Raw genomic sequence first — 51740 nt, 5'->3', positions numbered from 1 at the left:
TCGGAAATTATTTTTTCAATTTTATTCAGTACCTTCAACCCCAATGGTAAAAAAGTATAAACCCCGGCCGTCAATTTATCAATAAAGCCGGCTCTAAGCAATAACTTAGCGCTTTCACGCAGCTCTTCCTTAGAAATATCCCTTATTGTTTTGGTAAAAAGTTTTGATTGAAGCATATTTCTACTTTTTAATTATTCGCTTAATTTTTTCTACGCTTTCGGGATTGGATAAAGTGGAAAGGTCTCCCAATTCCTCGCCGATAAAAATTTTCTTTAAAATTCTCCTCATTATCTTTCCCGACCTGGTTTTTGGCAAATCATCAACTATATAAATTTCTTTTGGCAAAGAAATCGGCCCTATTTCTTTCATAATTTGATTCTTGACGCTGGCTTTAATTTCCTCCAAGGGCTTTTCTTCTTTCAAGGCCACAAAGGCCAAAGGAACTTCTCCTTTTATTGCGTCCGGGATTCCAACCACGGCTGATTCCACGACTCCGGGAATCAGGTTAATCGCGGCTTCCAATTCTCCGGTGGTCACCCGATGTCCCGCTATTTTTATCACGTCATCAACCCGTCCCACGATTCTGAACAATCCTTTTTTATCTTTTAAAGCCGCGTCAGAAGTAAAATAAATTTTGTTGCCATACTGGCTCCAATAGGTTTCAACATATTTTTCGTGATTCTTATAAATTCCTCCGAAAAGACCCGGAGAAAAAGGCGGCAAAATTACCAGATTCCCTTCTTTTCCCGTTGGCAAAGATTTGCCCTTATCATTTAAAATATCAAAAATAACTCCGGGAAACGGCAGTCCGGTAAAAGAGGGCTTGAATGGTCCTATTCCCGGCAAAGAAGTGATTAAAACTCCGCCGGTTTCCGTCTGCCACCAAGTATCAACAATCGGACATCTGCCTTTTCCCACTTCATTAAAATACCAACCCCAGGAAGATTCGTCAATCGGCTCGCCTACTGAACCTAAAAGCCGAAGGGTTTCAAATTTATAATTTTTAATAATTTCTTTGCCGTACTTAACAAACATTCTAATTGCCGTGGGGGCTGTATAAAAAACAGTGACACCGTGCTTTTCAATGGTTTGAGCCCAGCGAGCCGGCGTTGGCCAGTCCGGAGCTCCTTCAAATATCAAAAAAGTGGCGCCGTTTAACAAGGGAGAATAACAGCTGTAGGTGTGGCCGGTAATCCAACCCATATCGGAAGTTGACCAAAAGATATCATCGTCTTTCCAGTCAAAAATTAATTTTCCCGTCCATAAGGCCTGCACCGAATATCCGCCGCAGTGCATAACGCAGCCCTTAGGTTTTCCGGTACTGCCGGAAGTATATAAAATAAATAAAGTGTCGTTTGCGTCCATAACCTCAGGAGCGCAATAATCGGGTTGGTCCTTTATTACTTCATCAAACCAAATATCTTTTTCTTGATTCCAGGGAATTTCATTTTTCGCCCTCTTTACCACGATAACTTTTTTAATTTTAGTTTCTTTTATTCCTTCATCGGCTCCTTGTTTTAAAGACATAATCTGTCCCCTTCGGTAATAACCGTCTGCTGTAATTAAAACCTCGGCTTCATTGTCCTGTAATCTTACTTTTAAAGCTTGCGAGGAAAAAGCTGAAAAAACCACTGCGTGAATGGCGCCTATTCTGGCGCAAGCCAACATTGAGATTATTGTTTCGGGAATCATGGGCAAGTAAATTCCCACCCTGTCCCCTTTCTTGACTCCCATTTTTTTCAAACCATTGGCAAACCTGTTGACCTGCCGGTAAAGCTCGTAATAAGTTACCATTATCGGCTTTTCTTCAGGGGATTCCGGTTCCCAGATTATCGCCACTTTGTTTTTTCTTTTTTCCAGGTTTTTCTCCAGAACATTATAAGTTATGTTTATTTTTCCGTCGGAAAACCATTCAAAATAAGGAGGTTTGTGGACAAAAACTTTTTTCCAGGGTTTAAACCAAAAAAGCTCTTTGGCTAAGCCCGCCCAAAATTTCTGGGGATTTTTTTGCGACTCTTTATAAATAGAGGGGCTTTTAACCCAAGCCCTTTCTTTCTGTTCTTTTGTAGGATAATACAGATTTCCTTTTTTTATCATAAATTTAAAAATGAATTAATTTACCATTAATCAATTTCGCTCTTTTATTCTAACAAAAAAAACAGCTTTGACAAAGCGAAAAGGTGGAAACTTTCCACCCTTTTTTTAATTATATGTCTTGTGTGATTTTTAAATTTTTATAATTTTCTTCCGATAAATTCAATGAAGTCGGCGAACCTTGAAGCATATCCCCACTCGTTGTCGTACCAGGAAATAACTTTCACCATATTATCAAATACTTTAGTCAAAGAAGAATCCACGATTGAGGAAAGGGAGTTGCCTTTGTAGTCGCAGGAAACCAAAGGAGTATCCTCTACTTCCAAAATTCCCTGAAATCTTTTTTCTTTGGAAGCTTTTTTCAACGTGAAATTAACTTCTTCGGCCGTAGTTTTTTTCTTAACCTCGCAAACCAAATCCACCACTGAAACAGTGGATATAGGCACCCTGAAAGCCATGCCGTCCAGCTTGCCTTTAAGTTCCGGAATAACTTTACCGATGGCTTTAGCAGCTCCCGTAGTTGTGGGAATAATGCTTAAAGCCGCGGCTCTCGCTCTTCTTAAATCTTTGTGGGGCAGGTCCAGTAAATTCTGGTCGTTGGTATAAGCGTGGATAGTAGTCATAAATCCTTTAACAATTCCGAAATTTTCATGCAAAACTTTGGCGACCGGAGCCAGACAGTTTGTCGTGCAAGAACCCATGTCGCAAATAAAATCTTTTGAAGGGTCAAACTTGTCCTCGTTGATTCCTAAAATAAAAGACGGAGTGTTATCGCTTTTAGCCGGCGCTGAAATCACCACTCTTTTGGCTCCGGCTTTCAAATGCTTGCCGGCGCCCTCCTCGTCCGTAAAGTGGCCTGTGCATTCCAAGACAACATCTATGCCTAATTTTTTCCAAGGCAAATTTAAAGGGTCTTTTTCGTTAAAAATTTTAATTTCCTTGCGGCCACATTTTCCCTCAATCAACAAAGAACTGTTAACGGTTTTTACGGAACCGTCGTATGTTCCATAAGTGGAATCGTACTTAAACAAATGAGCCAAGGTATTGCTGTCGGTTAAATCGTTAATCGCCATAACTTCCAGTTCCGGGTGGCCATCTAAAATGCTTTTTAAGGTTAATCGGCCGATTCGGCCAAAACCATTGATTGCAATTTTTATCATAATTTTGAATTATTGTTTAGTATATTATTATTTATTAATTTTTGAAAAGCGAGAAATTTAATTTTGGGACCATCCGCAGTCCCGATTTATCGGGACGAGGACCTGAGTCAGTTTTATCGCTGGAATAAAACTGATGTGTACCAAAAATTAAATTACGAGCGCTTTTTACTATTTATTAATTTTTAAAATTTTACAAATTTTTTCTCTGTCAAAACCAACAATCACTTCTCCGTCAATTTCAATAACGGGTACCGTCATTTGGCCTGATTTTTTTATCATTTCATCCTGGGCTACCTGGTCTTCCGAAACGTCAACTTCTTTGAAATCAATATTCTTTTGCTCTAAAAAAGCTCTCAAGCTGACGCAATAGGGGCAAAATTTCGTTGAATATAATTTAATCATAATGAAATTAACAATGCCGCTCCCAAAGCGCCGGCAAAATCTCCCAATTTCGTTATTTTTATTTTAACATTTTTTCTGGATTCAATGGAGAGGATTCTCTTTTTCATTTCTTTTTTGGCGGGTTCCAGAATCAAAAAACCGGATTTGGCAAACCCGCCGCCGATTACAATAATTTCCGGGTCTAAAATATTAACCAAATTCGCCAATCCCTTTCCCAAATTCCGGCCAAATTCTTCGTATATTTTTTTTGCTCCTTTATCTCCTTTTTTAGCTCTTTCTTCTAATTCAATCGAAGAAACATTGCTTTTCATTTTAATAAATTTTTCGGAAGCGTATTTTTCAAAACATCCGTTGCTTCCGCAGGAACATTTAGGGCCTTTAAAATCTAAAACCATGTGTCCGATTTCTGCCGCTCCGCCAAAAGCGCCTTTGTAAATTTCTAATTTGCCGTTTGCAACTTTAAATACCAGTCCTCCGCCGATTCCGCTTCCCAAAGTTATTCCCAAAACAATCCCGCAACCCTTGCCCGCCCCCATCATCGCTTCCGCCAGAGTAAAACACCTTGCGTCGTTTTCCATTTTGGTTTTAATTCCCAAGTTCTTTTCGATAATTTTAGCCAATTTTAAATTGGAAAGCATCTTTAAATTCGGCGGATTTAAAATAATATCCCCTTTTTTGTTAAGAGGCCCGGCAATACCCAAACCGATTCCTGAAATTTCAGATTTTGAAATATTGGAAATCAGGTCTTTGATATTTTCTTCAATCGCTTTTATTATTTCGTTTTTATTTGATGGGGTTTTTATTTTTCTGCTGGAAACGATAAAAGAATCTTTTAATAAAACAAAGCTTGTTTTTGTCGCCCCTATGTCAGCCCCAATTAAATATTCCATAATTTTTTGGTAACAGCCAAAAAGTATATCGGCATGTTCGCTATAATTAATCTATTTTAACAGATTTATTAAAATAAATAAAAAGAGGTCCCGATAAAATTGAGACCTTTTATTTGTCATCCGACATTTTGTTGTAAGCTTCTTCCGGCCAGCCGCCTTGAGCTTTTAAACGTAAAAGTGAATTTTTTTTAAGAACTTGTCGAGCTATTTCTATTTTTTCAGCTTCCGGAAGTTCCAAGCTAATTCCGTATTTCAAGCAAAACTGCGTTGATAATTTTTTGCGTCTTATCAGGAGACTGTCTTTTCTCCTTTTTTTCGCTCGAAAACTAGCTTTACATCTTTTATATTCTTCAGATTCTTTGTTTTTTCTTTTTAAACATTCCAATTGGCGGCGAATCATCGGAATTTCCCTGATTAATCTCTCCAACTCGCAATCGGTATTGATATACTTTAAGGCTAGTTTAACTTTTTTTCTTTTTTCCTTTATTAAAAGACGATTCAATCCCATCACCTCAGTTTCGACTTTAAAACATAAAAAATATTTCGTCAACCAAAAAGCGCCATCCATCCGGACGGCGCTTTTTTTAATTACAAATTATTGACAGCTGCCGCCGCTAGTCCCGCCCGTTGTTACGCCAAAACCGGAAGAAGCGGAAGACGTTGAAAGCGTTTGGTTACATTCTGCAGGAGCAGTAGTGAAAGCATCGCAAATCGCTTTTTTGAATCCTTCGGGCGACCTGTCGCTGATATTAACGACTTTATCGTTAATCACGACTGTCGGGGAACCTCCAACCTGATATTGCTGGTTAAGCTCTCCCTGAACGTCAAATTTCGGATACTGGCCGTTAAGCCAGGTTGATTTGTCGTTGTATTGCTCGGTAATCTTAAATTGATGGTCTGTCGCAGAAATACAAGAATTCATTTTTACTTTGTCTATTCCTGTGTCGGAAAGGCACTTATCAAAGTTTCCTTCTTGAACAAAACAGCTCAAGTAGGCGCTGTATTTATCTCCTTGCTCTGCTTGAATGCAATATTGCCTTAAGTTTTCATCAATTTCGTTTTTGCCGTGCATTATATAGTTAACAAAATATACTCCCATGTCCGCTTTATCTTTTAACAAACTAAGAACCGGTAAAAGAGCTTTTTGGGTTTGCAATCCGAAAGGACAATAAGACATTACAAATAATTTAACGTCCGGTTTATCTCTTTTAGCTCCAACCTCCTGCTTTTTTTCTTCCATGTTAAAACCCTGGACAAACAACATATTTCCGTCAAGGCTGACATAAGGCTCGAATTCTTCTTCGTTAACTTTAATTTTTAATTTATAAAGCTCGTTTTCTTTTATTATGCTGACCAAAGAAGCGCTTAATCCTTCCTGCAGCATATTTTTATTGATAAAAGCCAAGGCTTTTTCGGCTACGGTTTGGGAAGAAAGAACATCGGCTGAACTCTTGTTGGCATCGCATTTTTTATGATTAGTGTAAAGTAAGGTTCCGCTAATTATAACTGCGGCAATGATAATAGATAGCACTGCTAAATTTTTGAAGTTTTTGAGGTTTTTTAACATATGTTATTTTTTTATTAATTTTTAATAATAATCTATATTACCAAATCTTTATTTTTTGTAAAGCTCTAAAATTTTTGCCATCAAATCCGTTTGTTTTAAAATCCCTAATTTTCCTCCCTTGCAGTCCTTCTCGGAAAACTTAGAAATATTCTCAAAACCTGTTCCTGAAATTAAAATCGGAATTAATTCATCGCAGTGCCTTTTCAAATTACAGCAGGTTGAATGGTCCGCCGTGATGACTATCAAAACATCTTTTAAGCCCAAAAGCGGTTTTAAGTTTTCGTCGATTTTTTCAATAAATTCTTTCTTTCCCTTCCAATCTCCGTCCTCGGCCAAGCAGTCCATTGCTTTTATATGCAGAAAAACAAAATCATATTTTTTTAAGGCATTTTTAGCGAATAAAAATTTACCTGCTAAATTAGTTAAGATGGAACCATCCGCCCCCTTTACTTCTATAATTTTCATTCCCAAAGACTTGCTTATTCCCTTGTAAATACTTCTACCCGCAATACAGCAAGCTTTCAATCCATATCTTTTTTTAAAACTGGGTAATTCTATAAAAGAACTGACCCCTCTAAGTAAAAAATAGTTGGCTGGCAATAGACCCTGTTCTTTTCTTTTTTTATTAAAAGGATGCTCCTTTAAAATCTGATGGCTCCTTTCTAAGAATTTATTCAGAACATCGGCGGTGAACTTGGCTTCTCGGGTTTCGTCCAAGGGCTCTATTTTTCTTAATCCTGTTTCTAGTTTTCCGTAATGAGGATCACCTTCGGAAATCGCGGAACTTAAATTTTTTCCTCGTAAATCTATTCCCACCCTATAACCGTCGGCATATTTAACGATAAATTTTATTCCGTCAATTTTTATCCCGTCCACCGCCTTAACCAGATCAAAGGTATTATCGACTCTGCCAGCCCGCCGGTCAACAACTTCCATTTTATCATCAACTGTGGAAAAATTTCCCCGCAAAGCGACATCCCCTTTTTTCATTTTAATTCCCGCGCCCAAAACCGTGAAAAATCCCCGGCGAATCGGATATTTATCGGCGCTATAGCCAAATAATGAAAAATGCCCCTCTTCCGACGTGGGAAGCAATGTGTTGTAATGGACCGGCGAAAGCAATCCGCAAAGGCCGGATTTTAAAAGTGCGTTCATGTTGGGAGTTTGGGCCGCTTCCAAAGGAGTTTTGTTTCCCAATTCAGGAACCGGGCTGTCCCCTAACCCGTCAAGCACGATAAAAATTATTTTTTTCATAAAAATTAAATTACGATATTAATTAATCTTTTGGGCACAAAAATAATTTTTTTGATTTCTTTTCCTTCAATCCATTTTTTTATTTTTTCCCGGCTAAGAGCCAACTCTTTAGCTTCTTCTTCTGAAATGTCCGGTAAAACTTCTACCTGGTCTCTCATTTTTCCGTTAATCTGAATCAGTAAAACGATTTTTTCTTCCTGAATTAATTTTTCATCATATTTTGGCCATTCTTCCAGATGAATGCTTTTTTTATTTCCCATTTCTTTCCAAAGCTCTTCGGTAACATGAGGGGCTAAGGGCGCCAATAGAATAAGCATTCTTTCAATTACATCTTTGCCGACTTCTTTTTCATTTTCTTGGGCAAAATTAACAAATTCCATAAAAGAAGCTATAGCGGTGTTAAATTTCATATTTTCCAGATCTTCGCTGACTTTTTTGTTCAACTGATGAACTAATTTTATAGCTTCCTTTCCGCTTTTTTTATTTCGAACCGATAAGTCGGATTGAAAGAACTTGTCCCGTTCGCAACGGGATACCCCGCCGCTTGCGGCGGGGAGGGGTTCATTATTTTTACATTCCAAAACTAAACTCCAAACTTTGTTTAAAAATCTGAAAACTCCGTTCACGCTTTTTGAATTCCAGGCAATTGCCTGGTCAAAAGGCCCCATAAACATTTCATAAACTCTCAAAGTGTCAGCTCCGTATTGTTTAACTATGTCATCGGGATTAATGACATTTCCTCTGGACTTTGACATTTTCTGGTTATCTTCGGCCACAACCATTCCATGGGAAGTTCTTTTTTGATAGGGTTCGAGAGCGGGAGCTGAGCCGATGTCAAAAAGGAATTTATAAATGAATCGGGAATATAAAAGGTGCAAGGTGGTGTGTTCCATCCCGCCGTTATACCAATCAACCGGAAACCAATATTTTAATTTTTTAAAATCAGCTATCGCCTTGTTGTTTTTTGGGTCGCAGTATCTCATATAATACCAATTAGAACCCGCCCAATTTGGCATTGTGTCTGTTTCTCTTCTGGCTTTCCCCCCGCATTGAGGACACTTTACGTTAACCCACTCTTTAATTCCGGCCAAAGGCGACTCTCCGGTGCCGGTTGGCTGATATTTTTCAATATAGGGCAATTCAATTGGCAAATCTTTTTCCGGAACAGGAACTGTTCCGCACTTCTCGCAATGAATTATGGGAATTGGCTCTCCCCAATAATGCTGGCGGGAAAAAACCCAATCACGAAGTTTGTATTTAATGGTTTTCTTCCCCAAGTCTTTTTCCTCCAGCCATAAAGTTATTTTTTCTTTAGCTTTTTGTGTTGATAAAAAGTTTAGATTTATATCATTATTGCTCGAATTAATATTAAATCCTTCGTCGCAAAAAGCCTTATTAACCATAATTTCGTCAATCGCCAATTTAAAAAATGGGTCTTCGTAAATATTTTTTATTTCTTTCGGATACGATTTTAAATCTTCGGGGTTAAATGATTGCCCTTTTGGTAAAACTACTGGTTTAATTTTTAAATTATATTTTTTTGCGAACTCCCAGTCCCTTTGATCATGAGCCGGCACCATCATCACCGCTCCCCCGCCGTAAGTGGAAATTACATAGTCACCGATCCAAATCGGTACCTCCTCGTTGTTAGCCGGATTTATGCAATGGGAACCCGTAAAAACTCCTGTTTTTTCTTTTTCCAGTTTCGTTCTTTCAAATTCTGTTTTTTCTCTTGATTGTTTTATATATTCCTGAACTTTTTCCGCAAATTCTTTTTTAATTAAATTTTTTACAAAAGGATGTTCCGGCGCTAAAACCACGGCCGTTACCCCAAAAAGAGTGTCGGCTCTGGTGGTGAATACCTCAATTTGCAATTTGGTGCTTCGAATCGGCTCAGCACCATCCTGAGTTTCTCGAAGGGTGGAATCTACAATTTGAAATTTGACCTCTACCCCCTCGCTCTTCCCTATCCATTCTATTTGCTGGGCTTTTATTTTTTCCAGATAATCAAGGTTTTTTAAATCCTCAATTAATCTGTCGGCATATTTGGTAATTTTCAACATCCATTGTTTGATTTCTTTTTGTTCTACTCCCTTTCCGCACCTTTCGCATTTACCCCCTACCACTTCTTCGTGGGCCAACCCAATTTTGCAAGCCGGACACCAGTTAATCGGAATCTTAGCCTGATAAGCCAAGCCATTGTTAAACATTTGCAAAAAAATCCACTGAGTCCATTTATAATATTTAGGGTCAGTAGTGTTAATCTCGCGGGACCAATCAAAAGAAACTCCCAAGCTTTTAATTTGTCTTTTATAATTGGCAATATTTTTTTCCGTTGTTATTTTCGGATGAACTCCGGTTTTAATGGCAAAGTTCTCTGCCGGCAAACCAAAAGCATCCCAGCCAATCGGGAATAAGACATTAAAACCTTCCATTCTTTTTTTTCTAACAACCGCATCTATTGCCAAATAAGGTCGGCAATGGCCGACATGCAATCCTTGTCCTGAAGGATAAGGAAACTCAATCAAAATATATTTTTTGGTTTTTTTTGAAAAATCTTCGGCTTGATAGAATTTCTTCTTTTCCCAAAAATCCTGCCATTTTTTCTCAATTTTCTTATGATTGTATTCTTTCATTTTGTTATGTTTTCTTATTTTACTACTTTTTTTTACCAAAACAAAAGCCCGCGTCAAACGCGGGTGGCAACTAAAATTTTAAACAAAAAAAATTAATAGTCTAACTTTATTCCGACTTTTTCGGCAATTTGGTGAAGCCATTTTTCATGGCGGTCAACTTTGTGCGCCAATACAAGCATTTCTTGAAAATAAGTATCCGCTTTCTTGGCGTAAGCGTCAACAGAAGTCTGAAGATCTGAAAAATCTTTTCTTAATTCTTCTAAATCTGGCTTAGTGGCTACTTCTTCTCTGGTAGCAAAAACCTCAATAAGTTTTTTTATGTCTTCATCTGTAAGCATAATATTATTCATTTACATTTTAACTCTTCAATGGAACTTGTCAATTATTATTTATGGTTATTATGGTTATTTATCGGAAGCTCGATATAAAATTGAGAGCCTTTGCCTTTGCCGGCTGACTTTGCCCAAATATTTCCCTTCTGCATTTCAATGAATTTCTTGGCAATATGAAGGCCGAGTCCGGCTCCGCCGGCATCCATTCTCGCGCCCGCTTCCCCCCTCGAGAAACTCTGGAATAATTTCCCCAGTTCTTTCTCCTCCATGCCCAGTCCGGTATCGGAAATTTCAATTTGCAATTTGCCATTTACAATTTTCAATTTTATATCAACCCCTCCCTTCTCTGTGTATTTCAAGCAATTGTTAATTATATTGGAAATAACCTGCCTTGTTTTATCAACGTCCATCATAATCAAAGGAATTATTTCTTTTGGCTTTTCGAATTTTAAATAAAGATTTTTATCCTTTGCTTGAACGTCAAATATGCCTACTATGCTGGAAATCAAATCTTCCATCGAAGCCATTCCCAGTTCTAACTGCAACTTTCCCGATTCAATTCGGGACAAGCTCAACAAATCATTCACTAATTTCACCAATTTTTCATTTTGCTGATAAACCTTTTCCATGGGTGTTTTGGCTTTTTCCGGTATCTTCCCGTAACTTCCCTCTAAAATCATGGATATATAGCCCTTTACGGCAGTCAAAGGCGTTCTCAATTGATGGGAAGCAATAGCAATAAACTCTGACTTGGCACTGCTCAGTTTTTCTATTTCCTTTCTTTGTTCAATTTCTCTCTTAACGCTTTTTATTAATGCTAAACCTAAATATAAAAAGATGAAAACTGCTAATCCTTTAAAGAGTTGTAAAATTAAATTATCGGTAAAGACTAAAGTATCTACGGAAAGCAAGATAGCAATCAATCCAATAAAAATACTTGTAATAATAACTTTAATTCCGAACAATTCTTGTTTAACAATAGCATAAGCAGTAAAAACCAAAATAAAAATAGCTGAAAAATCTCCCAAGTGTTGGTATTGGATGGTTTTGAAAATAATAGGAAAAATTATATTGAATATAAGGTTAAATAAAAAACAAAGGAAGCCGCCTATTAAAAAATATTCGACTTTTATTTTATCTGCTCGAGAAAGTTTAAAGTATTTTTTTAAAAGTTGACCTAAAAGTATAATTAATAAAATGGCTGATACTATAGAAAAAGTGTCTCCTAGTTTTCCAAAAACAACCTCATTCCCCCATTCTTTTGAATTAACATCTTTAATAATTAGGTCTGTAAAAAAAGAAATAAAACAAAAAAATAAAGTAACAATAATAATAATTTTTTCCAAAAAAGGATATCGTTTTTCTTCTTTTGGAAAATATACTACAAAAAAATAAGTAGCTAAAGCGGCTAAAGGAATTACTCCCCAATTTAATCTATATAAAATAATCGATATTGAAACTTGAGAAGAAGCGCCAAAATAAGCAAAAATAGCCCATAAAAGTAGAAAAATAGTCATTAAAAAAAACCACTGGTTCATTTTTTCTTTAGGATTAAAAAAATAAACCCAAAAAGCCAACCATCCGCCTAAAAAAGTAATTAAAAAAACTAGAACCTGATAAATTAAAGAAATTTCTGTCATATTAAAATTTTACCTAATAAAATAAAAAATGACCACAAAATAAATTCTCCGTCAACTATTACATTATACAAAAAATTCTGGCTTATTACTAAATTGTTAACTTGTTTAAAATAGTAAAACGCATAAAAAACAGTAAAAACAAGAATTATCGAATAAAATGGAAATAGATTAAAAAAAACTCCCAAAATTATAGGTAAAAAAGATAAAATATTTAAAATATTTAAAAATTTTATTAATTTTTCTTTTCTCAACACAACCGCTAGTGTCAATAGTTTTTCTTTTTTATCGCTTTCTATGTCTTTTATATCGCAAAAACTTGTGTTTATTGTCCATCTTAAAAAAATAAAAACTAATATAAAAAATAAAGACAAGCTGAATGACAAATAATAATAAAATATAAGAAATAAAGATAAAGAAGCCCACATTAAAGAAACATAAAATCCTTTAAAGCCAACTATTTTTTTAGTTAAATTCTTAAAAATTTTACTATAAAGTAAGCTCATTAAAAGTAAAGAAAGGCCAAAAAATAAAATTTTTGGCGTACTAAAATAATAAAGCATTAAAATAATAATTAATATAAAAATTCCGATAATTATTGGAATTTTTGAAACATACTTTTCAAAATGTTTTGTTCTTTCAGGGTTTGTTAAATAATCTTTTTTGAAATCTTTATAGCGATTATAAAGATAAGCAGACTGCATTCCCAAGTAAACAATAAATAAACAATCCCAAGTAATTTTTATTCCCAACAAAATAGCTGAAGTAAAAACAATACTTGAGGCGCCCAACGACAATAAATGCCCGCCGTAAACAAATTCATTCCGTATTGAGTTCAAAGCTTTTTTAATCATCTCCATTACAACTAGAATAAATTTGTATTTTTTATAATTTTCAACTGAAACTCTTTTTCCAAAAATTTTTAATAAACTTTCTACCATCATCTCATAATTTTCACTATTTAACTTTTCTAGTCTTAATCTTTTAAGATACTTCTTTTTTAATTCCTTCCCGAAGCTTTTTTTCCAAAGATTACCATAGTCTTCATTGTTCATAATTGCTCTGGCCGCTAAGCATCCAGAAAGAATCGCATAATGTGTACCAAAACCTGTAGCTGCGTCTACGAATCCAGCCGCTTCTCCGACATAAATCTTTTTATCTTTTTTTGCGGTCTTGGGAGGATTGAAATGTATAAATCCATAGATCTCATTTTTAAACTTAGCACCGTTAAGAAAATTCTTAATGATATTATTATCCTTTATCAATAGGTTAAATCTTTCTTCAAGCTCTTTCTTACTTTCTATTTTAGTACCAGCGATAACTAAAGAAAATTCATTAAAAAAAGGAGCCATATAAATATACCCATGGGGAGCATGAGAATCCCCCATCAAATAATAGATAGAATCAATCTTTGCGGTAGAATCTTTTATATAATGCCTTCCATAAGCTACCCCTTTTACTGAAGAAGCCCCTACGGCCACAATATCTATATCTTTATCGTCTCGATTCACGGCTTGATTAAAATGAAACTTAATTCCATGGCTCTTGGCTTGTTCAAATAATTCGTTATCTAAAGAACGCTCATCAGAACAGCCTCGAATAAAGTTATAAAAAAGAGGTTTGTTTTCGGAGTAAACCTCGATGTGCTTAGACGAAGAAGAAAAACGAAGTTCCTTGAAGACTGGGTAAATATTAGATATTTCGATTCCTAATTCTTTATATTTTTCAATCACGTCGTAATCATAAGAGTAATTTCTTAAAGAGTGTATGTCTTTTTCAAAGAAACTTCCAACCCTCGAACGTTTCTCAAAGATTTCAACCTGATAACCATTTTTTGCTAAAACAATTCCCGATACAAGACCGGAAATTCCCGCTCCTAAAATATTAATTTTTTTATTAGTTATTTTTGTTTGCATCACTTACCTTTTGAATTACCATAAATAATCACGGGTATCCCACCATAGAGAAAAAAATTCAAAAATTTTAGAAAAATTTTTTTTAAGACAAAGCTTACTCTTAATTTCCAAAAGCCCTTGATTAGTTTTTAAATATGAAGTTCCTTTTTCCTCTAAAATTTCGCCTAACTCATTAAGAGTTTGATTATCAAAAGAATTGAAAATTTCGCTTGCTTTGATAATTTTTTTATTAGCGAATGGTAACATTTTAATTTTTTTTTCGTATTGAGATGTCTGATTTTCTAAAATACACTGAGCGGCGATTTTTCCAGACAGCATTGCTTGACTAATTCCTCCTTTAAAAATTGGGTCAATTAAACCAGCAGCATCTCCTAATAACAAAACATTATCTTTGAAAAGACTAAGCTCTGTAGGTCTTAAAGGAATGGCCCCGCTTCTATTCTCTATTAACGAATATTTTCCGTATTCTTTTTTGACTTCCTCTTCTAAAAAATCTTTAAATTTTTTTACTAAGTTTCTATCCTTACCTCCTATTCCAATATTGGCAGTATTTTTTGACTGCGGAAAAATCCAAGCATAACCTTGGGGATATTTTTCGTTATCAAAATAAATTTTAAGATTTCTTGTGTCTATTTTTTTTTCTAATTTTATTATGTAAGCGATAGCTCCAATAGTATTTAATTTATTTTTAAAAATTAACTTTCTAACAATAGAGTTTACCCCATCAGCACCAATTAAATATTTTGATTTAAATATTTCACCGCTTGAAGTTGTTACCTTCCAAGTATCTTTATCTTTTTTTATGTCAACAACTCTTGTATTTAATTTCATCTTGGCTTTTAATTTTTTTGCCAAAAATTTTTCAAATCTAGATCTATTAATTGTATAACCAATAATATCTTGATGTGACTTTCCAATTATTTTTTGATTTGGCATAATTCTTTCGACTTTATGAATTTTGCAACAAATCCAACCTGAATCTGGTTTAATTTTTTGAATCTCTAATGCTTTTTTACTAATTCCTTCTCCGCATTGAACAGGTTTACCAATTTCTTTTTTTTGTTCAATTATTAAAGCATTTTCTAAATAAGAGCCGGCAATTAGCCCTCCTGGTCCCCCTCCAACAATAATAGTTTCAAAATATTTATCCATTTTCTGTTTATTTTCAATTTTTTCTTCCATTTTTATTAAAAATTCTCTTAATTTTCATAAGCTATTTCATTAATTTTACCCCGAATAATCCCAAAAGTCCAAATCTCCTCTCTGCCGTCGCCCACGACTCAACTACTCCGTCCTTGACTCTGTATAAATCCCTAGGGTTCTACGGGTTTTATGACGGGGATATACGGGGCTTGCCCAGTAGTAGAAATTTGACAGATATTTATCTACGAAATAGGTCAAATTTTCACTACTGGGCTTGCTTTTTTCCCCAAATAATAACAACAAAAAATCGTCCTTCGACAAGCTCAGGGCGATTTTTTATGGTTTCTTGTTCCTTATAGAATATCCTTAATTTCTTTCAAAGAATCTATTTTTTTCCATGCAAATTTTTTTAGTTCTTCGCTCGAAAACCCGATGGCAATTCCATACCCGGTTTGTTTAAAAACTTCTAAATCATTATCACTGTCCCCCATAAAAACAACTTCTTTTATATTTATTCCGATTTTTTTCACAAGTTCATTGAGTTGTTTAATCTTAATTTCTCCTTGATTGTCTCGGTAGTAAATTTTTTCAAGAATCCCATTTTTATCAAATTCCAAGGAAGAATTTGCATAAAAACCGTCTACGCCCAATTTTTTAGCAATTTCTTCTACGTAAATATCAATTGCGCCCGAAATAAGATAAGTTTTATATCCTTTTTTCTTTAAATAAGAAACAATTTCTTTAGCTTCGGGTTTGGATTCAATTTTTGAGAATAGTTCTTTAATAAATTTTTGATTAGCGTTACCGCTTTCCTGGTACATTTTAGTTAACATTCTTTCTCCTTCAAAGAAAGAAATTTCCCCGCTTTTCGAACGGTTAAAAATATCAAGATGTTTTTCGATAGAACAACCCAATCCTTTAGTTAACAAAAGCCAAGAAATCCCATCAACTAAAGTTCCATCTATATCAAAACAAACCAATTTAAATTTATTCATATTTTAATTTTACCACTTCGGTAAACTCAGTGTAAACAAAAAATCGTCCCTTTAGCGATTTTTTAATTTTTTTAATTTAATTTAAAAAAATTATTTTTTATTAGTCTTAGATAGTCCGAGTTCAAGACTAACCTTTGGATCAAGATCGGTTGTAAATAATTTTTTTATTTCTTTTGGCTTAACCCATCTAATCTCGGCTATTTCATGCGGTTCTTTCGGTTTTGCTACAAGCCTTGGCAGAACTAACCTGCAAAGATGATAAACTATAAATACTGAAAACTGAGGATGAAGTCGAAGAGAAATCTCCTCGACTGGTTCGATCTTATAACCAGTTTCAGCTAGTACTTCTCTAGCAACACACTCTTTTCTAGTTTCGTTTATCCGTTGTTTGCCACCCGGAAAAGCCCAAGTCAAGACTGAACCGTCTTTTCCTTTCTCTCTTTTTACTCTTTTAATTAATAAAACTTCTTTATTACCATTAACCACTATCCCTAAATTAATTAAATCTTCAATCTCTGATTTTTTTTGCGAAAGAGATTCTAGTATATTTTCTAATTCACCTATTTTAGAAAATAATATATCTAGGTCATCTTTTTGGACGATCATTAAATTTTTATTTTTCTTTCTTTCTATATCTTTCTCAAGTTCCTTTTGCTTTTTTTTATTTGAAGCTTTTAAAATAATATTTTCAACAACTCCAAAAAATGGAGAATTTTTGTTTAAATAATAATAAACCAAATTTCCAGTTTTTTCTTGCTTGAAAAGCCCTAATTTTTCCAAAGAAATCAGTTCTCGACGTATATTTCCAACCGAAAGCTTGAGAATTCTTTCTAATTCCCTTAGATAATATTTTTTTTCCTGATTGGCAAAGAAAAAACGTAAAATTTTTTCCCTTGTTTTCGATTTTATTAATCCTATTAAATTCATAATCTTTTAACCAATTGTACCATAATTGTAGTCAATTAAAATAAAACATCAAGTTATTATTAGAGACAAAAAATCCGACAGAAAATTTTTGTCGAAATATTAATTTTTAGATTATTAGTCTCTCTTTTTGTAATAGCTCTTTAATAAAAATTTACCTCGAATAATTTTATTTTTTTATCGAATTTTTAAAAATTGATATTTAAATCCTTCATTGTCGGGTTCTATTTCTATTGTTTTACATTTATGTTTGTTAAAAATTTCTATTGCTTTATCAACTTTATTTTTTGTCATAGCAATTAAGCCCGGCCCAGCTGAACTCATAAAACAAACTTCTATTCCCGATAAACGCATTTCAAGAATAATTCCTAATAAATCCCCTCCATGCAAAGCAATTAGAGGGGCTCCTTTAGTACCACAAAAGGAAATATCATAGAGAATGGCTCCCATTTTTTTAAGATCGTGTTGCTTTAGGGCGGGTGCAAAATCCATTAATAACCAATAGCAAATTTTAGCCGCATTAAATCTATCGATATGTCTTACCCAATCAAGAGAAAAAACATCAACATCAGAAGTTTCCGGCCCCTTGCCAACTCCTGGTACATTGGGAATGCCAGCGATAATTTTTGTTCCCTTCGGATATGTATCCCAAATTATTAACTCGCAATCCGATGTGGTGATTCCAATCCCACCCCTTTGGACTAAATTCCCCGAACTACCAGTAGAAATGCCTGGAGTCAAATAGTCTTTCTTTTTTTCACTTTCTTCGCCGTAATTATGAGCGATAAACTTAACAATTTCTTTTTTATTAAAAGGCTCGCCAAGCAATATATTTATACCATTAGCTACTGCCTCACAAATCGTTGCCGTAGACGCAAAACCAACATGTCTATATGGATGATTTTTTGTCTTTATTTTAAACCCGCCGTTGTATTTAGTGACTGTTCTAATAATTTTTGCCACATGTTCGGCTAAAATGTCGTCAGCTATGATTTTTTTATTATCTATAAGTTCAATTTCGGCTTGAGTATAAATTTTTCCGGTAAATCCTAGTGCTCCAGCTTTATAATCGTTTTTCTCTACCGTCGGGTGAAGTTTAGTAAGGTCTAAAACAATCGGGTCAAATCGGCACGGAACTTGAATCTTTATTTTTTTCCACTGACCAATTTTTAATTTTCTTAAAAAATTGGGCTTCCAAAATAATTTGCCTGGTTTAAACAGATTAACATTCCAATTAGTATAATCGAAAGAAGATGCTTTAACTTTCATATAAAAAATTTTTCTAAAGGAATTTCTTTTCTCTGATAAGATTTTAATTGCTCTTTCTCCCAGTTAAAATATTCTCTCATTAGCATGCACATTCGCTCTGAATTGGCGAAAGGGACAGAAAGAGTGTTAATAAATTTCTCAAACCCTAACATTCCTTTTTGAAAAGTAGGATTGACTTTAGGAAAATCTTTTGATTGTATCGCTGCTATTAAAGAAACTGCTGTTCGATGTATTTGCTCTAAAGAGTTGTTGTTATTAAAAACATAAACCGTAGCTAAGCTTAAGCAATTATTTAATCCTGCCCATATCACTTCGTCTACGCAACGCTGCATAAATTGTTCTTTTGTGATTAATCGTTTTTCCCTCTCTAAAACCCGTTGATATCGAACAGTTCTCGGAGAACAGATACCAATAATTTCAATCTTTTTGCCTGATTTCATTAAAAATTGAATGTCCGCCGGATTTCTAGGTCCGTCAAAAATAAAAAGCTGATTATCCTTAACCATCTTTAAAACCTTTTTTGCTTGCCAAGCAGGGTCTTGAGAAATTAAATCTAATGCTACGGCATGAATATTAGTATGATTGTCTTCCAACCCGCGATTAGCCACTTCTTCTCGCAAAATGTCACAAGAGGCAATCCTTTTACAACCAATTGCGTCTGCAATAGTTGTTTTTCCGGCGCCAGATTGGCCAACAAAAATAATCAACTCTGATAAATTTTTTTGCTTTTTAGTCATTTTATTTTAATTTACCATGATAAAAAAGATATTCTTTAGGTTGAATTTTTCCGATTAAATATAACAAGATAATTAGCTAATAAAATTAACCCACCACCTAAGGCTAAAGTTACTGTGATGGGCTGCGAAAAAGCAATTGCCGAAATTACAGCTACGCTGATAGGCTCTATCAAAATAATAATGCCAGTCCGCGAAGCTTCTATTCTCTTCATGCCCCTATAAAACAACCAATTAGAGATAACTCTTGATATAAGAATAATCCAAATAAGATGAAACCAAATAGTTGTCGAATGTGTAAAAGATAAATCTGAAAACATTGGTTGTGGAACAAACTTTTTAAAAAAAGGATAGATCAATATCAACCAAATAGTGGTAAATCCACAATAAGCGAAGGTAACAAAAGAAGCAGGCTCTTTTTCAATGGCTATTTTTCTGCCGCCAACAACCCAAACTGACAATAGAAAACCTCCGATTAAAGGAGCGATGATGCCCCATATATTGTAATTTTCTACCGATGCTAAATTAACTAAAATAATAACACCAACAATAGCAAAAAAAACCGCCAATAGCTTTTTTTTATCAATCTTCTCCTTGAGAAAAAATATACTTAAAAAAACTGTCCAAATTGGCTGTGAATACATAAAAAAAGAAACTATTGCCACTGGAACCTGGAGAATAATACCACTAAATCCTGCTAGTTGTAACAAGGCTCCTCCCAAGCCATATAAAGCTAAAAATTTTAACTTCTTCCAATTCATTTTTTGATTTATAGCAAAAGGAAAAAGCATTAAAGTCGCCAAGCCTAAGGTGAAAAAAGAAATTTCATATAGAGAAAGTCCTAATCCTGCTAAAAAACGAGCGCCCGTCGTTATCCCCCCAAATAAAATACCCGCTAGTATAAGTTCAAACATATTTTATTTATATATTATTTATTATTTTTTTATTATTTTTTTCCAATTTTTAAAATCACCCTTGGGCTTAGTTAGGTCTTTTGATGATTTATCATATTCTCTTTTCTCGGCATAATTAATTTTTGCCCTAATCTCGCATGGAAGAGAACTCTTGCCAAAGTAATCTTCCGCAATTTTACCTATCTTGCAGGCGAATATTAGAATATCAGCTACTTCAGCGGGTATTTCATCATATTGTTTACGCAAAAGAACCTCTGCCAACTCACCAACTTCTTCTGATAACTTCAAAAAACCGACAATCATTGATTGATGAGCATCAGATTTATCAGTTGGGGGCAACCCTTTTCTTTTTGAGAAATTCTTTTCCCATTTTTGAATTTCTTTAATAGTAATATCATTATTTTTTATTTTCATTGTTCTAATTTTTATTTTTTTATTTAAAATATTCGACTTTATAATTTTTAAAATTGCCTCCTCTAAGTGTTCAAAGAAAAAATTACTATCAAGGGGAAAAACTTTTTGATTTTTTTAATTCTCTCCATTCCTCCCATGGGAGTTTTAATTCGGTATTGCACATCTTACATTCTACAATGGGACCGCCGATTGGCTCTCCCGTTCTTATGTCTGTGCTATCCCAATAACCTACCTGTATCAAAACGCTGTTATGTTTACAGTTTTTGGTTATTTTTTCATTCATAATTAACTGTATTCAATTCTACTACAATTGTAGTCAATTAAAAAAACTTGTCAAGACTTTTGGGTAAATTTTAAAACTTCCGAATAAAAAAGACACTATTTAAAAATAGCGCTTTTTTTTATTAATACTTACACTTCTTTATTTATATATCGCGATAATTTGCCTGATGATTAGCTCGTCCAATTTAATGTAATGACCAGTAAAATCAAACCATACTTTCATAAAATCCTCTTTCTTAATTTTTTTTCCCCGCCGGTTTCCGGATCTTGAAGATAGATATATTCGTCATCTAAACCAAACACAACAGAATAATGCCCGTCTGCTAATTTTGAATCATTGTAATCACAACGACCCCGAGTAAACCAATCAACAATAACCGGCACCCCTTTTTTAAGCCATTCTTCTATATCGTCAAATGTGCTTCCATTTTTTATCTGCGCCTTAAAACCGAGCGACTCAGCGGCCTTAAGAATGCTTTTATCGTCGATTCCAAGGCCCGGCACCAATCCGGTTAGCCAAGCAAGCTCTTGCTCACTTTTCTTTGTTCCATAATAATCTAATACGATTTTCAACGATGCCGGACCGCACATGTCTGCGTGCAGGGTTTCTTGAAAAGATTTTACATTAAGTATTATTTTTTTCATTGCGTTTTGATATTAAAATTTTTTAAATTTTCTTCTTTTTTATCTTTTTTCCACCATATTGTTTCCATTCCTAATCTTTTAGCTGTTTTAATGTTTGCTTCTAAATCATCTATAAAAAGACAATTTTTCGGATTTACTTTTAATTTTTTACAGGCAATAAGATAAATCTTATGGTTTGGTTTTTTAAAGCCTTCTATCGCAGAATTAATAAAAAAATCAAAAACTTCAAAATTAAAAATTTTATTCCAGTATTTAAGCGCTAAAGAATTGCCGTTGTTTATTATGGCTAATTTATATTTCTTTTTTAATTCTGGTAATAATTTCCATAATTCTTCATTCTTTTCGTATTTTTGAGGAATACAGGCTAAAACTTTTTCTATTTCTTCATCAGCCAAGCCTAATTTTTCTTTTATATCAAACAAGAGCTTTTTATCATCTAAATGATTATATAATTTTTCGATTTTATCAGCGCTTAATTGCTCTTTACTCTCTGGTACGTAATCTCTCCTTTTAAATACTAAAACTCCCACCAAATCAAATATAATTGCCTGGATATTGCTCATATTTTTTAAATTATAATCTACCTTTCCCATTTTTTAATATGAGGCGAAAAATCAACCTGATAGTCCGGAATACCAATTGAAATTCCGTATCTTGTCGCTTCATCATACTGTTCTTTATTTGTTCTGTTTATTTTAAATACTTTATCGCGAAAAATAATAAAATCATTTTCCTCATTTTTAAAATCAGCGTACCAATTATGTTTTGAGTCCAAGGATTTGCTGATCTTTTCCGCAATATCTAATGCTTTATCTTCCGGTATTTCTATACTATACATAGTCCATTGTTTTACCCAAGGAGTTCTATGTTTTTCGGCAACCGGTTCAACCGTTGTCTAAATGATTTTAATTTCTTTAAAAAAATCTTTGTTTTCTAAGCTTTCCTCAATTATTATGCCTTTATATTTTTTATTCATACTTTTTTATTTTTTAAAAGCAAAGTGGGATAACCGGTTTTTACTTCGTCCCTCTCTTGTTTTATACCAAGTTTTTTTAAAAATTCAGCGCATCCTTCTCTGGCCACTTTTGAATTTTTAAACTTTCCTTTTGCTTCTACTTCTATAAAATTCCCCAATCCCTTAACTTTATCCAAGCATACTTCGAAGTCTCCGCAATCCCAATACTCTCTTTTTTTATCAATAACCACGACCTTCTTAAAATCAAGAAATTTTAATATCTTCTTGAATTCATCAGGATGGGAAACTTCTGTTTCATATTCCTCGGCATAGTAATGTTTTCCTGTTTTACTATCAAATGATTTATCGTATTCAAAAATTGTCTTGTCGGGGTTTGTTCTGACTCTTAGCCATTCTGTAGGTGTGGGCTTATGGGCAAAAAAATTTCTATGGCAAGGAATATAATACTCATCAATTTGCCTAATTGATTTTTTAAGCTTACCAAACTTAACCAGTTCTTTTTTTATCTCTTTAAAATCAATTATTTTGACCTTAATTTCTACTTCGATATTCATATTTTTAGTTAAATTTAGAATCAGCTTTTTTTATTATTATTCTGATAAAAGAAGATTTTTTTATTGTATATGTATCGCGGTCGTCTTTATAAATTTTTGCCAATTTTTCCTTTAAATTATTATATTTTTTAATAATATCTTTATGCTTTCTTAAATAATCTCTAAAAAGTATACAATTTTTCCAATATCTCCCATTTAGCTTTATCATATGTATATAATGGGTTCTATTTTTTTCCTTACCTTTTGCAAAAAAGTGCTGACCCCCTATTTTAGAATCATACGCATATTGATATCCTAATTTCTTCAAAGGTTTAATGCATTTTTTGCCTATTTTCAATGATTCTACGCCAATAGCTATATCAATTATAGGCTTGGCTTTAGCTCCAGGAATAGAAGTACTGCCGACATGCTGAATATCTTTAATATATTCCCCAATTACAGAACGAATTAATTTTTCCTCTTTTTTATATAATTTCTCCCAATTTGGATTATAGGGCAAAAGCTTAACTTTTTTTCTCTGTAAACCTATAATTTTTTTCATTATTATTTAAATTTAAAATATTCTTTAAAAGCTAAATATTCTTCCTTGCAAAAAAATCCTTTTTCTTTAAATTTATATGTTTTTGGGTTTATCCACTCGTAACCGCTGTGCTCCGGAGAAATTAAAATTTCGCCAGACAGATATTTTGCTTCGTAAACAGTACTTAAAGTATAAGTTTTTCTTTTTGGAAAATATCGCCGACTTTGAAATGCCATGTCCCCAATCTTATATCTTATTTTATTCCCTAACTCTTCCCTCACCTCTCGCTCAAGTATTTTTAAAACTGGTTTCTTGTATTCCGTATTGTCGGCCCGACCTCCCGGCAAATCCCAATATTTTTTATTGGCACTTCTTAAAAATAAAAACTTGTTTTCTTTTTTCAGGAGTATTTTGAATCCGACATGATAAATACCGTAATCTTTTTTCATATTTGCCTTTATTCTATCACCCAAGTTCGCTTAAAAAAAGAGACACTATTAATTAGTGTCTTTGAATTTTTGTTTCTTTTTCCATTCTTCCCTTAAAAGGCCGAATAGAATTTCGTCGTGGAATTTGCCGTTTTTAAAAAAATGTTGGCGTCTTCTTCCCTCTCTCTGGAATCCAATTTTTTTCTGCATTTTTATGCTTCTTTCATTAAAATCCATGGCCCCGGCCGAAAGACTATTTAAATTAAGGTTCCGGAAAGCATAATTAACTAATAGCCTTAACGATTCCGTACCGTAACCTTTGCTCCAGTATTTTTTTTCTCCGATTGCCATGCCTACTCCGGCATTTTGATCTATAAGGTTTATCATGTGAAGACCGCAAATCCCTATGGGTTTTTGTTTAACCTCGATCATAAAAACAATATCTGTATTTCTGCGCGTGGTCGAAAGTTCTTCAATCCATTTTCCTTCGGTTATTTCTGTCATGGGAAATCGATTAAGTAAATACTGGTTAACTTCCGTATCATTCATCCATTTCAAAAGACATTCGAGATCAGATTTTCTAACTGGCCTTAATAATATATCTTTTTCATTTACTTTTCCTTTTAACATTATTCATGCCTCCATAAAATGTACTGGCAGTAAAATAACATATATTAATTATTTTGTCAAAAAAAAACAAAAAACCGCGCCGGAATCGCGAATTTAAAGATTTAAATTTAATTTTTATTTAAGATAACAAAAACACTAAACCGAACAGTATTGCGCCCATTAAAAGTATAATGCTAATAATTTTGAAAACTTTTTCCTCGGGTTTTTCGTTGCGCGGAATGGCTCTAATCAAAAAAGCTAAGCCGTAGCAAATTACCATTATTAAAACATTTATTTTAGCGGACATATTTTTAAAATTTTTATTTTATCCAAAAAGCTCGGTACGGGATTGAATCCAAACCAAAAGAATAGCAATGGCAGCTACCAAGGAAACTAAGCCCCAAACTAAGCCTATTTCCATAAAACAAAAAATAACAAAAGCCGCTATCCCTAAAACTAAGCCTAAGTCAAAAAGATACATCATGTTTTTATATTATTCTAACACTTATTCATCCTAATCGGAAGTTTTAAACTGGAGAGAATAAAACTTATAATAAGCTCCTTTCTTTTTAATCAATTCTTCATGATTTCCTATTTCTACTATCTTCCCTTTTTCTAAAACTAATATTTTATCCGCTTTGCGAATAGTGCTTAAACGATGAGCGACAATAAAAGTAGTTCTGCTAACTACCAGCCTTTCGAGAGCTTCTTGAACTAATTTTTCAGATTCAGAATCCAAAGAAGAAGTTGCCTCGTCTAAAATCAAAATTTTAGGATCCTGAATTAAAGCTAGGGCAATGGCTAATCTTTGTTTCTGTCCAGTAGAAAGCTTAATTCCCCGCTCTCCTACTACGGTGTCATATTTTTGAGGAAAAGATTCAATAAATTTATGGGCATTGGCGGCCTTAGTAGCCGCAAAAATTTCTTCGTCAGTAGCTTCCGGTTTCCCATAAAGAAGATTATTTCTAATGGTGTCGTCGAACAGGGTTATTTCCTGGGGAACATAAGCTATTATTTTCCTTAAAAAGTGAAGGTCTAAATCTTGAATATTTACATCATCAAAAAAAATTTTGCCCTTTGAAGGTTTAAAATAGAGAGAAACCAAATCAACCAAAGTTGTTTTTCCTTCGCCGCTGCCCCCAACTAAAGCAATTTTTTCACCAGGTTGGGCGATAAAGTTGATATTATTTAAAACCAAAATATGGTCTTTATATCCAAAACTAATATTTTTAAACTCAACTTTTCCCTTAAGGTCATCTAAAATTTTTCCTTTTCTGTCAAAGTGCTCAGCTTCAATTCCCAACAAATCTTGCACTCTTTTTATCGCTGTCATTCCGCTTCTAAAAGACTGCCAAAACCATCCCAAATTTTTAAGAGGAGCTTGAATTAAGCTTAAATAGCCTAAAAACATCACTAATTTCCCGGTAGAAATTAAACCCCGGCTTAAGAATAAAATAGCTGAACCAAAAATTAAAACAAATCCTAAAGAAAATAATAAGTCTTGCCAGAAATGAAGATTTTGCCATAAATTCACGAACTCTTTATTAATAACGCTTAATTTTTCTTTAAAATCTTTTTCTGTTTTTTGTTTTTGGAATTTTTCAGCAGCAGAGGATTTTATTAATAAAATATTAGAGAAAGAATCATAAAGATTACCGTAAACTTCCTCAAAAGCTTTATTTAACTTATCTTGGTTTTTTATGATAGGCCTGGTTTTCAAAATTATAATGAATAGGTATCCTAAAACAATAATTAACGCTCCCAGTGCCAATCTCCATTCAACAAAAAACATAATAATAATGCCGACTATAATTGAAAAAAACTGAGGTAACAACCAAAAAATAATTTCATTAACAATCCTGGCAAGATAATCGGCTGCCCGGTCAATTTTTGAAAAAATTTCGCCTGTTTTTTTCTCTTTGTGAAACTTTAAAGGCAAATTTATAACATGAGCGGAAGTTTCACAAATTAAATCATTCAAACAATCTATTGATAAAAAAGCTCCATGTCTGTTCACAATTCTAATCATAAAAACAGAAGCAAAGCTCATTAAAAACCACATCCCCAAAAGAGCGAAAATAAAGCTAAAATCCGTTGATTTAATCGAAACTAAATCGATTAATCTTCCATAAAAATATGGCAAAAAAGCCGTAAGTGAAGAAGCTATCACGCCCAAAATAACAAGAGGCCAAATTTTCTTTTTATATTTTTTTAGATATCTCCAAAGAATTTTTATTTCTTTTATAGTTTCCATAAAATTTTATCTTGTAAAATACCAATTTAAAATGTCTTTAGCAACAGGCAAGGCGGCGTACTGCATTCCCTCAACGTCTTCGATAAGCACCGTTAAAACTATCCGGGGATTGTCGTAAGGAGCGAAAACCGTAACCCAGTTGTGATAAACTTCGTCTCTGGAAGTTTGGGCAGTACCGGTCTTGGAAGCGGCTTTTACCGGCAAATCGTTCAAAAGAACGCTGGAACCGTAAATCACTCCCTCTCTCATCCCCTCTCTTACTATTTTCAGATTCTCCGGTTCAATAAAATTTTCGCGAATGATTTTCGGTTCCATTGTTTTAACTATTTTTGATGAATCAGCGGAGCCCTTAATAATTTCTTTAACAGTAAGAGGTTGATAGAGTTTCCCGCCATTAGCAATCGCTGAAAAAGCCATCACCACCTGAAGGGGGGTAACTGAAATATCTCCCTGGCCGATTGACAGATGATAAGTATCCCCTATCCGCCAAATTTTCTTTTGAGAATCGTCTTGGAAATAATTTTCTTTCCAAGCGGGGTCAGGAAGCAAACCCGGTATTTCTCCAGCGATGTCCACTCCGGTTTTATTTCCCCAGCCGAATAGTTGAAGGTACTTTTTTATTCTTTCTACTCCTAAGCCCGGCTGGCTTTGGTATCCTCCGCCTATCGTATAAAAATAAACATTGCAAGATTGGGCAATTGCTTTTCTAAGATCGGTCCAGCCGTGAGTTTCCCAGTCCAAGAAAACTGAAGGATGTTCCGGGTCAAAGGGATTGGGAATTGAAATTCCGCCCTTACATTCAACTTCTTTGTCCGGAGAAATTATTTTTTCCTGCAAAGCGGCGGAAGCTGTCAAAGGTTTTATAGAGGAGCCCACGGGATATCCTCCGGCAATTGCCCGGTTAAATAGCGGATAATTTGGATTGTCGTTTAACTTTTTAAGGTCTTGGGCGGAAATTCCCTGGGAAAAAAGATTATTATCAAAACTGGGCAAGCTCACCAAAGATAAAATTCCGCCATTATTCGGGTCCATGGCTATTACCACTCCCCTTTTTGAACCGACCCGATCCAGGCTGGCTTTCAAAGCTTCTTCAGCTTTTTTCTGAAGCTCGGAATCCAGCCACAAAACCAGGCTGTCTCCGGTTTGAGCTTCTGTAATCAAGTTTTCTGAAACTTTATTTCCTACGGCATCTCTTTCAACTAAAACCCGGCCGGGAACGCCCCGCAGGGTTTCCTCATAAAATTTTTCCAAACCCTGTTTTCCAATATAGTCGGTGATTGAATACTCTTTTAAATCTTTCAGCTCTTCCGGACTTATCTTACCGGTAAAGCCCAAAAGATGAGAGAACAAAGAAGCATCTTTATATTCCCTTACCGTGTTTTCTTTAATCTCAAAACCCTTAAAATCTTTTATTTTCGTTTTCAACAAAACCAAATTGTCGTGGTCCAGATTTTCTTTTATCAGAACAAAATCAAACTCCCCTTCTTCAATTTTTTTTAAGAGATCCTGCGGTTTTTCTTTTAAAATTTCCGCGACTCCGGCAACGATAGTTTTTTTTGTTTGATATTGGGGCAAATTTTTTCTATCCAGAACTAAATCGTAACTGGTTCTGTTAAAAACCATTTGATTCATTTTGCTGTCATAAACCACCCCTCTGACCGGATTAAAAAACCCGACGTTATGGCAGTTATCCTGAGCCAATTGGGAATAATAATCGCCTTTAACTATTCCGAAGTTCAGGGTTTTGTAAAAAAGAAAAGCCACTAAAATAACAAAGCCGATGTAAAAAATCTTTAACTTTGTCTGGCTAAGAGGCACTTCAAATTTTTTCTCGGAAATGCCGTATTCTCTTTCTTTTTTTTGAGCCAGTTCGTCCAAAAAGATTTCATGGGGCTCTATCTCAAGAAAATCCGATTTTCTATTTTTTTTAAAAATATTTCCGAACATAACTTATTAAGCCAAAAATGGCAACGCCTACTGCTAAATTATATGCTATTTCAAAAAAATCAAACTTACTTAAATTAAAATAAAAAACAAAAGAAAGCTTAAAAATAGAGTTTAAAGCAAAGGAAACCAAATTATAAAAAATTAAAGAAACAATAAGAACCAAGGCAAAATAAACAACGTTTTCCTCGCCTAATGACTTTAGAAATTTTTTAATCAAAAGAGCCAAAAAAATGAAAGTCAGAAAACAAACGCCAAACTGCAATCCGGAAAAAAAGTCCAAAAGAAATCCGCTAAATCCGGCCAGAACCAATCCCGAATTTTCCCGGGAATTTTCCAGAAAATTCAAAAGGATTAAAAAAATCAAAATGAAATTCGGTAAGACGCCCCACAAGCTGAAATGATTCAAAAAACTTGTCTGAAAAATAACCAAAAAGAAAAAAAAGAAAGCCAAAAATAAAAATAAAAATTTTTTCATTTAAAAAAGTTAAAAACTGGTTACGGCAAAAACCGTTCTTATATCATCAATCTTCAGGAAAGAATAAACTTCCGCTTTTTGGAAAGGTTCGGTGTCGCTTTTTTTGATATTTTTAATTTTCCCGACTAAAAGACCTCTGGGAAAGTTTCCGCCCAAAGACGTGGTGAGCACAATATCATCTTCTTTTATTTCTTTATCCCGAGGTATTTCTTCCAAGGAAAGCTGGCCATTTCCCCTGCCCCTAATAATGCCGGTGGCCTGGGCGGCCTGAATTGTCACGGGAAAAAAGCTTTCGGAGTTGGAAATCAAGATTACCCGGGAAAATTTATCGGAAACTTCAGCTACCTTACCCAAAAGCACTTTCTGCTCGGTGATCACGGTCATGCCCTGGGACAAGCCGTCTTTTAGGCCTTTGTTTATTAAAATTGAGTCCTGAGAAATGTCTTTGGAAATAACTTGAGCTAAAACCAGTTTAAATTCTTCATTTAACCCCAATTCCAAGGCTTTTCTTAAATAATCATTTTCTTTTTTTAATTCATCAACAGCAATGTTTTGGAATAAAAGATTCTCATAATCAGTTTTTAATTTTTCGTTTTCTTGTTTTATCTTTTTGCCCTGAGAAATTCCTTCAAAAAAATCGGAAAAGCCGTCTCCGGCCTGCCAAAGAGGCTTTTGAATTGATTGGGAAATTGAATAAAAAAAACCTTTAAAATTATTCAAAAAATCAGATTTTTTATTTAAAAAATTCAGAGCTAAAACAATTAAAAACAAAAAAATGAGGATTAAGGCTATTTTCTTTATATTTTCTTTTTCCATGTTATTTTCTCTTATTATATATAACAAATCCAAAAAAATAAAAAGAGGGAGTTAGACCTCTTTAGTTTTATTTTTTTTCTTTGAAAGAAACTTGCAGTTATTACAACCGGCAACAATCAATATGAAAGCCACTATCAATGCAATGCCTATCAAAAGCTTTTCCGGAAAATCGTCGTTCTCGATTTGAAAAAAGAAACCTATAAAAATTGCTGCTCCGGACAACAAAAACCCCAATCCCAAATATCTCCAATTCATTTTTAGCGTTCCTCTTACCATTTCTCTCGATCCTCCTTAATTTTTCAGGTGCTAATTAAATCAGAATAATTGCAAAAAAAATAAAAGTCAACAAACAAATAAAAAGAGGCAATCAAGGGAACTACCTACTTTCGCATCCTAATGGATACTATCATGGGCCTTAGAAGATTTCACTTCTGTGTTCGGAATGGAAACAGGTGGAACACTTCTAGTATAGTCCCCGTGACTGCCTCTTTTTTTTATTTGATTTTTAATGATTATCACTTATTAGCCAAGAGAAGCATTTTATATTTGGCCATTAGTAGCACTCGGCTTAACTCATTGCTGAGCTTACACCTGTGCCCTATCAAGGTCATAGTCTCTGACCGGCCTTAAAATGAATTCTAATCTTGGGATGGGCTTCGAGCTTAGATGCTTTCAGCTCTTATCCCGACCTAACTTAGCTACCCAGCGATGCCACGGGCGTGACAACTGGTACACCAGAGGTTAGTTCAATCCGGTCCTCTCGTACTAGGATCAACCTCCCTCAAAATTCTAACGCTTGCGGTAGATAGGGACCAACCTGTCTCGCGACGGTTTGAACCCAGCTCACGTAACGCTTTAATTGGCGAACAGCCAAACCCTTGGGGCCTACTCCAGTCCCAGGATGCGTTGAGCCGACATCGAGGTGCCGAACAGGGCCGTAGATACGGACTCGCGGGCCCTACCAGCCTGTTTTCCCCGGGGTAACTTTTGTCTGATGATCTCCCCCGATTCTATAAACCAGGGTCGGTTCACTAAGTTCTGCTTTCGCAACTGCGTGGCATATACGCCTTGCAGTAAAGCCGGCTTATGGCTTTACCCGACAACTCCGATTTCCATCCGGAGCTAGCCGACCTTTAAACGCCTCCATTACCTTTTAGGAGGCAAGTGCCCCACTTAAACTGCCCACCAGACACTGTCTCTCTGATTTTGTCAGAGATTAGAAGAAAGATTTTTAAAGAGTGGTGTTTCATTGGCGACTCCACCCCGACCAAAATCGAGGTTTCAAAGTCTCCCACCTACGCTACGCATCAAAAATCAAAATTCAATATCTGGATACAGTAAAGCTCCCGGGGTCTTTCCGTCTAGCCGCAAGTAACCTGCATCTTTACAGGTTTTGCATTTTCACCGAGCAGCTCCTAGAGACAGTTCTCCAATCGTTAAGCCTTTCATGCGGGCCAGAACTTACCTGGCAAGGGGTTACGCTACTTTAACACGGTTATAGTTACCGCGGACGTTTACTGGCGCTTCGAGCAGTTAGCCTTTCCAACTTGCGTTGAAAAGACCGCCGCTGTTAACGTTCCAGCACTGGTCAGGCCTCAGTTCCTATACATCCTCTTGCGAGTTAGCAGGAACCTGTGTTTTTGGTAAACAGTCGTCAGAGATACTTTTGCTGCGGCCCTCGTCAAGCGAGGGCAAGGCTTATTCCTAAGTTACGCCTGCTTGTTTGCCGAGTTCCTTTAGGAGCTTTCACTCGTTCACCTTGGTACACTTACACCATCCCACCTGTGTCGGTTTACGGTACGGTGCCCGTTAATAATACTCAAAACTTTTCTCGGAAGAGTGCTCGTCTGAATTTTCCTTTCCGAGGAAAAAAATTTCTGGCCTACTTGGAAAAATCCTCATAGGACAAACGTAAATCCAATAATACGCCCAGAATACAACTCTTCGTCATTTTGAGGTTAATTAACGGACGGGCTGGAATATTAACCGGCTGTCCATCAGGTACGCCTTTCGGCATCCCCTAAGGCCCGCCTAACCCTTGGCTGATTTTCATTGCCAAGGAAACCTAAGGATATCAGTGTCCTGAGTTTTCATCAGGATTGTGGTTACTCATGCCAACATTTTCACTTCTCTCCGCTCCACCCCGACTCACGTCGAAGCTTCATCGCAGAAGAGAACGCTTCCCTACCCCTCACATTGTATAAATACCATATGAAGCCTTATCTTCGGTACTGAGCTTTAGTCCCGGAAATCTTCGGTGCAGAGTCTCTTAGTTAGTAAGCTATTACGCACTTTTTAAAGGATAGCTGCTTCTAAGCTAACCTTCTAACTATCACAGAGGCTCCACCTCCTTAAGTACACTTAGCTCAAATTTTGGGACCTTAGATGAAGGTCTGGACTCTTTTCCTCTCGACCCCGAACCTTAGCGCCCGGAGTCTAACTGCCGAGTAGTTGCAAATGGCATTCGGAGTTTGGTTGGAAAACCTGGCGAAACACCACGGTATTCCATCCAGTGCTCTACCTCCAATTGCATAAGCTCGACGCTAACCGGAAAGTTATCTCGGGAAGAACCAGCTATTACCAGGCTCGTTTAGCTTTTCACTTCTTACCACAACTCATCCCAGAGAGTTGAACGACTCACGGGTTCGGACCTCCCCCCAACTTTCGTCGGGGTTCATCCTGGTCATGGCAAGCTCGCACTGGCTTCGGGTCTTGGACACTTTCTTAACGCGCTTTTGACGCTTGCTTTCGCTACGCCTCTGTCCCATAGGGACTTAGACTAAGAAAACGCCCAAACTCGTTGGCTCATTCTTCAATAGGCACGCCGTTACCCACGATCTTGCGACCGGGGCTTCGACTCTTTGTAGGCAAAATGGTTTCAGGTTCTATTTCACCGGGGTCACCCCCCTACTTTTCACCTTTCCCTCACGGTACTGGTTCACTATTGGTGAGACTGACGTATTTAGCTTTGGCTGATAGTTCAGCCTGCTTCCTTCAGGTTTGTCTTTTCCCGAAGTACTCAAGATAAATAACAAGGAGCACAAAGTGATTTTCGCCTAAGGGACTTTTACCCTCTATGGTATCCCTTTCCAGGGTATTTCGACTAATCAAACTTTGCCTAAATGTTCTCCTTAGAAAGCATTTCTGTGCACCAGAAATGCCCCCAACGTTATCTTCTTACTACCCCTCTCTCGATTTGCATCAAAAAAGGTTTGAGCTCCTTCCTTTTCGCTCGCCGCTACTAAGGAAATGATTCCGACAAGTCGGAACTTTTTTTATTTTCCTCCGCTTACTAGGATGTTTCACTTCAGCGGGTTTGCTTCTCAATTTTAAATTGAGACATTCTGATTCATCATCAGAATAGGTTTCCCCATTCGGAAATCTCCGGATCATAGGTTGCTAAGCACCTCCCCGAAGCTTATCGCAGCTACGCCACGTCCTTCTTCGCCGCAGTCTCCCAGGGCATCCACCATCTGCCTTTAATATATATTATGTAAGTGCATCTCTTGGCTAGTAATTAATAATCATTAATTTTCAAAGTTCTTTCGCGCTCTATCAATAGTCCTTCAATAAAAAACCGCTTCTTTTAGAAGCGATTGTTCTGAGAACTAAAATTCCCAGAATATTTTAACCGCTTCTTTGTTTTTGTTTCTTCAAATTAATAACGGTATTTATCATGCGCTTTAATATTAGAAAATTAATTAACCCTTGTCAACCCCTCAATAATTTTATCAACGAAAAAACCCTAACAAAAAGTCAGGGTTAATTTCTGGTGTCTTTAAAATTTTAATAAATTAACGGGTAAGAGAAATTACAGGTGTTGTTCCGCCTTCTGATTGGGCAAGAGGAGCAGTAATTGTTATTCGGCCGGTAATTTCGTTTCGTTGAATCTGGTAATATGTGCTATAAGCTGCGGCGCAATCTGTTACTCCATTGGCCGGAGAGCCTTGCAACGGATCCACTGCCAAACTTCCTATGAAGTTGGGAACTATGCAAGCACAAAGGTCATAACCTCCTGTCTTTTGTATGTTAGTGGCGGTTGTCGTAGGAATAAGCTGTGTGCACGATGAAGATGTGGTAAACACTCCTTTTCCTTCAATTATATTTTGGGAAACCGCATTCATAATATTCATAATATCCGCCCAGCGTCGAGAATTATTGGCTTTGGCAAATTGTTTCGGCGGGTTAACTGCAGCAGCTATTGCGCCTATTAAAACAGCTAAAATTCCAACTACTATCAATAATTCGATTAAAGTAAAACCCTTGTTTTTCATAAGTTTAAATACAAAAATATAATATTTATCCTCGACCTTTTTGGTCTTTTTTTAATTTTACCTTTTTAAAAATTTTTTAGAAGAGCAAGGCTGTGAATAACTAAAAAACAAATTTCAGTAAATTTTAAATCTTTATAATATAACCCCCAAAAACCCATCCCTCTGTTTTATCTTGCAAAATAATCCTGTACCAACCGTCTTTTTCGTCGGTATATTCGTATTCCTCGTCAGGGTAAACTTTTGTAATCGCTTTTCCGTCAAAGGAAGCTTCATCGCGGACATTGAGCCATCCGGTCGGCGTATCTGTAATCTTTAATTTAGGATTAGTTATTTCTAAACCCTTTTCTTCTTCTTTTTTTTCTTCACTGCTGCTGGAAACTACTTCTAATCCCCCTTGAGGCTCCGGAATAGGATTAGGGTTGATTAATTCTTCCTCCGGAAGGACCGGAGAAACTGCCGGCACTTCTTTGTTTTCAAATTTTTTTTCTTGCGAATTAAATAATCCCGGCACAAACTTAATCGCAAGGATTGCTGAAATTCCAATTGCGCTTGCAACCGCAATCCAAATTAAAATTTTTTTCCGCGGCAATTTCCGGGCAGATGATTTTTTAGGAGATGGTAAATCAGTTTCGGACGTTTGTCTTTTTTTAGGAGTTTTGTTTTTTATTTCCTTTATCAAATTAATTCCTGAATTTTCCGGATCTTTGTCCAATCCCCTCAAAGCGGAGCCGATTGCCGCTGAATAAATAACAGACTTCATTTTAAAAGTTTTTCTGTTTGGTAAATCGTCTATATTAATATTTTCCAAAGGGCTGCCGATAATTACAGATTTTTGCAAATTTTCAGCCAGATATTCTGAAAAACAAGGCAAGAGTGCCGAACCTCCGGTCAGAATTATTTTTTCAAGGCCTTTGCTTTCTTTGTTCTTAAAATAATCTTCAATTTTTTTTATTTCATCAATAATTTCTCTGACTTCTTTTTGAAGAATTAAAAATATTTTTCCTTGTTTCTTTTCCGGACTTAATCCAAATTTTTCTTTCAGCTTCTGAGCTTCTTTAAAAGAAACTTTCAGGCCTTCTGAAATAGATTGCGTAAATTTGTTTCCCGCGGTTTCAATTGAAATGCTTGTTTTTAAAAAACCTTTGTTGAAAACGCTAAAATCGGTGGTTTTCTCGCCAATATCAACAATTAGAATGGGGTCTTTTTTTCCTTTGATTAAAGAACGAAAAAGACTTTCCGATTCCGGCTCAAAAATTACAGGTTCTAACTTGCAATCTTTAAAAATTTCTAAAAACTCGTCCGTTGTTTCCCTGGGAACGGCAAACAAAAAAACTTCTTTATTGTTGATTTTAAAATCCAAATAAAGGTCTTCCAGCGAATAAGGAAAAGTTTGTTCCGCCTCTCTCTTTATGAAATTAAGCTCTTCTTCTTCGTCTCCTTCCAGGTCTTTTGGAAGCTCAAAGGTGCAAAAAAGGGTTTTTGACTCGGGTATTGAAAAAATTATTTTTTTTGTTTTTGGTTTTCCAAAATCGGGATTTTTAATTAATTTTTGAATAGAATCTTTTAACTTTTCTTTGTTTAAAATTTTACCGTTTTCAACCGTTCCCTTTTCAAGCACCGTTCTGCCAAAAACTCTAATTTCAGGAGATTCCAAAAAGCCCTTCAGCGAAATCAGCTCTACTGAATAATCAGATATATTAAAACTCAAAAATTGTTTTTTATAAAAATTAACCATGGAATTAAAATTCAGCTACTTCTTCCCAAGAATAAATAGACATTTTGGGATTAATTTGGCTAATTATTATTTTCATCTTTCTGACCTGCCCGGAAGAACTGGCAAAAACTTTTACGGTCCAGTTTCCTTCAATCGGTAAAATCCGGCAGGTGCCCTCCGCCAAATTTATTGTCTCGTCTCCATTATAACTCATATTTTCTTTTAGTCGCATTAAAGAATGTTCAGCACAGAGATTGGCCAGATAATAAGATTGCAAAGACTGGATTTTTTGCAACTCCATCTTTAAATCAGAAATGCCTAATAAGCCGGCGCTAATCACTATCATTAAAGCTATTGCCGAAGCCGTAATTACTGAAATTAAAGCAATATATCCCTCTTGATTTTTTTGATTATTATTGGACATACCATTCACAATTAGCGTAGGAAGAATAACCTCCTTGAGAATTACTTAGGGTCCAATTCCATCCTGTGCTCTGCCATGAACATCCTAATTGATTTTGACAAAAAGTTTGGTCGGAAAAATTACTACAGATAGTGCACCGACCAAAACACCGCCCTCCAGAAAAAGAAAACCACCGGCAACGCTGTTGTTGAGAACACTGGGCCTGATTTAAACCTGAACAGGGAGTACATATCCCCAAGCAAGTGCCTCCACAACTTGCTCCCTGCGAACAAGAAGTAGATGCAGTTAAAGAATTTCCCATCTTGTGGCAAGAACCTGTTCCATCATTACTGCAAGCGCCACCGGAATTAATATAGAAAGAACCGGCAACAGGACAGGTAGAAGTACAACCAGGATTAGCATAGTAACTGATTAAAGAACCGTAACTATTATGTTGACAAATAGGGTCGCAAGAGCCTCCGATTCCCCAACAGCCCTGAGAAGGCACGCTGCCTATTGCCGTTAAAGTTACCGTTGAGTTTAAAACTATCGCTGCTTTATATTCATTTCTGTTGCTAGGATTATTGTATTCAATACTTAAGCCAATTTTATAAGTATTAGCAATGGGAGTAATTTGGAAATTTATTACCTTAACTTGAGCGGTAGTAAGAGGAATATTGTTCTGGTAAAGAACTCCATCTAAAACAGAAAAAATATTGGGGTTGGAGCCTAGCCTAAGGTCTTTAGTAATTTTTTCCATAGCAAAACTGATATTTTGCTGAACTTCTCTATAAGAAGCATTCTTGGTATTGCCTTGAATAATATTCCAAGTAAGATTGCCAACTAAAACTAAAATAACAGAAAGAATGGCTATGTAAATTATTAATTCAATAAAAGTAAATCCTTTCATGTTTTTAATCATTTATTACTAGTACCAAGTACAGCTAGCATAGGAAGAATAACCTGTTCGAGAATTACTTAAGGTCCAATTCCACCTTGCGTCTGTCCAAATACAACCTCTTTGATTTTCGCATAAAGCTCTATTGTTAAAATTAGAACACGACCGACATGTTCCTGCACAGGTTCCCTCTCCTTCTTCAGGGCTTATAAGCCAACGACAACCAAGTTGATTAAGGCAAGCTAGTTCAGTGTAAAAATTATTACAAGGCGTGCATGCTCCCGAACAATTAGCTACTCCGCAACTTGCTCCCTGAGAACAAGAAGTAAATCGAGTTAAAAAATTTTCCATCTTATAACAAAAACCTGTTCCATTATTACTGCAAGCTCCACTAAAATTAATATAGAAAGAACCGGCAACAGGACAGGTAGAAGTACAGCCAAAATTAGTATAATAACTATTTAGAGAGCCATAATTGGCATACTGACAAAGAGAATCACAAGAACCTCCTGTTCCCCAACAGTTTTGATGTGGTTTATCATCATCCTTTATTGTCAGGACAGCCATACTGGGATTACCCAAATTAACATTAACCGGATTAATCAAAAAAAGATTAAGCGTTTCATTTTCTGTTTCTTTAATAGAATCATTGCAAATAGTAATAACAAAGGTCTTTGGAGAATTATCGCCTTGAACCCAGTTTAAGGTTCCTGAAGCGGTAATATAGTCACAATCAGCATTACACACAGAACAACCCATTGCCGTGTCATCGCTTGTTATATAATCTACTGAAATTTCATTACTGCTCGAGGCAGAAAGTTCAACTGGAATAATAACGCTTCCTCCGTCTTCTGAAACTGAGTATTTGTCCGAATCAAAAAAAACATCAGGTAAAAAAGATAAAATCTTTTGCCAGTTAGTAAGATAAGTAACTAGAATAACTTCTTGAGAACGAGCTTCATTTAATTTCCAGGTTACCTTAGAAATTATTTCTTTTTTGTCTGAATTTATGGTATTTACGATTATCTTTCTTTTCCCGTCTCTAAGCTGGCTGCTTATATTTTCTTCTATGCCTTGAAAAATCCATTTGTTCTCGGAAATTGCCAAACCGTGTTCCCCGATTATTAAGTCATCCCAAGAATTATCCCGAATAGATTTTGTAACCTCGATCCCTTCTCCGGCTAAAAAATTCGCTGTGTTCATTTCCTGAGTTAAAAGGCTTGAAGTATAATCGTTTAATATTAAAAAAACTATACCGCTAAATAATATAATAAAAACTCCTATGGCAATTAATAACTCCATAAGAGATTGACCCTTGTTTTTATCAATACCATTGACATGTAACATAAGAATTGTATCCATTTTGAGAATTACTTAAATTCCAATACCAACTTGTATCTGCCCAAGAACAAATTCTTTGATTCTCGCATAAGACCCTATTATTAAAATAAGAATCAGAACACGACAAACATGTTCCTAGACATCTTCCTGAAACCCAACTACAACCACGTTGGTTAATACATGTTGATTGGGTGCGGAGAAGAGTACAAGGCCTGCATACTCCCGAACAAGCGCCTCTGCAACTTGTTCCCTGAGAAGAGGAAGTGTATTGAACAGCAGGACTTTCCATTTTATAACAATTACCCGTACCGTCTGTGCTACAAAAACCACTTGGGCCTACATAAATTGAACCGGTAGCAAGACAAGAAGTGGCACAACCTGGGTTTACATAATAACTCGTTAAAGTTCCATAGTTTAAATATTGACAAAGAGAATCGCAAGAACCTCCGGTTCCCCAACAATTGAGCGGTGGCGGAGGAGGTGGTGATACTAATTTTATTTTATAACTTATTCTTCCTATGCTATTAATATTTATAATTCTTTCTTCGTTGCCATTGGTTAAAATAATATCGCCACTAACCGATGGCAGGCCAGATAGTTTAGAAAAAACTATTTCCGACAACCCGCTTAAAGAAATATTATAAGGAATGTCAAAAATTTCATCATATTGCAATTCCCGGACCGCATAAGAATTGCCCCTGAATAAAACATAGTTTCCTTCGGCTAAATAAATTCCGAATCTTGAATCTTGCTCAACTGACATTGACTTTAATTGAGCTCTTCTTAGGGCCTGAACGATTTCCTGAGTATAAATATCAAGCTGGTATTTTTTATAAAAATCCAAAGATAAAGGCAAAGTAAGAATCGCCAAGATTGAAAATATTCCAATCACAAGCAAAATCTCAATCAAAGTAAAAGCTTTCTGAGATTTCTTTACGGTCATAGATTATAAATTATTGAGACAGATTACTGGTAATCTGATAAATTGGAGTAATTATGGATAGAGCAATGAAAGCAACAAAAAATCCGACTAAAATTAACAGAATAGGTTCTATTATTGCAGAAAAGTTTTTAAGAGCCGAGTCGGCTTCCTGTTCGTAAAACTCAGCCAAATAAGACATGCTTTCTTCCAGGGTTCCTGACTTTTCACCGACCAAAATCATCTGGGAAAAAATTGAAGGAAAAATCTTAGGAAACGCCTTAAAAGATTTGCTGAGCTTTTGTCCCTTTTCAACGCGAGCTTTTACTAATTTCAAATATTTTTTATAAACATCACTGGTTACCGTTTCATTGCAAATATCAAAAGCTTCCAGAATCGGCACTCCGCTTTTCAGAAGAGTGAAAAAAACCCGGGAAAATTCAGCCAAATTGCTATTTTTATTGGTAGTTCCGAAAAAAGGCATAAAAAAAATAATTTTATGAAAATAAAACCTGGTAATTTTTATATAATTAAAAATTTTATAAATTAAAATTAAAAAAATAAAAATTACTATTAAAAAAATCCAGTATTTTTGTATAAAAACACTGATTCCAAATAAAATTTTGGTAGATAAAGGCAGTTGAGCTTCAATAACATTTAGTGTGGTAAATAATTTTGGCAAAATAAAAATCATGGTTCCTGAAACAATAACTAAAGCTAAGGCAATAACAATAATGGGATACATCAAGGCGCCCAATAATTTTTGTTTTAAGGAGTATTGGTTTTTAAGGCAAAGGCTCAAATATTTTAAATTTTCCTCAAGAGTTCCGCTTTCCTCCCCTACTTTTACCACGTTTTGAAAAAATTTATTAAAAATTTTAGGATATCTTGCCAAGCTTTTATTCAGGCTTTCTCCTTCTAAAATTCTTTTGGAAACACTGTCCAGGGCTTTTTTAAAGGTTCTTGATTTTGATTCTTCTTTCAAAATGTCCAATGCCTCGTTAAGGGTTGTTCCGCCCTTGATTAACAAAGAAAGATGCTCGGCAAATAACATTTTTTCTTTTTGAAAATTAAACATAGGTTTATTTTACTGCTTTTAAAATTTCTTCGAGGGTCGTTAAGCCGTTTTCCGCCTTCAACAGACCGTCGTCAATCATCGGAGTCATCCCCGACTTTAAGGCCTCATTTCTAATTTGAGAAGCATTGGCTTTTTCCATTACCAATTTTTTAATAGGGTCGTTCATTTCCAAAATTTCAAAAATACCCACTCTTCCCAAATATCCGGTTTTCTGACAAACCGGACATCCTTTTCCTTTAAAAAGACAGATGTTTCCTTTTTTAGTTTTTGGCAACTTAGAAATTAAATCTTTGGACAGAAGAACTTCTAATTTCTGAGATGAAATTTCATAGCTTTCAATGCATTTAGGGCAAATTTTCCGGACTAATCTTTGGGCAATAATAATGTTGACTGTGGAAGATATGATATAGGGTTCAATTCCTATGTCAGTAAGCCTGGTTAAAACCGTTGAAGCGTCAATGGCATGGAAAGTTGAAAGAACCAAGTGGCCGGTCATGGCGGCGCTTACCGCGAGTTTAGCGGTTTCGGAATCTCTTATTTCCCCGACCATTATGATATTGGGGTCCTGTCTCATTATCGATCTTAACCCTTTGGAAAAAGTCAAATGGGTTTTTGCATTAACCTGAATTTGATTAATCCCTTCGATGTCATACTCAATCGGGTCTTCAATGGTCATTATATTAACATCGCGGGTGTTTAAAATTTTTAACAATGCATACAGCGTCGTAGTTTTTCCGCAACCTGTGGGACCCGAAGAAATAATCATTCCCCAGGGCTTTTTTAAATTTTCCTTGATAAGATTCAGGTCTTTAGGAAGAAAGCCCAGCTCTTTAAGGTCGAATTTTTTTGATTTTTCCGCCAATACTCTCATCACTATTTTTTCTCCTTCTTCAATGGGAACAACTGAAACCCGGACATCAACTTTTTCGTTGGCGGTTGGAAAGGAAAAATGCCCGTCCTGGGCGGCATCATGAACGTCGGTCCTCAAGCGAGCCATGATTTTAATTCTTGAAACTAAAAAATCCTGAACTTCTTTAGGCAGGGTTAAAACGTCGTGCAAAACTCCGTCAATTCGATATCTTAATATTATTTTATTTTCATAAGGCTCAATGTGGATGTCGGAAGCCCGATTTTCATAACCCGAATTTAAAATCAAATCCACTGTTTTTATTGCCGGCAGAGGCTCTTCTTTGTCTTTTACTTTTTTTAAATCTTCTATATTTTTTCCGATAATTTCTTCAAACTCTTCTTTGATTTCTTTCCTGTAAAATTTAAAAGAATCTTTGATACTGTTTTTGGTGGCAAAATAAGGGATAACCTTTTCCCCTGTTTTTCTTTCAATAAATTCTCTTATTTCCAAATTTTCGGGATTAGCCATTGCAACCTTCAATCCTTCTTTTATCCTTTCAAAAACAATTATTTCTTGTTTTTTTGCCACTATCTCGGGAACTATGCTTAAAACTTCTTTGTTTATCTTTATTTTTCTTAAATTAATAACAGGAAAGCCGATTTCATCGGCAATAAGCTGTCCTAATTCATCGTCGGAAATAAATCCTTTTTCTATAATTATCTGCTCAAGAGGCTCTGATTTCTGGCAGGCTTGGTCTATGGCTAAATTGAAATCTTTTAAAGAAATTATTTCAGTATCAACTAAAATTTTTTTTAAAAGATTTTCCGTAATTATCATGTTTTTATTTTAACCGCCCATTCTTTTATTTTATTAACCACATCAGAAAGACTAATTTCAGTTTTAACCAAATATTCTTTTGCTCCCAAAGAAAGACCCCTCTGAATGTCTGATTCCTGGCCAAGGTTGGAAAGAATGATAACGGGAATTTTTTTGGTTTTTCTGTTTCTCTTCATTTCAACCAAAACATCAAAACCGCTTTTTCTTGTTAGAATCAAATCCAGCAAAACGACATCCGGATTTTCAGAAATTACTTTATTCAAGCCTTCCTCTCCGTTGGTAGCCTCAATGAATTCAAAGTTTTCTTTTGATAATTTATTTTTATAAATCTTCCTTAAAAAACGGTCCTCTTCTATCATTAATATTTTTTGTTTTTCTTCACTCATGTTTTAATTTTTGACAATAGGCAAAGTGAAATAAAAGGTCGTACCGCCCTTCTTGTTTCTGACAAACCAAATTTTTCCGCCACTAAGCTCAATTGTGGCTTTATTTATATAAAGGCCTATTCCTGAAGCAAAAATATCAATCGTCATGGCTTTTTTTGAGCGGTAAAATTTAGTAAAAACTTTTTTTAAATCTTCTTGAGGGATTCCGATTCCATTATCTTTGCAGGAAAATAAAATTTTTTGGCCTTCTTTTTCTATTTTTATTTCAATATTGCCCGGACCTATTTTTTTATATTTTACGGCATTGGTAACTAAATTCTGGATAACTTTTTCAATTTTATCAGGGTCGGTCAAAACCTTAGGAAGAGAGCTCTCGGGTTTTTCAAAAAGAACTTTGCAGTTGCTGGCTTCTGTCCAAACGGACAAATCGGAAATAACTTTTTCCGCTACGTTTTCCAGGGATGTAGGTTTCAGTTTGACTTCAAAATGCTCTTCTTCAATCCGGGAAACATCCAAAAGATTATCAATAAATCCGGACATTTTGATCAGGTTCTCTAAAGCATCGGATAAATATTCTTTTTGAAAATTATTGATTTGGCCGCAATCTCCGGAAATCAAGGCCTCTAAATATCCTTTTATCGCCGCAACCGGGCTTTTTAGTTGATGAGCAATAATGGAAACCATTTCTTCGGTTTTTTGTTTTTTTGAAAATTCCTTTTTTCGCATATTATTCTGAATATTAATGCTTACTTCGTATTAAAGATTACTTCGTATTAGAGATTACTTCGTATTAATGCTTACTTCGTATTAATGCTTACTTCGCCTTTTTGATTATTTTTTTATTTTACCACAAAAACTGTTGATAACAAAAATAGAAGACAAAAGTCTTGCGGTTTTTTTATTAAAAAAGCCCGAGATTAACTCGGGCAAGAATTGCTTTTTTATCCGGATTCTATTTTTTTTCTTCCAAGGGTTTTTCCTTTTCTGGCGGAGGCTCCGGCGAAACAGTTTCTTTTTTTTCTTCGGATGGTTTTGGTTGTTCTACGGGTTTTTGTTCTGCGATTTTTTCCGGTGTCTTTTCCGGAGCTGCCGGAACTGCAGGTTTTTCACCGGGAACAGAGGGTTTTACCTCTTCTTTCTTTTTGCTTTTTTTATGAACGGCAATTTTCTTGCCTTCTAAAATTTTTTGTTTGATTAATAAATTATGAATGGTATCGGAACATTTGGCTCCTTTGCTCAGCCAATATAAAATTCTTTCTTTTTTTAAAGATATTTTTTTAGTTAAAGGATTAAAAAAACCCAATTCTTCAATCCTGGTTCCGCCTTTAGATGATTTCTTTTTTTCCGTAACAATAACCTTAAACGATGGTTGATTTTTTTTCCCTATTCTTTTTAATCTTATTGACAACATAAATTTTGTTTTAATAATTTCTTTTTAAATTTAGAGCCAATCTTTAATTTTCAAAGCTTTTTCAGCGGCCTTTACTTCGGCTTCCTGCTTGGAAGAGCCCTCTCCTTCGGCAATCAATCCTTCTTTCAAAAAAACTCCCACCTTAAAGTGCTTGGCGTGGTCCGGCCCCCATTCTTCTAGAATTTTATAAGTGGGGGTAACGGTCGTTTTTTCCTGAGCTTTCTCTTGAAAATGGGATTTGGAATCCTTGTAAGAGCCTGATTTTATTATCTGGGGAAGTTCTTTTATAACTTGTTTTTTTATAAATTCCTGGCTCGCTTTATATCCCAAATCAAGATAAAGGGCGCCGATAAAGGCCTCTATGGTATTAGCCAGTATGTATCTCCGGGCTTTGTTCATTTCTTTTGACTCTCCCTTGGAAAGCAAAAGAAAATTATTCAAACCGATTCTTTCGGCGATTTTCGCCAGAGAATCGGCATTCACCAAGGCCGCCCGCCAATTAGTCAGCTCTCCTTCGGATTTTTTAGGATATTTTTGGTAAAGATATTCCGTCACAACCAGCTCCAAAACGGCATCTCCTAAGAATTCCAATCTTTCATTATTCCCTATTTTAAAGTCCGGATTTTCGTTCAAAAAAGACCGGTGAACAAAAGCCTGGGTTAAAAGTTTTTTGTTTTTAAAGTTTAAATTTAATTTTTTTTCAAGCAAAGAAAATTCTCGCATAAAAAATCAGACTTTTTTATTTTCTTTTTTTTCTTCTTTGGCTCCGCTTATTTTTTCCATTTCTTTGTAAACCGTGCCCAGAACTCCGTTAATGAACTTTCCCGAACTCTCACCGCCAAAATTCTTGGCTAATTCTATAGCTTCGTTAATCGCCACCTTGGGAGGAACTTCGCTTTTGTCTTCGTAAATCAACTCATAAAGACCGATTCTTAAAACATTCCTGTCGATTATTGTGATTTGTTCCAAAGGCCATTCGGGTGCGGTTTTTTCAATAATCTGGTTTAACTGGGATAAATTAGAAGTCACTCCGTCAATCAATTTCCAAATAAAATCCACGCTTTCCAATCCGGGACCGAATTCTTTTATGTTTCTTTCAACAATTTTTTTAAGAGCCTCCGGTTTTTGGCCGTAAAAATCCCACTCATACAAACTCTGCATGGCGATAGAACGAGAAAGATGTCGGCTGGACATAATTTAAAATTTACTGTTTATTTTTTTGACAAACCCTCTGCGCTCAAGGGCTTTTCTTCTTGGGCCTCGCCTTCCTTTGTTTTAATTTCTTTTTCTCTTTGTTTTCTTTCTTTCTTCTCCAATTTTTGCAGAACATTTATTACCTCAAAGCCCTTGTAATAACCGCAATTCCAACAAATAGCATGCGGCAAAACAAACTTTCCGCATTTTGAACATTTATTTAAAGATGGCGGAGTAATAAAAATATTCCTCCGGCGATTATTCCGATGGCTTTTAGTATGTTTTTTTCTTGGAACTGCCATAATGTTTTTTAATTAAAAACTTTAAACTGGTTTCAATACTAACAAAAAAATAATCATTTGACAAGTCTTTGGAAATTTAATAATAAAAAGATGGAGGTTCTTTAAAAAAGGTGATAATAAATGAAAGAAAATGAAGTAATAGAGAAAAAGAAGAAAGAAAGATTTGATCTTCTACCCACTTTTTTCCCGGATATACGATTGAAAGTGGAACCTGGAACCAAGCTAAAAATTCCTTCAAAAATTTTAGTACTACTCTGCGATCTGGCTCAAACATTTAGCAGAAAACAATGGAAAATTGACAGTGCGCGCAAACGGCAAGAAGAACGAAGAGAAGAAATTATCGATATAGCAAAAGCAAACAATGGTCTTCGAGGGATTATTTCAGAAAAAAATAATTTCAACTTAACTGTCTCCCCTAGTGAGCATATCATTTGGAACGAAGCTAAGCTTCGAAAAAGTGTAGGCAAATGGCGTTCTATGGTAATAAACAGAACTTTTATCGTGAATATTACACTTCCCACGCCGTATATACTTAAAGGCACGCCGATGGCCCAAAAAGAAATAATAGAAAAAGCTATAAAGAAAGCCCTATGCGATCTAAGAATTCCTAAGGAAGACACGGACAGATTAATAAAGACAAAAACCAGTATAAATGTTGACGAGCAATTTCTAGATAGCTTGATTGCTGGTAAAACAGTTAAACTTTTGCCGGGAACAAAAAAGTCAGAAATCACCTGGAAAGTACGAGTCGATCCTTTAAGATCTAAGTAAAATTAACATATCATTAGGTTTTTGCCTAATGATTTTTTTGTTTATTTCTTGATTAATAAATTTTTAACGGGACTGAAAGTTTTTCTGTGAATCTTGCAAGGCCCGTATTTTTTCAAAAGCTTTTGATGAAGCTTGGTTGGATAACCCTTATGGACTAAAAATTTGTATTTTGGATATTTTCTATCTAATTTTGCCATTAAATTATCTCTCGTCACCTTGGCAATCACGGAAGCCGCCATTATTGAAAAAACTTTGCTGTCACCCTTAATAATCGGTTTTTGGGGTATTTTTGAGTTTATTTTAAAGTTTCCGTCAAGAATTAAAAAGTCGATCTTTTTCTTTAGTTTATTTTTTAAATCTTTGATCGCCCTTAACATTGCCAGTTTTGACGCTTCAAAAATATTTATTTTATCAATTATTCTTTCCGAAACATTGGCTATCCCCCATTCAATCTGGGGATGTTTTTTCAAAATCTCGCAAAACTCTTCTCTTTTTTTAGGAGTTAATTTTTTTGAATCTTTTATTTTTTTTAAATTTTTCTGAAGTCTAAATTTTTTTGAAACAAAAACCGCGCAAGCGGTAACGGGTCCGGCCAAAGGACCTCTGCCTACTTCGTCCGTACCGGCTACAAATTTAAATTTTTTTTTCCAAAGATTTTTTTCTTCCTTTAGAATGTCCATTTCTAAATTCTAACATTTTAAAAAATAAATAAAAAAGAAGCTTTAGCCTCTAAGATACATAAAAAAACTTTAATGACCCATGACTCCTATAAACATTAGAATTTATGCCGGACAAAGCAAAAAAGAAAAGAGCCTACTGCGAAAAAATTTGCCGAAGGCTCAAAATGTCAAGAGAAACAAATTCTCAAGACTTTAAGGTTCAGAACTTCCGAGCGGACGCAATGCCCAAGTGAGTACGATCAGAGAAGGTGTTGATATTGATACCTATCCGTGGAGGGATTGAGTCTATTGAATCGATATAGCAGACACCGACGTGACCGCCATTCGAAACCACAGATGAGGTACGAACATTGGTGTTTTTGAATAGATGTTCGCCGGTAGCTAGATAATGACCGATGATGGTGTATACCATCACTTGAGCTGTGGGCACTTCTTCGTCTTTTGAGAGCAGCACTTGCTGTTCTCGCCAGCTTTTCGAGGTCGAGTTTGCCACTTCGGTTTTGCGAACCAGTTGCCATTTTGTTTGACCGTGCTTTTTGGCAAATGATTTCTTGTTGTACCAAGCGCCTTCGTGAGACAGGAAGAGACTTGAGGCTACTTTGCTACGAATCTCTAGAATTGAGAACGGTAAGACCGCTATCAGGATATGGGTATCCTTTAATTCTTCGAGAACTGCTTCGGAGAACGGAACCTCCGAAAGAGCAGCGAACTGCTTTTTCTTTTTGGTAATTCTAGCCACGAAGTGACTAAAGATCTCTTCAAGGCCGAAAAAGTTCTTTCCCATGATTTCACGGCTGCGTTTTGGGCTTGTTGCTAGTCTAAAAGTTTTTTCCATATGACATACCTTCCTTTTTTGTTTCCTGCTTGTCTCGGAATTGAGACGAGCGGTTTAGAAACCAGTTTTCTGGCGTCCAAAACGCTCGCCTCAAAGTTTGAACCTTTTTTATTAAAGAACTATTTCAATTTTATTATTATACCAAAATAATAGAAAAAGTCAATGATCCCCTTTTTAAACAAAACTTGCTGCGATGCTATATAAAATAAAAAAGGAGGAAGAAATATTTTCTCGCTCCTTGTTTTTTTCTTGGAAAAGCGTACCAATAGTTATCAAGACTTATATATTCAATATCCATGTCTAAAACTAACAATTTCTCTCTGATTTTCTCACTATTCTCTTGGGAAGTGGCGTAAACCCTTAAAAAGGGAGATTCTTTTTGCTTGACATCTATTATCTAATGATCAAAGATTGATACTTTTATTTCGTCTACTAAAAAAATCTTGATTATCCCCTGCCTTATTCTTGATGCGATATGCAATCCAAGACCATGAATTTCTATATTTATCATTTCCAACCTCCTCTGTCTTTTTAATCTAAATAATTTATTTGTCAACTTTTAATTGACGGAAATTTTTTGAGGACATAAAATAAGATAAGTTTATTTTTTATGAAATTTACTCACCTCCATTTCCACTCCCACTACAGCTTGCTTGACGGCCTGCCAAAGATTGATGAAATGATAGACCAAGTCAAAAAATTAGGCATGGATTCTTTGGCAATAACCGACCACGGCAACCTTTACGGCGCCGTAGAATTTTATAAAAAAGCGAAAAAAGCAGGAATAAAGCCGATTATCGGCTGTGAAGTATATCAGGCTTTTAATTCAATGGATGAAAAAAGACCCAATGTCGACGACAGAAGATATCACTTCATACTCTTGGTAAAAAATGAACAAGGATATAAAAACTTAGTGAAATTAATCACCCAAGCTCATTTAAGGGGTTTTTATTACAGGCCGAGAATTGACGATGAGCTATTAAAAAAACATAGCTCCGGATTAATTGCTCTCACGGCCTGCATTCAAGGAAAAATTCCCCAATTAATTCTTTCTAACAGGTTAGACGAAGCCAAGGAAACGGCTTTAAAATATAAAAAAATTTTCGAACCGGACAGTTTTTATTTTGAAATCCAGCACCATCCCAATATAAAAGAACAAAAAAAGGTGAATCAGGGGCTGATAAAACTTTCAAAAGAGCTGGATATTCCCTTGGTAGCGACTTGCGATGTCCATTATTTAAACAAAGAAGATGCCGATGCCCAGGATGTCTTAATGCTGATCAACACCGGAGCTGACATTAACGACCCCGAAAGATTAACTATGAAGATTGACGATTTTTCAATGAAAAGCGCCCAAGAAATGGCCGATTCTTTTAAAGAAACTCCCGAAGCTCTTGATAATACTCAAAAAATAGCTTCTCTTTGTAATTTTGAATTTAAATTGGGCGAAACCAAGCTTCCCTCTTTTCAAGTTCCCGAAGGCAAAACTCCGGAAAGTTATTTAAAAGAACTTTCCATGGAAGGGCTTAAAAAAAGATTCGGAATCTTGCCTAAAAAGGAGGTAATAGAAAGAATGAATTACGAATTGTCGGTTATCGGCGAAACCGGCTTTGCCTCTTACTTTCTGATAGTTCAAGATTTTGTTAATTGGGCGAAACAAAATAGAATCGTGGTGGGACCGGGACGAGGTTCGGCGGTCGGGTCACTTGTCGCTTATTTGTTAAATATCACCAACGTTGACCCTTTAAAATATGATTTACTATTTGAAAGATTTTTAAACAAAGACCGGATTTCCCTGCCCGATATTGATATGGATTTTACCGACCGAAGAAGAGACGAGGTGATTGATTACATCGCCCAAAAATACGGCCGGGAAAAAGTAGCCCAAATTATCACTTTCGGAACAATGAGTTCTCGGGCCGTAATCAGGGATGTTGGCCGGGCATTGGGAATGCCTTATAGTTTTTGCGACCGGGTGGCTAAAATTATTCCTTTCGGCTTCTCTTTAAATGATTCTTTGGAAAAAATTTCCGAATTCCGCCAACTTTATGAAGCCGAGGAGGAAGCCAGAAGATTAATTGATTTTGCCAAAAAACTGGAAGGTTGCGCCCGCCACGCTTCCACTCACGCCTGCGGAATAGTTATCTCTAACGACCCGTTAGAAAATATAGTTCCCCTCCAACACCCCACCCAAAACGATGAAGCCATCGTCACCCAATACGAAATGCATTCCATCGAAGATTTGGGTCTTTTAAAAATGGATTTGCTGGGATTGAAAAATCTGACCATAATCGAAGACGCGCTTTCTCGAATTTATAAAGTTAAAAATAAAAAAATCAATATTGACGATATCCCAAATGAAGACAAACAAACCTTTCAAATCTTCAAAAAAGGAGACACGGTGGGGGTCTTTCAATTGGAGTCCGACGGAATGCGAAGATATCTGAAACAATTAAAACCCTCTAATTTTGAAGACATAATCGCCATGGTCGCCCTTTATCGGCCGGGCCCGATGGCAATTATTCCGGATTATATCCAAAGAAAAAATAAATTAAAAAGCGTTGATTATTTTCATCCTTTGCTCGAGCCGATTTTGGCCTCCACTTACGGACTGCCGGTTTATCAGGAACAAATAATGCAAATCGCCCAGAAGTTAGCCGGCTTTACCCTGGGAGAAGCGGATGTGTTAAGAAGAGCTATCGGTAAAAAAATAAAAGAGCTACTTTTAGCCCAAAAAACAAAGTTTATGGAAGGGGCGAAAAAAAATAATGTCAGCCCTGAAGTATCTCAAAAAATTTGGGACTGGATAGAGCCATTTGCCAGTTACAGCTTCAATAAAAGCCACGCCGCAGCTTACGCCACCATCGCCTATCAAACCGCATACCTAAAGGCCCATTTCCCCGTTGAATTCATGGCTGCTTTATTAACTTCGGAAAAGAGCGACATTGAAAGAATTTCCGATTTAATTAACGAATGCAAAAAGATGGAAATTGAAGTTTTGCCGCCGGACATCAACGAAAGTTTCAGAAATTTCTCGGTTATCCCCCATAAAAACCAAATCCGTTTCGGGCTTTTAGCCATCAAAAACGTTGGCGAAGCGGTTGTTGAAGCTATAATTTTAGAAAGAAAAGAAAAAGGGCTCTTTAAAACAATTTCCGATTTTGTTTCCCGGCTTAACTCAAAGGTTTTAAATAAAAAATCTTTGGAAAGTTTGATTAAAACCGGCGTTTTGGACAAATTAGAAGAAAGAAATAAGCTTCTTTTTAATATGGAAAAAATTTTAGATAATCATCGGGAAATTCAAAAGACAAAAAATAACAATCAAAAAAATTTATTCGGCGAATTGTTCCATTCAAATTCCGCGATAAAATTAGACGAAGCGAAACCGGCTACTAATAAAGAAAAGTTAACCTGGGAAAAAGAGCTTTTGGGGCTTTATATCAGCTCTCATCCGCTGGAAGGTTATAGAAAAATTTTTGAAAAAAATGTTTCGCCGATAAAAGATGCAAAAGGAAAAATTTGGGGCCAGGTAATTAAAGTCGGGGGAATTATTTCCAATATAAAAAAAATTATAACCAAAAAAGGGCAACCGATGCTCTTTGTAAAACTGGAGGACTTTCACGATAAAATAGAGATGGTTGTTTTCCCGAGAGTGATGGAAAAAAATCTGACCGCTTTCCAGGAAAATAAAATTGTCATTGTAAAAGGAAAAGTTGATAATCGGGACGATTCTCCAAAAATTATCTGCGACGAAATTGAAGAAATCATAGAAGAATGAACTACTCCGTTCTGAAAGAACAGGATATCCCCTTTTAAAACAAGTCTTTTGCCCTAACAAATCGAGTCAAAATAAAAACAGCAACCAAAAAACATAAAGTTGCCATTAAAAATAAAAAGAGTATAAATAAAAAGAGCTAAATATGAGTGTCTGCTGAAGAAAGGCTCTGCTGACTCTCCAACGCCTCTTGTCTCATATTGCCTATATCTCCTAAGTCGCGAATAAAGTCTATATAATTAGTTTTCTTCTGCCCTTTACTTTTTTTGCTTGTTTTTGATGTCA

General features: G+C 35.4%; 51 protein-coding genes and 2 rRNA genes. 2 read left to right on the top strand and 51 right to left on the bottom strand.

The features are described from left to right. Positions 1-180: 180 nt before the first annotated feature. The 49 genes from acs to rpmF all read right to left on the bottom strand — a co-directional run bounded on the left by acs (position 181) and on the right by rpmF (position 45394). Positions 181-2097, bottom strand: coding sequence for an acetate--CoA ligase (gene acs / locus NTU58_00560; GenBank protein ID MCX6764191.1), 1917 nt, complete (start codon positions 2095-2097; stop codon positions 181-183). Positions 2098-2234: 137 nt separating this feature from the next. Further along, the gene (gap, locus tag NTU58_00555; GenBank protein MCX6764190.1) at positions 2235-3257 is read right to left on the bottom strand and encodes a type I glyceraldehyde-3-phosphate dehydrogenase; all 1023 of its coding nucleotides are present in this window, start codon (positions 3255-3257) and stop codon (positions 2235-2237) included. Between the two features lie 165 nt (positions 3258-3422). Then, positions 3423-3656 (bottom strand): glutathione S-transferase N-terminal domain-containing protein, encoded by a 234-nt coding sequence (locus NTU58_00550; GenBank protein MCX6764189.1) that lies wholly within the window; start codon positions 3654-3656, stop codon positions 3423-3425. Then, positions 3653-4546, bottom strand: a complete 894-nt coding sequence (locus tag NTU58_00545) for an ROK family protein (protein ID MCX6764188.1) — start codon at positions 4544-4546, stop codon at positions 3653-3655. Before NTU58_00545 ends, NTU58_00550 begins: the two co-directional genes overlap by 4 nt. Positions 4547-4655: 109 nt before the next feature. After that, a complete protein-coding gene (locus NTU58_00540) occupies positions 4656-5054 on the bottom strand; it encodes a hypothetical protein (GenBank protein MCX6764187.1) in 399 nt (132 codons plus the stop codon). Positions 5055-5141: 87 nt separating this feature from the next. Continuing rightward, on the bottom strand, positions 5142-6113 hold the full coding sequence (locus NTU58_00535) for a hypothetical protein (protein ID MCX6764186.1): 972 nt from the start codon (positions 6111-6113) through the stop codon (positions 5142-5144). Positions 6114-6161: 48 nt separating this feature from the next. Next, the gene (apgM, locus tag NTU58_00530) at positions 6162-7367 is read right to left on the bottom strand and encodes a 2,3-bisphosphoglycerate-independent phosphoglycerate mutase (protein MCX6764185.1); all 1206 of its coding nucleotides are present in this window, start codon (positions 7365-7367) and stop codon (positions 6162-6164) included. Between the two features lie 5 nt (positions 7368-7372). Beyond that, complete coding sequence (gene leuS / locus NTU58_00525; GenBank protein MCX6764184.1) at positions 7373-10003, bottom strand: leucine--tRNA ligase; 2631 nt, start codon at positions 10001-10003, stop codon at positions 7373-7375. Between the two features lie 92 nt (positions 10004-10095). Next, complete coding sequence (locus tag NTU58_00520; GenBank protein ID MCX6764183.1) at positions 10096-10353, bottom strand: hypothetical protein; 258 nt, start codon at positions 10351-10353, stop codon at positions 10096-10098. Between the two features lie 35 nt (positions 10354-10388). Continuing rightward, entirely contained in the window at positions 10389-11975 is a 1587-nt protein-coding gene (locus tag NTU58_00515) for an ATP-binding protein (GenBank protein MCX6764182.1), read from the bottom strand. Continuing rightward, positions 11972-13888 carry a UbiA family prenyltransferase gene (locus NTU58_00510; GenBank protein ID MCX6764181.1) on the bottom strand — a complete coding sequence of 639 codons (1917 nt, stop codon included), beginning with the start codon at positions 13886-13888 and terminating at the stop codon, positions 11972-11974. The genes NTU58_00515 and NTU58_00510 overlap by 4 nt, the downstream gene beginning before the upstream one ends. Positions 13889-13903: 15 nt before the next feature. Then, positions 13904-15070 (bottom strand): NAD(P)/FAD-dependent oxidoreductase, encoded by a 1167-nt coding sequence (locus NTU58_00505; GenBank protein MCX6764180.1) that lies wholly within the window; start codon positions 15068-15070, stop codon positions 13904-13906. Between the two features lie 314 nt (positions 15071-15384). Next, the gene (locus NTU58_00500) at positions 15385-16026 is read right to left on the bottom strand and encodes an HAD family phosphatase (GenBank protein ID MCX6764179.1); all 642 of its coding nucleotides are present in this window, start codon (positions 16024-16026) and stop codon (positions 15385-15387) included. 90 nt (positions 16027-16116) lie between these two features. Next, positions 16117-16806 (bottom strand): NUDIX hydrolase, encoded by a 690-nt coding sequence (locus NTU58_00495; protein ID MCX6764178.1) that lies wholly within the window; start codon positions 16804-16806, stop codon positions 16117-16119. 321 nt (positions 16807-17127) lie between these two features. After that, the gene (locus NTU58_00490; protein ID MCX6764177.1) at positions 17128-18219 is read right to left on the bottom strand and encodes a hypothetical protein; all 1092 of its coding nucleotides are present in this window, start codon (positions 18217-18219) and stop codon (positions 17128-17130) included. Then, the gene (locus tag NTU58_00485) at positions 18216-18956 is read right to left on the bottom strand and encodes an AAA family ATPase (protein MCX6764176.1); all 741 of its coding nucleotides are present in this window, start codon (positions 18954-18956) and stop codon (positions 18216-18218) included. Before NTU58_00485 ends, NTU58_00490 begins: the two co-directional genes overlap by 4 nt. 35 nt (positions 18957-18991) lie before the next feature. Further along, positions 18992-19867 (bottom strand): DMT family transporter, encoded by an 876-nt coding sequence (locus NTU58_00480; GenBank protein ID MCX6764175.1) that lies wholly within the window; start codon positions 19865-19867, stop codon positions 18992-18994. Between the two features lie 21 nt (positions 19868-19888). After that, positions 19889-20281: a hypothetical protein gene (locus tag NTU58_00475; GenBank protein MCX6764174.1), complete on the bottom strand. Its 393-nt coding sequence runs from the start codon at positions 20279-20281 to the stop codon at positions 19889-19891. 88 nt (positions 20282-20369) lie between these two features. After that, positions 20370-20564: a hypothetical protein gene (locus NTU58_00470; protein MCX6764173.1), complete on the bottom strand. Its 195-nt coding sequence runs from the start codon at positions 20562-20564 to the stop codon at positions 20370-20372. Between the two features lie 218 nt (positions 20565-20782). Then, on the bottom strand, positions 20783-21208 hold the full coding sequence (locus NTU58_00465; protein ID MCX6764172.1) for a C39 family peptidase: 426 nt from the start codon (positions 21206-21208) through the stop codon (positions 20783-20785). Beyond that, positions 21205-21801, bottom strand: coding sequence for an HAD-IA family hydrolase (locus NTU58_00460; GenBank protein MCX6764171.1), 597 nt, complete (start codon positions 21799-21801; stop codon positions 21205-21207). Before NTU58_00460 ends, NTU58_00465 begins: the two co-directional genes overlap by 4 nt. Then, positions 21789-22046 (bottom strand): hypothetical protein, encoded by a 258-nt coding sequence (locus NTU58_00455; GenBank protein MCX6764170.1) that lies wholly within the window; start codon positions 22044-22046, stop codon positions 21789-21791. Before NTU58_00455 ends, NTU58_00460 begins: the two co-directional genes overlap by 13 nt. A 134-nt stretch (positions 22047-22180) precedes the next feature. Continuing rightward, the gene (gene cyaB, locus NTU58_00450) at positions 22181-22738 is read right to left on the bottom strand and encodes a class IV adenylate cyclase (protein ID MCX6764169.1); all 558 of its coding nucleotides are present in this window, start codon (positions 22736-22738) and stop codon (positions 22181-22183) included. A gap of 4 nt (positions 22739-22742) precedes the next feature. Next, on the bottom strand, positions 22743-23279 hold the full coding sequence (locus NTU58_00445) for a GrpB family protein (protein MCX6764168.1): 537 nt from the start codon (positions 23277-23279) through the stop codon (positions 22743-22745). A 2-nt stretch (positions 23280-23281) separates the two neighbouring features. Continuing rightward, complete coding sequence (locus NTU58_00440; protein MCX6764167.1) at positions 23282-23707, bottom strand: NUDIX hydrolase; 426 nt, start codon at positions 23705-23707, stop codon at positions 23282-23284. Between the two features lie 48 nt (positions 23708-23755). After that, complete coding sequence (locus NTU58_00435) at positions 23756-24316, bottom strand: GNAT family protein (protein MCX6764166.1); 561 nt, start codon at positions 24314-24316, stop codon at positions 23756-23758. A 118-nt stretch (positions 24317-24434) separates the two neighbouring features. Next, a complete protein-coding gene (locus NTU58_00430) occupies positions 24435-24602 on the bottom strand; it encodes a hypothetical protein (protein ID MCX6764165.1) in 168 nt (55 codons plus the stop codon). An 18-nt stretch (positions 24603-24620) separates the two neighbouring features. After that, the gene (locus NTU58_00425) at positions 24621-24779 is read right to left on the bottom strand and encodes a hypothetical protein (protein MCX6764164.1); all 159 of its coding nucleotides are present in this window, start codon (positions 24777-24779) and stop codon (positions 24621-24623) included. A 30-nt stretch (positions 24780-24809) separates the two neighbouring features. Continuing rightward, positions 24810-26549 (bottom strand): ABC transporter ATP-binding protein, encoded by a 1740-nt coding sequence (locus NTU58_00420; GenBank protein MCX6764163.1) that lies wholly within the window; start codon positions 26547-26549, stop codon positions 24810-24812. A 6-nt stretch (positions 26550-26555) separates the two neighbouring features. Beyond that, the gene (mrdA, locus tag NTU58_00415; GenBank protein MCX6764162.1) at positions 26556-28496 is read right to left on the bottom strand and encodes a penicillin-binding protein 2; all 1941 of its coding nucleotides are present in this window, start codon (positions 28494-28496) and stop codon (positions 26556-26558) included. Continuing rightward, positions 28477-28971 (bottom strand): rod shape-determining protein MreD, encoded by a 495-nt coding sequence (gene mreD, locus NTU58_00410; GenBank protein ID MCX6764161.1) that lies wholly within the window; start codon positions 28969-28971, stop codon positions 28477-28479. The genes mrdA and mreD overlap by 20 nt, the downstream gene beginning before the upstream one ends. Before the next feature lie 9 nt (positions 28972-28980). Continuing rightward, positions 28981-29787 carry a rod shape-determining protein MreC gene (gene mreC, locus NTU58_00405; protein ID MCX6764160.1) on the bottom strand — a complete coding sequence of 269 codons (807 nt, stop codon included), beginning with the start codon at positions 29785-29787 and terminating at the stop codon, positions 28981-28983. A 51-nt stretch (positions 29788-29838) separates the two neighbouring features. Then, on the bottom strand, positions 29839-30063 hold the full coding sequence (locus tag NTU58_00400; protein MCX6764159.1) for a hypothetical protein: 225 nt from the start codon (positions 30061-30063) through the stop codon (positions 29839-29841). A 91-nt stretch (positions 30064-30154) separates the two neighbouring features. Beyond that, positions 30155-30267 (bottom strand): 5S ribosomal RNA (gene rrf / locus NTU58_00395). A gap of 54 nt (positions 30268-30321) precedes the next feature. Further along, positions 30322-33281: ribosomal RNA gene (locus NTU58_00390) — 23S ribosomal RNA — on the bottom strand. A gap of 300 nt (positions 33282-33581) precedes the next feature. Next, positions 33582-34061, bottom strand: a complete 480-nt coding sequence (locus tag NTU58_00385) for a prepilin-type N-terminal cleavage/methylation domain-containing protein (protein ID MCX6764158.1) — start codon at positions 34059-34061, stop codon at positions 33582-33584. Between the two features lie 124 nt (positions 34062-34185). After that, a complete protein-coding gene (gene pilM, locus NTU58_00380; GenBank protein ID MCX6764157.1) occupies positions 34186-35769 on the bottom strand; it encodes a pilus assembly protein PilM in 1584 nt (527 codons plus the stop codon). Positions 35770-35800: 31 nt separating this feature from the next. Further along, positions 35801-36199: a hypothetical protein gene (locus NTU58_00375; protein MCX6764156.1), complete on the bottom strand. Its 399-nt coding sequence runs from the start codon at positions 36197-36199 to the stop codon at positions 35801-35803. Next, positions 36189-37100, bottom strand: coding sequence for a prepilin-type N-terminal cleavage/methylation domain-containing protein (locus NTU58_00370; GenBank protein ID MCX6764155.1), 912 nt, complete (start codon positions 37098-37100; stop codon positions 36189-36191). Before NTU58_00370 ends, NTU58_00375 begins: the two co-directional genes overlap by 11 nt. Positions 37101-37106: 6 nt before the next feature. Then, a complete protein-coding gene (locus NTU58_00365; GenBank protein ID MCX6764154.1) occupies positions 37107-38438 on the bottom strand; it encodes a hypothetical protein in 1332 nt (443 codons plus the stop codon). Then, complete coding sequence (locus tag NTU58_00360; protein ID MCX6764153.1) at positions 38401-39360, bottom strand: type II secretion system protein; 960 nt, start codon at positions 39358-39360, stop codon at positions 38401-38403. Before NTU58_00360 ends, NTU58_00365 begins: the two co-directional genes overlap by 38 nt. A gap of 10 nt (positions 39361-39370) precedes the next feature. Further along, positions 39371-40414: a type II secretion system F family protein gene (locus NTU58_00355; GenBank protein ID MCX6764152.1), complete on the bottom strand. Its 1044-nt coding sequence runs from the start codon at positions 40412-40414 to the stop codon at positions 39371-39373. Between the two features lie 4 nt (positions 40415-40418). Continuing rightward, positions 40419-42101 (bottom strand): GspE/PulE family protein, encoded by a 1683-nt coding sequence (locus NTU58_00350; GenBank protein MCX6764151.1) that lies wholly within the window; start codon positions 42099-42101, stop codon positions 40419-40421. Further along, positions 42098-42487, bottom strand: a complete 390-nt coding sequence (locus tag NTU58_00345) for a response regulator (protein MCX6764150.1) — start codon at positions 42485-42487, stop codon at positions 42098-42100. Before NTU58_00345 ends, NTU58_00350 begins: the two co-directional genes overlap by 4 nt. 3 nt (positions 42488-42490) lie before the next feature. After that, positions 42491-43213: a HAMP domain-containing sensor histidine kinase gene (locus tag NTU58_00340; protein ID MCX6764149.1), complete on the bottom strand. Its 723-nt coding sequence runs from the start codon at positions 43211-43213 to the stop codon at positions 42491-42493. Between the two features lie 226 nt (positions 43214-43439). Beyond that, a complete protein-coding gene (rpsP, locus tag NTU58_00335) occupies positions 43440-43898 on the bottom strand; it encodes a 30S ribosomal protein S16 (GenBank protein MCX6764148.1) in 459 nt (152 codons plus the stop codon). Positions 43899-43928: 30 nt separating this feature from the next. Next, positions 43929-44621: a ribonuclease III gene (rnc, locus tag NTU58_00330; protein MCX6764147.1), complete on the bottom strand. Its 693-nt coding sequence runs from the start codon at positions 44619-44621 to the stop codon at positions 43929-43931. A gap of 6 nt (positions 44622-44627) precedes the next feature. Beyond that, positions 44628-45092, bottom strand: coding sequence for a transcription antitermination factor NusB (gene nusB / locus NTU58_00325; GenBank protein ID MCX6764146.1), 465 nt, complete (start codon positions 45090-45092; stop codon positions 44628-44630). 17 nt (positions 45093-45109) lie between these two features. Further along, on the bottom strand, positions 45110-45394 hold the full coding sequence (gene rpmF / locus NTU58_00320; protein MCX6764145.1) for a 50S ribosomal protein L32: 285 nt from the start codon (positions 45392-45394) through the stop codon (positions 45110-45112). 120 nt (positions 45395-45514) lie between these two features. Here rpmF and NTU58_00315 point away from each other — a divergent pair, with 120 nt between their 5' ends. Then, a complete protein-coding gene (locus NTU58_00315; GenBank protein ID MCX6764144.1) occupies positions 45515-46165 on the top strand; it encodes a hypothetical protein in 651 nt (216 codons plus the stop codon). Between the two features lie 41 nt (positions 46166-46206). Here NTU58_00315 and NTU58_00310 read toward each other — a convergent pair whose 3' ends face one another. Beyond that, entirely contained in the window at positions 46207-46845 is a 639-nt protein-coding gene (locus NTU58_00310) for a ribonuclease HII (protein ID MCX6764143.1), read from the bottom strand. Positions 46846-47044: 199 nt separating this feature from the next. After that, the gene (locus tag NTU58_00305; GenBank protein MCX6764142.1) at positions 47045-47680 is read right to left on the bottom strand and encodes a hypothetical protein; all 636 of its coding nucleotides are present in this window, start codon (positions 47678-47680) and stop codon (positions 47045-47047) included. Positions 47681-48290: 610 nt separating this feature from the next. Here NTU58_00305 and NTU58_00300 point away from each other — a divergent pair. Beyond that, positions 48291-51458 (top strand): DNA polymerase III subunit alpha, encoded by a 3168-nt coding sequence (locus tag NTU58_00300; GenBank protein MCX6764141.1) that lies wholly within the window; start codon positions 48291-48293, stop codon positions 51456-51458. The last annotated feature ends 282 nt before the right edge of the window (positions 51459-51740 follow it).

Source organism: Candidatus Nealsonbacteria bacterium (assembly GCA_026396195.1).
Taxonomy (GTDB): Bacteria; Patescibacteriota; Minisyncoccia; order Minisyncoccales; family JAGGXC01; genus JAPLXH01.
The sequence above is the reverse complement of the archived record's forward strand: the minus strand, read 5'-3'. Positions and strand labels throughout refer to the sequence as shown.

What these genes read in the sequence shown, in the direction of transcription:
- rpmF (MCX6764145.1), bottom strand. Translation starts at nt 45,394, where the DNA reads ATGGCAGTTCCAAGAAAAAAACATACTAAAAGCCATCGGAATAATCGC.
- NTU58_00460 (MCX6764171.1), bottom strand. Translation starts at nt 21,801, where the DNA reads ATGGGAAAGGTAGATTATAATTTAAAAAATATGAGCAATATCCAGGCA.
- NTU58_00535 (MCX6764186.1), bottom strand. Translation starts at nt 6,113, where the DNA reads ATGTTAAAAAACCTCAAAAACTTCAAAAATTTAGCAGTGCTATCTATT.
- NTU58_00315 (MCX6764144.1), top strand. Translation starts at nt 45,515, where the DNA reads ATGAAAGAAAATGAAGTAATAGAGAAAAAGAAGAAAGAAAGATTTGAT.
- NTU58_00445 (MCX6764168.1), bottom strand. Translation starts at nt 23,279, where the DNA reads ATGAAAAAAATTATAGGTTTACAGAGAAAAAAAGTTAAGCTTTTGCCC.
- NTU58_00305 (MCX6764142.1), bottom strand. Translation starts at nt 47,680, where the DNA reads ATGGAAAAAACTTTTAGACTAGCAACAAGCCCAAAACGCAGCCGTGAA.
- nusB (MCX6764146.1), bottom strand. Translation starts at nt 45,092, where the DNA reads ATGTCCAGCCGACATCTTTCTCGTTCTATCGCCATGCAGAGTTTGTAT.
- NTU58_00370 (MCX6764155.1), bottom strand. Translation starts at nt 37,100, where the DNA reads ATGATTAAAAACATGAAAGGATTTACTTTTATTGAATTAATAATTTAC.
- NTU58_00350 (MCX6764151.1), bottom strand. Translation starts at nt 42,101, where the DNA reads ATGATAATTACGGAAAATCTTTTAAAAAAAATTTTAGTTGATACTGAA.
- NTU58_00425 (MCX6764164.1), bottom strand. Translation starts at nt 24,779, where the DNA reads ATGATGTATCTTTTTGACTTAGGCTTAGTTTTAGGGATAGCGGCTTTT.
- NTU58_00485 (MCX6764176.1), bottom strand. Translation starts at nt 18,956, where the DNA reads ATGACTAAAAAGCAAAAAAATTTATCAGAGTTGATTATTTTTGTTGGC.
- NTU58_00540 (MCX6764187.1), bottom strand. Translation starts at nt 5,054, where the DNA reads ATGGGATTGAATCGTCTTTTAATAAAGGAAAAAAGAAAAAAAGTTAAA.
- NTU58_00355 (MCX6764152.1), bottom strand. Translation starts at nt 40,414, where the DNA reads ATGTTTAATTTTCAAAAAGAAAAAATGTTATTTGCCGAGCATCTTTCT.
- mrdA (MCX6764162.1), bottom strand. Translation starts at nt 28,496, where the DNA reads ATGTTCGGAAATATTTTTAAAAAAAATAGAAAATCGGATTTTCTTGAG.
- cyaB (MCX6764169.1), bottom strand. Translation starts at nt 22,738, where the DNA reads ATGAATATCGAAGTAGAAATTAAGGTCAAAATAATTGATTTTAAAGAG.
- NTU58_00520 (MCX6764183.1), bottom strand. Translation starts at nt 10,353, where the DNA reads ATGAATAATATTATGCTTACAGATGAAGACATAAAAAAACTTATTGAG.
- NTU58_00455 (MCX6764170.1), bottom strand. Translation starts at nt 22,046, where the DNA reads ATGTATAGTATAGAAATACCGGAAGATAAAGCATTAGATATTGCGGAA.
- NTU58_00465 (MCX6764172.1), bottom strand. Translation starts at nt 21,208, where the DNA reads ATGAAAAAAATAATACTTAATGTAAAATCTTTTCAAGAAACCCTGCAC.
- NTU58_00420 (MCX6764163.1), bottom strand. Translation starts at nt 26,549, where the DNA reads ATGGAAACTATAAAAGAAATAAAAATTCTTTGGAGATATCTAAAAAAA.
- NTU58_00365 (MCX6764154.1), bottom strand. Translation starts at nt 38,438, where the DNA reads ATGGATACAATTCTTATGTTACATGTCAATGGTATTGATAAAAACAAG.
- NTU58_00550 (MCX6764189.1), bottom strand. Translation starts at nt 3,656, where the DNA reads ATGATTAAATTATATTCAACGAAATTTTGCCCCTATTGCGTCAGCTTG.
- NTU58_00430 (MCX6764165.1), bottom strand. Translation starts at nt 24,602, where the DNA reads ATGTCCGCTAAAATAAATGTTTTAATAATGGTAATTTGCTACGGCTTA.
- NTU58_00440 (MCX6764167.1), bottom strand. Translation starts at nt 23,707, where the DNA reads ATGAAAAAAGATTACGGTATTTATCATGTCGGATTCAAAATACTCCTG.
- NTU58_00400 (MCX6764159.1), bottom strand. Translation starts at nt 30,063, where the DNA reads ATGGTAAGAGGAACGCTAAAAATGAATTGGAGATATTTGGGATTGGGG.
- NTU58_00545 (MCX6764188.1), bottom strand. Translation starts at nt 4,546, where the DNA reads ATGGAATATTTAATTGGGGCTGACATAGGGGCGACAAAAACAAGCTTT.
- leuS (MCX6764184.1), bottom strand. Translation starts at nt 10,003, where the DNA reads ATGAAAGAATACAATCATAAGAAAATTGAGAAAAAATGGCAGGATTTT.
- NTU58_00310 (MCX6764143.1), bottom strand. Translation starts at nt 46,845, where the DNA reads ATGGACATTCTAAAGGAAGAAAAAAATCTTTGGAAAAAAAAATTTAAA.
- NTU58_00375 (MCX6764156.1), bottom strand. Translation starts at nt 36,199, where the DNA reads ATGTCCAATAATAATCAAAAAAATCAAGAGGGATATATTGCTTTAATT.
- acs (MCX6764191.1), bottom strand. Translation starts at nt 2,097, where the DNA reads ATGATAAAAAAAGGAAATCTGTATTATCCTACAAAAGAACAGAAAGAA.
- rnc (MCX6764147.1), bottom strand. Translation starts at nt 44,621, where the DNA reads ATGCGAGAATTTTCTTTGCTTGAAAAAAAATTAAATTTAAACTTTAAA.
- NTU58_00510 (MCX6764181.1), bottom strand. Translation starts at nt 13,888, where the DNA reads ATGCAAACAAAAATAACTAATAAAAAAATTAATATTTTAGGAGCGGGA.
- NTU58_00475 (MCX6764174.1), bottom strand. Translation starts at nt 20,281, where the DNA reads ATGAAAATAAAAAATAATGATATTACTATTAAAGAAATTCAAAAATGG.
- NTU58_00480 (MCX6764175.1), bottom strand. Translation starts at nt 19,867, where the DNA reads ATGTTTGAACTTATACTAGCGGGTATTTTATTTGGGGGGATAACGACG.
- mreD (MCX6764161.1), bottom strand. Translation starts at nt 28,971, where the DNA reads ATGAAAAAATTTTTATTTTTATTTTTGGCTTTCTTTTTTTTCTTTTTG.
- apgM (MCX6764185.1), bottom strand. Translation starts at nt 7,367, where the DNA reads ATGAAAAAAATAATTTTTATCGTGCTTGACGGGTTAGGGGACAGCCCG.
- NTU58_00435 (MCX6764166.1), bottom strand. Translation starts at nt 24,316, where the DNA reads ATGTTAAAAGGAAAAGTAAATGAAAAAGATATATTATTAAGGCCAGTT.
- NTU58_00345 (MCX6764150.1), bottom strand. Translation starts at nt 42,487, where the DNA reads ATGAGTGAAGAAAAACAAAAAATATTAATGATAGAAGAGGACCGTTTT.
- NTU58_00505 (MCX6764180.1), bottom strand. Translation starts at nt 15,070, where the DNA reads ATGGAAGAAAAAATTGAAAATAAACAGAAAATGGATAAATATTTTGAA.
- NTU58_00300 (MCX6764141.1), top strand. Translation starts at nt 48,291, where the DNA reads ATGAAATTTACTCACCTCCATTTCCACTCCCACTACAGCTTGCTTGAC.
- NTU58_00340 (MCX6764149.1), bottom strand. Translation starts at nt 43,213, where the DNA reads ATGCGAAAAAAGGAATTTTCAAAAAAACAAAAAACCGAAGAAATGGTT.
- NTU58_00490 (MCX6764177.1), bottom strand. Translation starts at nt 18,219, where the DNA reads ATGAAAGTTAAAGCATCTTCTTTCGATTATACTAATTGGAATGTTAAT.
- mreC (MCX6764160.1), bottom strand. Translation starts at nt 29,787, where the DNA reads ATGGAAAAAGAAAATATAAAGAAAATAGCCTTAATCCTCATTTTTTTG.
- NTU58_00500 (MCX6764179.1), bottom strand. Translation starts at nt 16,026, where the DNA reads ATGAATAAATTTAAATTGGTTTGTTTTGATATAGATGGAACTTTAGTT.
- NTU58_00360 (MCX6764153.1), bottom strand. Translation starts at nt 39,360, where the DNA reads ATGACCGTAAAGAAATCTCAGAAAGCTTTTACTTTGATTGAGATTTTG.
- rpsP (MCX6764148.1), bottom strand. Translation starts at nt 43,898, where the DNA reads ATGTTGTCAATAAGATTAAAAAGAATAGGGAAAAAAAATCAACCATCG.
- NTU58_00515 (MCX6764182.1), bottom strand. Translation starts at nt 11,975, where the DNA reads ATGACAGAAATTTCTTTAATTTATCAGGTTCTAGTTTTTTTAATTACT.
- NTU58_00470 (MCX6764173.1), bottom strand. Translation starts at nt 20,564, where the DNA reads ATGAATGAAAAAATAACCAAAAACTGTAAACATAACAGCGTTTTGATA.
- NTU58_00385 (MCX6764158.1), bottom strand. Translation starts at nt 34,061, where the DNA reads ATGAAAAACAAGGGTTTTACTTTAATCGAATTATTGATAGTAGTTGGA.